This window comes from Pseudomonas sp. FH1 (genome assembly GCF_000510895.2).
GTDB classification, from domain to species: Bacteria; Pseudomonadota; Gammaproteobacteria; order Pseudomonadales; family Pseudomonadaceae; genus Aquipseudomonas; species Aquipseudomonas azotoformans_A.
In genome coordinates, this window is record NZ_AOHM01000028.1 from 1 (window position 1) to 57671 (window position 57671).

A 57671-nucleotide genomic window follows, 5' to 3' on the forward strand; every position below is an offset into this window, starting at 1 on the left:
GGCCTCATTTTAAGGCTTGGAGGTGTCTACGAAACTAGGGGCGATTCATTCTTGTATCAGCAGTGAATTCCTGTGCGACATGTTGCAGCGCTTGAGTAGGTTACGGGCTATAAGCAGTGTAGTGCGCTAAATCTACTCGCTGCCAGCCAGCAGGCCAGTGCATGCGGGGTTCAAAGGCTATATTTGCTATTAGCAGTGATGCGTACGTCCAAGGCTGCTGGCCAACTGCGATCTGTATTAGCAGTGAGAGGCTTCACTTTCATAAAATAAACATTGGTAGGTGCCGGTCTAGCTGGTACCTGTGTCGCGCAGCGGATGGCGGCGGTGATGCGCTACCCTTCACTGCATCGCTGCTGTTCGAATGCAATGCGGTTCATTACGCAGATGGGGATGGGGTAGCCCTGGATGTGGGTCGTGAGAGCCTCGCTGCCGGCGATCACCATGATGCAGGAGAGGCCTCTGCGGAAGCGCATTCCTCGTCCCGAGTAATTGCGCGGGATGATCTCCCATGATTCGTCGTCGTAGTAAAAACCAACGATTTCTGACCAGTGCGATTGGACGCCCGCGCCCATGATGCCTACTGGTGTCAGGCAGAAAATTTCTACCTGGGTTTCCTGCCCAAGAGGTACGGCGTAAACCCGACCGTTTGGTGCAATGGGTGGGAAGTACTGCCCGTTACCGAGGTGGCGAAATTCCATGGTGGTGCTCCGGATAGATGAGGTCGCTAGACACTCTCCGGTAGTTTTAGGAAAACCCAAGATCAGATGTTGTCTGCGAGTCGGCGCACGGGTTATGGCGTACCGGGCAAGCTAATTCGCCACATCGAGAAGCGAGCATGCCGTTGATCTAAGCGCTTCGGCGCTCCGGTCATTTTCGCATTGACGCGGCAACTGACTACCCAGCCAAGGTCATCGCTGATCTCATGGACTTGGGTGGCAAATATTGCGTATCGCAGTAGTGATGCCTTGCAGGTGGATTCGGGTAGGCGCCCGCTGCCGATGAAAAGGCAGCGGACAGTTTGTTACAGGTATCTGGTCATACCGCTGAAGACTCAATCGTCGCCACGCTTCTTGTCCAGATACGCTGCGACCATGTAGCCAACAGCACCTGTGATGGTGAGCGCACTGATGACCGCAAGTACCGCATATACCAACAATTCAAAACGATCCACGCCCTGACTCCTTTGACTCGAAGTAAGCCAAGTTTAAGGGCGTCTGATCTAATCCCAAATCTGCTGCGTAGTGCCTTAGCGGCTGGTACCGGCTGCTTCCTTCAGTAGGGTGGCTCGGGCACCGACGTATGCATCAGTTTCCCAGATACGTAAATTTCCGAGCTCGTAGGCGACGTGATCCCGCGCCTCTAGATCCTCGTCGTGGGGAGCGTTTCCCCCAAGAATCGGAGCTTTATGATCGGCCCATTGTTCGTAGAGCTCGCAGGCATACGCTGAGCGGCAATCATCAAAATTTAACCCATGAGCAAGCAAAAGCTCCTTAGCTGCAGGTAGGCTGTTTTGCCGCCATATCCGCCATGCTTCTTGTCTTGGATGGTGACAGTGCCGCACACCTTGAACTGCCGAGGCCGTTTCCAAAACGGCGATCTGCTTGCCCCCTGAGATATTAATTTTGCGGTGATCGTATGGATCTTCGCTGCCGTTACTTACCGAATGATATCCGTCTGCTTTGGCGTCATTCAGAGCTATTCGGGCATCGAAGAAAAACGCTTCACGCAGCGAAATGCCCAGATACCGTACTAACATAATCACCACCGCCAGGTGCTCAGAGAGGCGAGTTTGAACGTCTTCTACAGCTGCCTCGAACCTCGCTTGATCAAGGCTGCGCGGGACGGTAATCCGTGCATGGTTAGGAAAGCCAATACGGTCGCCAACGTCAGCTGTCGCGACTTTCCAGCCACCATCGGTTGCAAGGGCCATTACTGAATACACGGTCTCAAGCAAGTTCGCCGCGCCTTGCTGCGAGAGATTCCCGTGGTACACCTGGATACAGAGTTCTTCGCCGTATTGCCGCACCAGTTTTTTATTGACGAGCTCCAGGATGTCCACCTCATGAGACTCCTTGGCGTAAATACTAAACTGGGCCCACTGCTGGTCGTGGATCATTGCCTCGTGTTGGCTGAGGAGGCCGCGCCGGACTGCCTCCCTGAGGATCGCCGAACCGGCCTTGCTCAAGTCCCGATCAAAATGTAGGTGGAAACTCTGCTTCATGGTCATTCCTCCAATCAGCTCAGGTGCTGAGCTGCTGTAGGGAATGTTGAGGAAGAAAAAATATCCTGTGGTTCGTTTTCGGTCGCTTTCAGCACCTGAAATTGACGAGCGCATCCGTCCCGTAAACGGTCGTTTACGGAACGCCTATTCCAGATGAGCTTTTGGGCTTGGGATTTACCGGTTTCCTGTCACTTTTCCTGTACCGAAATCAGTGTGAGAAAAACGTATGGGAAAGCGGATTGGATATGCCCGAGTGTCGACTGATGATCAGAACCTCGACCTGCAGCGAGATGCACTTGCTCTGGCTGGGTGCTCAACAGTCTACGAGGAGACCATGAGCGGCAAGTCGGCGGACAGGCCGGAGCTGGGGCATTGCCTCAAAGCTCTGCGTAGTGGTGACACTCTGGTTGTCTGGCGACTGGACCGCCTCGGTCGTTCTTTGCCTGACTTGGTTGGGATTGTCAGTAGCTTGGAGCGGGAAGGGGTGGCCTTCGAATCCATAACCGAACGAATCGAAACCACCAGCGCTGCCGGCAAGCTGATCTTTCACGTGTTCGCTGCCCTGGCTGAGTTTGAGCGCAACCTCATTCGAGAACGAACTCGTGCAGGACTGGCTGCGGCTCGTGCCCGTGGGAGAAAAGGTGGACGCAAGCCTGCGCTGGATGATCGTCAGGTGCGTGAGATACGAGCTCTTCTCAGAGATCCTGAGATACAGGTGACCGATGTTGCCCGACGGTATGGCGTTTCTCGAACAACGCTTTACCACTACGTCGGTTCGCCGAAATCATCTGCTGTCGTTTAAGTGGTGGTGGTATTTTCCGCTGAAGTTGCTCAGATAATTTTGGGCGCTATGACCTGGCAGGCAAGTGAAGGATGTCTCCGGCGTACTACGTGTGCCGGACTACCACTGAATAAAAATAGGGAGTTTTCATGTCGGTGCTTTTTTCTGTGAAGGGGTGCGTTGGTACCTTGCTGTTGGTTGCGTTGGTGGGTTGCTCCAGTACCCCGAAGGTCACGTTGCCAGAACCTAAAGATGTTCCTCGCGAAAAATGGTCCGATGCCATGTTGGTTCTGGAAGCCATGCGCATCGATGGTCAGCGCGATATTCCAAGAGAAATGGTTGGGAATGAAGTAGATAACCTGAGCTCGCCGCGATCTTCGGGAGGCTCTGGAGGTCTAGCAACGGCAGGTTTGGGATACGTGTCACCTCCAACTGGTTTTAGCAGCGCAGGAGCAGCTTCTCTTGGCGTCGGGTTGTTCTTGTTGGGTGGTGGCAGTGCTGGCCCTGTCTATCACTACCAGGTTGCTGCGTGGGTGCCTGAGGAGCTGGCGTCTAACCCAAAGGAGGCATCTGCGTTGGTCAGGTCGGCTTGGCTTGAGGCGAGAGAGAAATACTTCGGTGGAACAATCTCAAAGTTGCGCCATGAGCCTGCTAGGTACGCTGACGGCTCAGGTAAGAAATACGACAGGCTTGCAGATTTGGCTGCTGGGAACCCCGCGCCGTTCGACGCTCCGGCGAGCGCTGCGCCAGCATTCATTTTGGCCGAGAAAGCCTACGGCCCGATTTTCCTGACCGATCCCTCAGGCGAACTATTTGCTGACGCTAGCCGAGCAGATAAGGACGGCATGGATGCACTGGCGGGTATTGCTCGTCACCTGCCCGAATGGATGTATGCGTACTATCCTGGACGGAATTGGCCTAGGGACTTCCGACCTGCCGCGATTTACAACAAGAACGGCAATCTCTATTTCATTGGGAAGTAGTCGTGGTCGGCCTGTGCGACTGGCGATCAGCCAATCATTTCGGAATTTTGTCTGCGTGATCAGTTATGCAGATTCTATCGCGAGGCGAAGGCGTTCAATAAAAAACGAAGGTGCTCAACACAAACATTGAGCACCTTCGGCGTGCGTTGAGCGCCTTCAGGGAGTGGTGGGAAGCTCCCATGCCCATCCGCCCTGCATTCCTGTTTTGTGTGAACGTATACCTAGCTGTTTCTGGGCTCTGCGAAGTGACGCCGAAGAAATGCAACGCTCTTCAGCTAGAGCTATCAAGTCATTGCTTGCAACAGGCCCAGCTTGCAACGTCTCTTTAAGGAAGCTGCAGGCCTCTTGAGTAGCTGATACGGGCCTGGCGTCACCCGTTTGCTCAATAGCAGCGAGAATGGCTTCAGCGCTTCCTTCGATAGCATCTCCCCATCGGATGCAGGTTGTTTCCAGCTGCTCGCCTATAACGACGGGCTCAACGAAATACTCAATCCCTCCGCTATCAATCGAAACGTTGGATTTGGCTCGGACAAGCACCCTGGCTTCTGAATTCTGATCTTTCTCTGCCACCAGTACAGTGCGAGCGAGCGCGGAGAATGCCTGGCTGCCGATCACACGATTAGCTGCGGAGGACTGGCCCGAACCTTTGCTTAGGTGAGATATGCCGAGGACAGCACAACAATGTCGTTCTGCAAAATCCACTACCATTTGCAGCCCCTGCCGAACTTCGTTTGCTCGGTGCATGTCCCCACGAATGAGATTGATCAGGGGGTCGAAAATCAGCAATGAGACGCCGTCAATCCGTGCGGCTGCTTCATTTAAAAGGGCAAAGTTGGCAGCAGGATCAAACTGTCGCCTATTCCCACTCTGATCCCTTAGCCCCTCAATTACGTGCACGCGGTTCAGGTCTGCGTCTGCAGCTATGAGGCGAGGAATGATGGTGTCAGCTATACCATCCTCGCCGCTCCAAATTACAACGTTGCCTGCTGCGTCACCTATGCTGCCGTCTGGCCAGTCCGCTCCTCTACTAAGCCTGGCGGCCAGCGATATTGCCAACGTGGTTTTACCGCACCCACCTGCGCCGGCAAGAATGGATAGCTTTGCCCTTGGCAGCCAGCCTGGCCAAATCCACTGGATCTTTTCCACTGGAATATTGACCGCTGCTGTGAGTTCTACCGTCCAGCCTGGCTGTTGAGGTGTTCGGCGCTGCATTACAGCGCCTCCCTTTGCCGAATCCAAGCTTGGATTTCGCTGTTTTTCCAGCCGACGCTGGAACCGCACAAAAGGCGTTGTCGCGGGAAAAGGCCCTCCGATATTTTGCGATAGATCGTTGAGCGTTTTAGGCCGACGATTGCTTCGACATCGCGTAAGCGAAGAATTTTGTCATCGTCGCCGACGTCGTCAAAGTTGCTAACGTGCATTGCCATAGGTTTTGAGTCCTAGGTCCTGAAGCGTGGGGCAGCGTCCTCCGGCACTACTGCTAAAAAGGGTAAAAGACGGAAATCGGCTGGCTATTTAGCGAGCACGGGCATTTGCCACACGCATAGGTATATGCGCGTTTCCGAGATAAATGTTCGGTAGCGTCGGAGGTCGTTGTGGGCTACAGAAGTTCTAGGGCCCTAAGGCTTCTAGTGGCAGAACGGGCTGAGGGTGTTCTGACCAGATACGCAAATCAACCAATGGCAGCTGATGCGGCCCGTTCAGCGGATGCGAACGAGGCGAAAGTTTTTAACGTCGTTACCAGGGCGACGTGGCGGACCGTTGCGGATCGATAGGGATCGCTTGGGACGGACAATTTTTAACATGAGAGTGCCGGGCTGGCAATCAGCAGATGCTCTGCCTTGGTTGGGTAAGGGGCCCCAACCAAGGCAGTAGTTGACTGAGTGCTCAGCGTTTTATCGGGCTTAACTAGTCATCTGTGGCGATATCGAGTTTGGGCAGCGCCTTGACGATTTTCTGGGTTTCCAGGCTCACGGTGACCACGCGCTGGAAGAGCTCCAATGGATACTTGGGGTTGCCCATGGTTTCGTTGGCCCAGTCGTTGGCGTCGTTGACGATGCCGCTGGCCTTGTCGATACGCACCGCTTGGCGCTCCATCACCCAATCGAGTGCGGCTTTGCCGTTGACGACGTAATCCCACGCCGCTTCAGGAATGCCCTTTATGGTGATGCGGTGGTTGTAGATGACGGTGGTCTTGTCGCCCTTCTTGGCGAACTTCATCTTCTCCACGCGGTAATCGGCATTAGTCAGCGTGTCCTTGGCCTCGATGGTCAGCGGGTAGGGCGCGACGGTTTCGTAGTTCAGGTGAAGTTCGGCCAATGCGCGGCCCGCCTTGCTGAAAGCCCAGAAGTCGACGGCTTTCTTCACTGCCGGAATGCGTGGCAGTTCCTTGCTCAGGTTGTCGGCATAGCGCTCCCGGTAGTCGGGCGAATGGAGGATGCTGTAGACGTAGTAGAACAGGTCTTCTTTGCCGATCTGCTCGCCGGGATAGGCTGTATTGAAGTGTGCAAGGCCGGCATCGGTGATGGCATCTCGGCGGCGCAGCCCACTTTCAACCGGCTCTGCAAAGAGGTCGTCATCTGAGGCTTGGGCGGCTTCGTCGTAGAGGTAGAGGGGAAAGCATTGCGTGCCTCCATCGGTCTGTAGTTCTGGCGGGCGGTTCACCATTAACGCAAGTTGACCAAACTCGGCGGGGCGTTGCTTAACCATGATGAGACAATTTTCCGCCTTAGCGTTCGGGAAGATGCGCGGCATCTGGCCAACACGGTGTACTACGTTCGAATCATAAGAGAAAGCCTGCTTGGTAAACGGCCGGTAGACCATGGTTCCAATACAATCTGGACGGAGCTTCAGCATGGTTGCGTCAGCGGCATTAGCAAACAAACTGCTCGTCCAGCTAATTTGCGTCGCATCGTTGGATAACAATGGCTTTATCTGGTCGATTCGCTCCTTTTTTGATCCTTGGAGGGATGCGGCACCAACGCGCTGAATCTCTTTGTTATAGAAGTCCAGCATTGATGCTACGTTGAGTTTCACCTTCGACTCACTGGAGTTGATGACCCATGCATCCCGCCCGGTCTCCAGCCCTCTGGTGTAGTTTTCAAAAAGTACTTCCGAAGTTCTGTCGTCCTTATCGCCCAAGACGATGAACTGGCCAAAGCTATTATCACGCTGCTTCAACCAATCACCATGCTCGTCGGGGACTACGTGCTGCCAGCCTGGAATGCCGGCCACACTGGCATAGCTGACTATCTTCTCCAGCTTTTCTTCGCGGCTGAGATAGTCGCCGATATCGTGGAAATAGATCTGGCCGTGGGTTACCGCTTCGGGGTTCTTGACCAGCAGCGAGATGGCAATTGGGGCACGGCTGCCACTACCAAAAATCTTCCCACCTTCCTTACGTGAGGTTTCGCCACTGGTACGCTGGTTGCCACGTAGGTGGAACACATAGAGGCTGGAGAACTCATCCACCAGGCACTTGCGTAGGCCATCTGCAGTATTGGCTTCTACGAAGCCTGCGTTGGTAACGAAACCGATGATGCCGGCATCACCAATACGGTCACTGGCCCAGCGAATGGAGCGGATATAGCTGTCATAGAGTGCGTTCTTGTTGTTCGCGTCTGAACGAGCGGCATAGGTTGTTCGAATGCGCTCATCCAAGCTTGGATAAGGGACGTTAGCGTTGTTGGCGTTGGCGTCACCTTGGCCGACTGAATAAGGCGGATTGCCCACAATCACGCGTATATCCAAATCCTTCTGCCGCTTACGCCGGGCGCTGTTGTCCTCCAACAGCGCGTCTACCAAATCGTCCTTCTCATACATCTGGAAGGTATCGGTCAGGCAGATGCCTTCAAATGGGGCGTACTCGTCGATTACTTCGCCGTGGTAGGCCGCTTCGATATTGATGGCGGCAATGTAGTAGGCCAGTAGTACCAGCTCGTTAGCGTGGATCTCGTGCCGGTATTTGTGCGGCAACTCTTCCGGCTTGATCAGGCCAGACTGGATCAGGCGGGTGATGAAGGTACCGGTGCCAGTGAACGGGTCGATGATGTGGACGCCCTTACTGCCCAGGGTTTGGCCGAACTCCTGTTGCAGCAGGTGGTTGACGCTGTGGAGGATGAAGTCCACCACTTCGACCGGGGTGTAAACGATGCCCAAGCGCTCGGTCATCTTGGGGAAGGCGTTGCGGAAGAACTTGTCGTACAGCTCGACGATGATCTTCTGCTTACCCTGGGCGTTGTCGATGCCGGCAGCACGCTGACGCACACTAGCGTAGAACTTCTCGAGGGTATCGGCTTCCTTGGCCAGGTGATGTTCGTGAAGCGCGTCCAGTACGCCTTGCATGGCCTTGGACATGGGGTTGTGACTGGCAAAGCTGTATTCATCGAACAACGCATCGAACACTGGCTTTGTTACCAGATGCTGGGCAAGCATTTCGACGATCTCGCCATCGCTGATGCTGTCGTTGAGATCATCGCGCAGCTCTGCGGCGAAGGCCTCGAAAGTCGCTCTCTCCTGGGTATATTCAGGGTTCTCCAAAATGCCCTGGATACGGTCGATATGGGTGCGGGCGATCTTGGCGATATCGTTGGCCCAGTCTTCCCAGTGGTGGCGGTTGCCGCACTTGTCGACGATCTTGGCGTAGATGGCCTTCTCGATTTCCCCTACCTCATAGGCCAGCTCGGCCTGCTGGGTCATCTGGCCTTCGACATCGTACTTAGCGCGTTTCTCACCAATGCCGTACTGACCTTTACCTGCCTGGCCGTTGCTGGTGCCGCTAGCTTTCCTGGCCTTTTTCTCGACCTTGTCGGTGATGGCGATGACTTCCATCTTGCGCGGGTCAGAGCCGATCAGATCGAGCTTGTTGACCATGGCGTCGAAGCTGTCGTCGTGCGAGCGCAGTGCCTGGAGCACCTGCCAGACGACCTTGTAGGTCTGATTGTCGTTGAGGGCTACATGGGGTTCCGTATTGGCTGGGATAACCACCGGCAACACCACATAGCCACGCTTCTTGCCTGGTGCGTTGCGCATCACTCGGCCTACGGATTGCACCACGTCCACTTGGGAGTTGCGCGGAGTGAGGAAAAGCACCGCGTCCAGTGCCGGTACGTCCACGCCCTCAGACAGGCAGCGCACGTTGCTAAGGATGCGGCATGTGTTGGTGGGTGGTTCTTCTTTCAGCCAGTTGAGCTTGGCTTCTTTCTGGCTGGCGTTCATGCCGCCATCGACGTGTGCGGCTTCACAGATGATGCGCGAGCCCTCGTCGATCTCTTCGGACTCCTGGTAAGCCTCAACCACCGACTGGAACATGCTGGCGATGTTGATCGAGCTGACCTTGTGCTTGGTTCCTTTGTAGTTAGGCGAGATGACCTGGCAGAAGGCCACAGCGCGCTTCATGGGCTGATCATCACCCACAAGATTTTCAGCTAGCCCTTGTTTGGCCAGCGCCTTCCAGCAGCCGACGATCTTGGCGGCGTCGTCCACCTTGAGTTGATTGTCTTCGTCCTTCAACAGTTCCTGAAGCCGACGATTGATAACGCTCTCTTCAACAGTGAGTACCAGAACCTTGTAGTCGGTGAGCAGACCGCGCTGAACAGCCTCGGAGAAGTTGATGACGAACAACTCTTTGCCGTAAAGCGCTTCGTCATCCATCGAGCACAGGGTGACTTCACCAGACTCGGCCTTGATCTTGGCGTTGTCGCCGTAGATGCGCGGCGTAGCGGTCATGTACAGGCGTTTGGTGGCACGGATGTAGTCGACATCATGAATGCGAACGAAGGTGCTTTCGTCATCATCGTCGAAGGTCGCGCCGGTTGTGCGGTGGGCTTCGTCGCAGATCACCAGATCGAAAGCGGCCAGGCCATGATCAGCCTGGGCGCGGCTGATTACGTCGATGGAGTGATAGGTGGAGAACACCACGCTCATGTGCTCGGAATCGTGACGCTTGAGCATTTCTGCCGCGAGGCGATCTGCCTTGGTAGTGGCCGGGTATCGCAGTTCATGGGTGAACACCTGAACCGCGTCATCCTCTGCTTTTCGCTTCTTGCCTACGTCACTGTCGGAGCAGACGGCAAAGCTGTGGAGCGGAGTGGCGCTTTCCTGCGTCCATTCGGTAAGGGTCTGCGATAGCAGCGACAGGCTGGGCACCAGGAACAGTACACGCTTACCCTTGCCGGCCTGCTGCTCGGCAATTTTCAGGCTAGTGAAGGTCTTGCCGGTGCCGCAGGCCATGATCAGCTTGCCGCGTTCGGCGTCCTTGAGGCCAGCGGCCACGGCATTCAACGCGGTTTGCTGGTGCGCGCGCAGCTGCTTCTTGGCCTTGAGAGCGACTGCCTGATTGGGCTGGTACTTGGCCCAGTCTATCTGGCTGTCTTCCAGGGCTTGCAGATCGATTTTACTGACTGGAGGCTGCTGGCCCTGCAACGCGTCCTCGGCGTGCTCGCTCCAGTTGTTGGTGGTGGCAACAATGACGCGGTGCGAGAACGGCGCTTTGCCCGAGGCGGTGAAGAAACTGTCTATGTCCTTCTTCTGGACTTTGTAGTCCTCGGCGTACAGCTTGCACTGGATGGCGTGGTACTCGCCGGTGCCCTGGGTGCGAGCCACTAAATCAATGCCCGCATCCTTGCCACTGAGGCTTTGTTCCTTCGCCCACTCCGCAAACGTCCATACTTTGTCATAAAGGTCGCGGTAGGTGGCTTCGTTGCGGAGGTAAGTGCAAATCAGCTCTTCGAAGTAAGTACCTTTTTCGCGTTCGGTGACAGAAGCGCTGCGGTAGGTATTCAGCAAAGCTGATAAGGCTGACATCGGTAGGAATTCCTTTTGGACTGCGTCTGGCGCATTACAGGCGCCAAATCGGCGCAGTTTAGCAATTCAGCCAGTACTGGAGCGATAAGATAGTGCTCGTATTAGCTTGAGGGCTCGCTGGCTGATGGGGGCGCTTGCATTCAGCGTTTTATCGAGTCCAAAAAGTCGGCCCAGATCTGCATCATTTCACGCCGCTCTGGCAAGAAGCTGGTTCGATCGTACGCACGTCCCAGCGGATTTTTTACCGTGTGAGCAAGCTGATGCTCCAAGAGATCTGGGCGAAATCCCAGCACCTCCGCACCTATGGTTCTCGCTGTCGCACGAAAGCCGTGCCCAGTCATTTCGTCGCCGCTGATGTCCATGCGGCGTAATGCGCTGAGTACGGCATTGTTGGACATCGGCCGGTCGCCTCCTCGTGCCGAGGGGAAGGCGTATCGATGTCTGCCGGTGAGTGGTTTCAGCTCGCGCAGAACAGCGATTGCTTGCTGGCTCAGGGGAACCAAATGGTCCGGACGATCCTGTTTGGTGGCAGTGAGCCCTTTCATCTTGTGGCCGGGAATCAACCACTCGCCCGCATCCAGATTGACCTCCGACCACTCCATGTGGCGCAGGTCGCCGGGCCGGCAGAACAGCAATGGGGCCAGTTTGAGTGCACAACAAACAGGCATTGTTCCCGTGTAGCTATCCAGTGCTTTGAGCAGTGCCCCGAGTTTTTCAGGATCGGTCACGGCAGCAAAGTGTTTCACCCGCTTGGCTGGGAGCGTCCGTGAGAGATTCCCTATCTGGTTGGGCGGGGTGATGCCGGCAGCTTCGGCGAACTCAAAAATCTGTTTGTAGATCTGGGCAACACGACGCGCCGTCTCGCGAGCGCCGCGCTTGATGATGCGCTGGAGGTTTTCGACCAGCATGGGCGTGCTGATGCTGCTAATCGGGAGTTTTCCCAGCCAGGGGAAGGCATTGAGCTCAAGGCGCTGCCGTACAGTCCGGGTGTACTCCGGGTCCCAGGAGGATTCGCGAATATTGAGCCACTGCGTGGCAACCGATTCAAAAGTGTGCTGGTGATCAAGTTGGCTGACCACCTTGGCCATGCGTCTTTGCAGCGAAGGATCTTGGCCGCTGGCAAGTTGGACACGAGCGTCATCACGTTTGCGCCGAGCTTCCTGCAAGCCGACCTCAGGGTAAACACCAAGAGCCAGGCGTTTTTCCTTTCCCAGAAAACGGTATTTCAAGCGCCAGTAACGGCCTCCGTTGGGCTGCACTTCAAGGTACAGACCCTGTTCGTCGTATAGCCGATAGGGCTTGTCCTGGGGCTTAGCGTTGCGGCAGTTGGTGTCTTTCAGGGGCATTGGGGGCACATCCTCTCCGAGCGAGCTGATGAGCGTTTTATGCCCCCATATATGCCCCCGTCAACTGTGGGATGCCCTGGGATCAGGTGGGAAAACGCGGGCAAGAAAAAAGCCGTAAAGCTTTGATTTCTCTAGGCTTTACGGCTTTTCTGGGTCTTCTTGGGAAGACAAATTGGTGGAGCCGGGGGGATTTGAACCCCCGTCCGCCAGTACTCCGCTGTCGGTACTACATGCGTAGCCGTTTCTATTAAGTTAACCCTCAGCGACCCGAAGGGCAGGGTGCTTTGGGCGAGTTGTGTAAGTTTTAGCCGCTTCGTCCACAACGTACTGCACGGCGATTCTGTTCTATATGACAATCACTTTGGGTTTACAGACATCCCCTGGTGATTGCTGGACCCGAAGGTACCAGAAGCTCAGGGCTAAGGCTGCTTACGCAGCGAGAGCGAATTCCTGGCCGTAGTTTTCGTCATTGGCAACTATAAGAAGTTGCAACAGTGGATTTACGAGTTCTGTTACCAACTCGGCATGCACCTAAAGTTTCGCGACCGGCGTCGAATCCTAAACGGCCCCGTGCTTGTAACTCGTTGTTTCATAGTGAGTGACAAGCCTTTGCAGTGTACGCCAAACCGTCACGGAAGGCCAACCCGAAGGTTGGCCTTCCGTGACTGATCGGGCTACTGGCCGCCTTTTTCGCTGTTCTGCAGGTCTTGCAGTGCCTTCGAGGTGATCTCGATGCACTTCTTGTCATCCCCAGCGGCGTGGGCGGCCTTGGCCGAGGAGACGGCAGTGTCTATCTCGCCGCTTTTGCCGCTGGTGTCAGTGGCAAGCAGCGCTTTACCGTTGTTGATTTTGTCCAGATTGATCTGGCACAGGTCTTTATCGCCCGCCGCAAAAGCAGGGGAAGCCAGCATCGCAGCGGTAATGAACAAGCCAGCAAGAGCGGAACGCTTCATAGGGTATCTCCTTGCGCAAAAGGGCTCGACGCTGCTGGCGTTCAACGGCTGCCAGCGACATCACTGATGAGCCTCGTTTGTCGAGGCCTATGCAGATGACTACGCCGGCGCGCAGGGGTTCTGTTTTTTTGCAGGATTAATGAGCGCGGGCTTGGGTGACTCGGTCAACCAAGTAGACCAACCCGTGATAATCAATACCGCCGTGCTGGCTCAAGCCGATCTCGCAAGTGCGGCTGGTGGAGATGCCTTCGCTGCAATATTGCACCGCTTCTTTTAGTGTGCGCAGTGAGTGGGCGTTGAGTTCCGGCGTGGTGAAGCCCTTGTCACCGGCAAACCCGCAACAATGAATGCCTTCCGGGATAACCACGGTGTTGGAGCAGCGGCGGACTAGGTCGATCAGGGCCTGGCTTTCGCCCAGGTGTTGGGTGCTGCAGGTGACGTGTACGGCGATGGGTGCTTCCTGGGGCGTGAAGTCGAGGCGGTCCATCAGGTGGGTGCGGATAAACCGTACGGGGTCGTAAAGGTCCAGGCGCGTTTCGCCCAAGTCTTGCACCAGGCGCAGGGTGCAGGGGCTGGTGTCGCAGTAGATCGGGTCAAGCCCGCCACGGCTGGCGTGGAGCAGGGCGCCGATCAGTTCCTGGCGCTTGTGTTCGGCCTGTTCGGCGTAACCTTTGGAGGCGAAAGGCTGACCGCAGCACAGGCTGTCCTGATTGTCGGGGAACACGACTTGGTAACCGGCTTTTTCCAGCAGGCCACGGGTTTTGTCGTACAGCGACATTTGTTCTTTATCCCCCGCTGCCGGGCCCATGGCACGTGAAACGCAGGCGGCCAGGTAGACCACCCGTGGCCGTTCGTCCGTCACTGCCGGGCTGAAACGGATGGCTTTTTCCGGCTGCGGCATGGCGTTGGTCCACTGCGGGATTTGCCCCTTGGACAGTTTGGTCACGCTGGCCGATAGCTTCGCCAGGCGCGGTGCGCCCAGCAGCATGCGGGCGCCATTGGCCACGTGCAGGGTAAAGCGCGCGCCTTGCAGCGCGGCGGAGAAATGGGTGGCGAGCCATTCGGCGGTTTTCGTACGGTCGGCGTCGCGGCTGCGCAGTTTTTTCACCAGGTCGCCGGTATTGATTCCCACAGGGCAGCGCTGGGCGCAAAGGCCGGTCGCGGCGCAGGTGTCGATGCCCTGATAGTGATACGCAGCTTCCAACTCAGTGGTGTCGACACCGGCGCGTTTCTTCGCCTGAATGTCTCGCCAGATCACAATGCGCTGGCGCGGGCTCAAGGTCAGGCCTTTCGACGGGCACACTGGTTCGCAGAAGCCGCATTCAATGCACTTATCCACAAGCTCATCAGCGGCGGGTAGCGGCTTGAGGTGCTTGAGGTGGATTTGCGGGTCTTCGCTGAGCACCACGTCCGGGTTGAGGATGCCGTTGGGGTCGAGCAGGCGCTTGAGTTGCCACATCAATTGATAGGCGTCGCTGCCCCATTCCAGTTCCACGAACGGCGCCATATTGCGCCCGGTGCCGTGTTCGGCTTTAAGCGAACCTCCAAACTCCACCGCCACCAGTTGCGCCACGTCGTCCATGAACGCTTGGTAGCGTGTGACTTCTTCCGCGCTGTTGAAGCCTTGGGTGAACACGAAGTGCAGATTGCCTTCCAGCGCGTGTCCGAAAAGGATTGCTTCGTCGTAGTGATGTTTGTCGAACAGTGCGATCAAGCGATTGACGCCGATTGCCAGTTGCTCAACCGGGAAGGTCACGTCTTCGATGATCACGGTGGTGTCGGTTTTGCGCACGGCGCCAACGGCAGGGAAGGTGTCTTTGCGGATTGCCCACAGTCGGGCGTTCTCGGTGGGGTCTTCGGTGAAGTCGACCTGTTGTTCTGCCGGGAATGGAGCCAGGGAGGCCATGATCAGCGCCAGTTGCTCATGCAACAAAGTCGACGATGCTGCGCGGGACTCGATTAACAGGGCGCAGGCATTTTCCGATAGTTGCTGTACGAAAGCCGGCATGCCTGGCTTGTTTTGTACCGAGCGCATGCTGCGTCGGTCCAGCAGCTCGACGGCCGAGACTGGCTGGGTTTTGAGCACGGTGACCGCGTTGCAGCAGGTCTCGACATCTGGAAACACAATCAACGCCGAGGCTTTACTCGGGTGGTCTATGACGGTGTCGTAGGTGACCGCGCTGATAAACCCAAGGGTGCCCTCGGAGCCCACCAGCAGATGGCTGAGGATATCCAACGGCTCATCGAAATCCACCAGGGCATTGAGCGACAGCCCGGTGGTGTTTTTCAGACGGTACTTGTGGCGAATCCTGGCTGCTAATTCGGCATTGGCCCGCGTCTCGCGACCCAATGTCGCCAGGCGCTCAAGCAGCGCGCCGTGTTGTTCACGAAATGCCTTAACGCTGGTGGCGTCTTCGGTATCCAAGCGGCTGCCGTCAGCCAGTACCAGGCGTATGCCGGCCAGGGTGTGGTAGGTGTTCTGCGCGGTGCCGCAGCACATGCCGCTGGCATTGTTGGCGACGATACCGCCGATCTTGCAGGCGTTGATCGACGCCGGGTCCGGCCCGATCTTACGCCCGAACGGCGCCAGCCACGCATTGGCCTGGGCACCGATCACTCCCGGTTGCAGACGGATTTGCGTGCCTTGCCCACGAATCTCGCGGCCATTCCAATTGTCGCCCAGCACGATCAGCACCGAGTCGCTGATGGCTTGCCCGGACAGGCTGGTGCCAGCGGCGCGGAAGGTTACCGGTACGTGGTCGCGCTGAGCTAATTGCAGCAAGGCAACGACTTCGTCTTCCGACTCCACGCGGATCACCAGTTGTGGGATCAGTCGGTAAAAGCTGGCGTCGGTGCCGAAAGCGAGGGTGGAAAGGGGGTCGTCGAAACGTCGATCTTTCGGGATCAGTTGTGCGACGTCGCTCAGGAAAGCAGCAGGCAGGCTCATCGGTCCTCCAGAAATAGCTGACGCCGGAATCGTATCCGGCGGCATTACGTGCAGGTCGTTAGTGCACCAGCATACCGGTGAACCAGTAGGCCTGGGCCAAGGTGATCAACCCGACGATAGTGGCAAAGAACAAGCTGTGCTTGAGGGTAAAGCGGAACAGGTCGGACTCCTTGCCCACCAGGCCGGTAGCGGCGCACGCCACGGCGATGGATTGAGGCGAGATCATCTTGCCGGTGACGCCGCCGCTGGTGTTGGCAGCGACCAGCAGAGTGTCATTGACGCCGATCTGGTGCGCGGTGGTGGCCTGCAACGAGCTGAACAGGGCGTTGGACGAAGTGTCGGAGCCCGTCAGGAAAACCCCCAGCCATCCCAGGAACGGCGAGAAGAACGGGAAGGCTGCGCCAGTGCCAGCCAATACCAATGCCATGGTCGAAGACATGCCGGAGTAGTTGGTGACGAAGGCGAAGGCCAGCACCATCCCGATCGACAGGATCGGCCAGCGCAGTTCGTAGAAGGTCTCTTTTAAAGTGGTAAGACCAGTCTTGATGTCGATTTTCAGTACCAGCATCGAGACCAGCGCAGAGAAGAAAATCGCAGTGCCGGTCGCCGAAATCGGGTCCAGTTTGAACACGGCCGGGATCGCGGTGGGGTTGGTCACGATTGGCGCGACCTTGATCACCAGTTGATCCAGGTGCGGGATTGCGAAGTTGAACACCCAGCTGTACATCGAGCCCCCGGCAGCGAACATCGCCTTGAACGGCTTGAGGGTCCAGATAGTGACCAGTACGGTGAGAATCAGGAACGGCGACCAAGCCTTGAAAATCTGCCCGAGGCTGTAGGGCGAGACGATGGTGTTGCGTGGCAGGCCGAAACCGCCGGCGCTGGCAGTGACTGCGGCGCTGGAAGTAGCGCCAGCGATTTGTGCGCCTGCAGTGCGTTTGGGCTGCCAGACTTTCAGGAACAGCGTCAGGGAAATCAGGCTGGCCAGGGCTGAGGTGATGTCCGGCAGTTCCGGGCCGATGAAGTTGGAGGTGAAGTACTGGGTGATGGCAAAGCTCAAGCCTGCGACCAGCGCAGCTGGCCAGGTTTCACGTACGCCGCGCACGCCGTCCATCATGAAGACCAGCCAGAACGGCACGAACAGCGACAGCAGCGGCAGTTGGCGACCGGTCATGGCGCCGATCTTGAATGCGTCGATGCCGGTCACCTGGCCCGCAACGATAATCGGGATGCCCAGCGCACCAAAGGCTACGGGAGCGGTGTTGGCAATCAAGCACAGGCCGGCGGCGTATAGCGGGTTGAAGCCCAGGCCGACCAGCAGTGCCGCGGTGATCGCTACGGGCGCACCGAAACCGGCCGCACCTTCGAGGAAGGCGCCGAAGCAGAAGCCGATCAACAGCACTTGCAGACGTTGGTCGTCAGTGATCGACAGGACCGAACTGCGGATGATCTCGAACTGGCCGCTTTTGACCGTGAGTTTGTAGAGGAACACCGCCGCGACGATGATCCACGCGATAGGCCACAGGCCGTAGGCAAACCCGTAACCGGCGGCGGCCAGTGCCATATCCACGGGCATCTGGAAGGCGAAGATCGCTACCAATATCGACAGCGCCAGGGTGATGCTGCCGGCCACATGGCCTTTGAGGCGAAATACGGCCAGGGCAAGGAAGAAGAATACGATCGGAATAACGGCCGCCAATGCGGACAGGCCAAGGCTGCCGAGCGGGCTGTAGAGCTGTTGCCAGGTTTGCATAGTGGGGTGGCCCCTGATTGTTGTTGTTTGGTCAGCTTGGATAATTGGTAATACCAATTTACAATCGCTGTGGGCTAGAGTAAAAGCCTTGGCAGGGGTGTGTCAATTTGCCGCCCGCGAAACTTTGGTCGTAAGTGGGTGGGCAGGGTGTGCTGATCGGGCGAAACGAGGGCGTTCTGATAGGTGCTGCAAGCGCTGCGATAGGCGAGAATAGAGGCCCGGCGCGTGGTCGGGATGGTGGAGAATAAGTGATGGGGTTTGATCAGGTGCGTCAGCGCCGTTTGTCCGATGACATCGTCGAGCAGCTTGAGGGCATGATCCTTGAGGGCACGCTGAAGTCGGGCGAGCGCTTGCCGGCCGAACGCGCGTTGGCTGAGCAATTCGGGGTGTCGCGCCCTTCTTTGCGGGAGGCGATCCAGAAGCTGTCAGCCAAAGGTTTGCTCGTCAGCCGCCAGGGCGGTGGTAACTACGTGGCTGAATCCTTGGGTTCCACGTTCAGTGATCCGCTGTTGCACCTGTTGGAGAACAACCCCGAGGCTCAGCGTGATCTGCTGGAGTTTCGACAAACCCTTGAGGCCTCTTGCGCCTACTACGCTGCGTTGCGCGCGACGGAGGTTGATCGCGAGCGACTTACGGCGGCCTTCGAAGCACTACAGGATTGCTACACCCGGTCCGATGAGGTGAGTCGGGCCGAGGAGGGCGCAGCGGATGCGCGGTTTCACTTGGCGATTGCCGAGGCCAGCCATAACGCCGTGTTGCTGCACACCATTCGCGGTTTGTTCGACCTGCTCAAGCGCAACGTGGTGACCAACATCGGTGGCATGTACCAGCAGCGTACGGAAACCCGCGACATGCTGATCAGCCAGCACCGGGATCTGTACCTGGCGATTATCGAGGGGCGGGCCGAGCAGGCACGGGAAATCTCAACACGTCATCTGCTGTATGTGCAGGAAGTGTTGGAAGAAGTGCGTCAGGAAGTTCAGCGCGTGGCGCGTGCGGAGCGGCGCAAGGGGATGTAGCCAAGGGCGGCTCCCAAGGCTACATCACAGCAAGGATCAGTCTTCCTTGCCCTTATTGCGCACGGCGCGATGCAGTTCTCGATTGGAGTCGCGCTCACGCTCGGTATCGCGTTTGTCGTATTCCTTCTTGCCCTTGCCCAAGGCGATCTCGCACTTGACCAGGTGCTTGCTCCAGTACCAGGACAGGCAGACGCAGGCATAGCCCTTCTGCTGTACGGCGGCAGCGAGCTTTTCCAGTTCGCGGGCATTGAGCAGCAGCTTGCGCGTGCGCACCGGATCGGCAATCACGTGGGTGCTCGCAGTGGTCAGCGGGGTAATATGACTGCCGAGCAGCCATGCCTCGCCATCCTTGAGCAGCACATAACTGTCGACCAGTTGCAGCTTGCTCGCACGCAGACTCTTTACTTCCCAGCCGGCCAGGACCAGACCAGCCTCGAACCGATGTTCGATGAAGTAATCGTGTCGCGCCTTTTTATTTTGCGCGATGGTCCCTGTAGGGTGTTTCTTTTGTTTAGCCATAGGGGCGGCATTATAGGGAGTTGCGAGGCTGTCGGCTACGGTCAACCTGCGTGCTTGAGCGTGTTGGACGAATCCCGGACAATGCGTGCAGTTCTCTGGTTTTTTTCTTTCGCGGATCGGGCTCTTCTTCCGCGATGTTTTGCCTCAGCAGTGGAAATAACGCACACATGACGACGCATATTCAACGTTCGGCGCTGCTGCCCTATCCGGCACAGGCGCTCTATGACCTGGTCAACGACGTGGCGCGTTACCCGGAATTCCTGCCGTGGTGCTCAGCGGCCGAGGTGCTGGAAAGCAGTGATGAGCACATGGTCGCCAGTGTCGGGGTCGCGAAGGGTGGCCTGAGCCAGCATTTTGTGACGCGCAATGTGCTGGTGCCTGGGAAATCCATTGAAATGAATTTGCAGGAGGGGCCGTTTACCCAGCTGCATGGTGTATGGGTATTCAAGGCGCTGACGGACAAAGCCTGCAAGATCAGCCTGGATCTTTCCTTTGATTACGCCGGGCCTATCGTGCGCGCGACCTTGGGCCCTTTGTTCAATCAGGCGGCTAATACGCTGGTGGATGCATTCTGCCAGCGAGCCAAGCAACTGCATGGTTGAGATTGAGGTTGTGTACGCCGCAGTAGATCGCCAGATGCTGCTGGCGGTAACGGTGCCGGCTGGCACCAATCTGCGTTCTGCGGTGCAAGCGTCAGGCATTGCAGCGCAATTCCCCGAGTTGAATCTGGCTGACTGCGTTTTGGGTATATTCGGCAAAGTGGTCGCGGACGCTGAAGTGCGTTGTGTGCAGGCGGGTGATCGCATTGAGATTTACCGTCCCTTGCTGGCAGACCCTAAAGAAATACGCAGGTTGCGCGCAGCCAAGGCGGCGCTGGCCAAGCAACAGAATTCATAGGTAGGCCACCAATTGGCAGGCAACAAAAAGCCCGGCTTGCCGGGCTTTTTGTTGAGCGCCGCACACTTACTGCGGGCTGGTGTCCAGAGGCTGTGGCGTCGGGACGGGAACCGTTTCCACACCGTCGACGTCTTTCTGGATCTTGTCGAGCAGAGAGCCTGGCTTGGCCGGTACTTCGGATTTCGGCTTCTCGCCTTCCTGCGCAGGCGCAGTGACGTTGGTGCCGTTGTCCTTACCGAGCAAGGCTTCATCACGGCTCACGCCGGGCATGAAGTCACCGGACAGGCTGACAAGCTGGTCATTGCCATTGAAAATGACGCTGACGCGCTCCTGTTGGCGTTCACCGCCACCAGGCTGGAGGCTGTAGAGATAATCCCAGCGATCGGCATGGAAAGTGTCGGTCAGCAGGGGGTTACCCATGATAAACCGTACTTGCCGTCGGGTCATTCCGGGGCGTAACTGGTCTATCATGTCCTGCGTGACGACATTGCCCTGCTGGATGTCGATTTTGTAAACCCCGGGGAATGAACAACCGGCGAGTGCGAGCAGTCCCACAAAGGTGAAACTGGTTAGCAAGAGCTTGGTGTTTTGCATCGGTGGGCGACTTCCACTATCTTGGCTGGGACAACGTAAACGCCGATCATACCCGTATTAAGAGAAGCTGCGAAGCAGCATCCGCGAGAAAGCTAACCATGGTTGAAAATAGCGAACTACGCAAAGCCGGTCTCAAAGTGACTCTGCCACGAGTCAAGATTCTACAAATGCTCGATTCTGCTGAGCAGCGTCACATGAGTGCCGAGGATGTCTACAAGGCGCTGATGGAGTCTAACGAGGACGTCGGCCTGGCCACGGTTTACCGTGTACTGACCCAGTTTGAAGCCGCAGGGCTGGTGGTTCGTCATAATTTCGACGGCGGTCATGCAGTATTTGAACTGGCTGACGGTGGTCATCACGATCACATGGTGGACCTGGATACCAATGAGGTTATCGAGTTCACCAGCCCGGAAATCGAAGCGCTGCAGCACAAGATTGCTGAGGAACATGGCTTCGATCTGGTTGACCATAATCTGGTCCTGTACATCCGTAAGAAAAAGTAACAAGCGCTGCAGATGCTCTCTGCAAAACGATCGAAGGCGACCCTAGGGTCGCCTTCGTGCTTTCTATAAAGAGGGAAAATTGTCCGATCAGGCTTTTGCCGCCACGACCATTTTCTTCGCGTGCGCCAACGACTCCTTGGTCAAATCGATCCCGCCGAGCATGCGCGCCACTTCTTCAACGCGTTCCGACTTATTCAGCTTGGACACGGCCGTGTGTGTTGCATCGCTGCCGCGGACCTTGTGCACAAACAGATGCTGATGCCCCTGGGCCGCCACTTGCGGCAAGTGGGTGACTGTCAGCACCTGGCCTCTATCCCCCAGGCGTCGCAACAATTGGCCAACAATTTCTGCCGTCGGCCCACCAATCCCCACATCGACTTCGTCGAATACCAGCGTTGGCACCCGAGAGGTTTGCGCAGTGATTACCTGGATGGCCAGGCTGATGCGCGACAGCTCACCGCCGGAGGCCACTTTTGCCAGCGCTTTGAGCGGCTGCCCAGGGTTGGCGCTGACCAGTAGCTCGACCTGCTCCAGCCCGTGGGGCTGCAGTTCGTTACTCGCGTTGGTGCGCAATTCAATGGTAAAGCGCCCGCCAGGCATGCCCAGGCGTTGGATTTCCAACTCCACTGCGCTGGCCAGGCCCGTCGCTGCTTGCTGGCGCAAGTCGCTGAGTTCGCGCGCCTTCTCCTGATAGTGGCGAGCAAAAGAGGCAAGCTCGTCGCCCAGGCGCTCGATGGATTCATCATTGGCGTTCAGGGTCTCGATTTCATCCAGCAGTTTTTGCTGCATCGTCGCCACTTCGGTGGGCTGGATGCGATGTTTGCGCGCCAGGGTATAGATGGTGTCGAGGCGTTCTTCTATCTCCTGCAGGCGCGCCGGGTCGGCATCGAAGTGGTCCAGAAAGCGATTCAACTCACCGACGGCTTCCTCTACTTGAATCTGTGCGCTGGTCAGCAAGGTGGTGGCCTCGCTCAGTGAGCCGGAGGCGCTGTTCACACTGGACAGGCGATTGAGGCTGGCGGTCAGTGCGTTGAGCACATTGCCGGAGTCACTCTCACTGCATTGCTCTACCACCTGGCGGCAAATGCCCAGCAGGGTTTCCGCGTTGGTGAGGTTCTTGTGTTCCTGCTCAAGCTGCTCCAGTTCGGTTTCGCCCAGGCCCAGGCTTTCCAGCTCTTCGAGTTGATAGCTGAGCAATTGATGGCGGGCGCGTTGTTCATCGCCGGAGTTGGAGAGTCGCTCCAGCTCCTGGCGAGTCTGGCGCCAGCGCTGGGCGGCGAGTTGCACCTGGCGGGCCAGGTCTGTGGCGCCAGCGTACTCATCAAGCAGGCGGCGATGGGTGTCGGTTTTCAGCAGGGATTGATGTTCATGCTGGCTGTGGATATCGATCAACAGTTCGCCCAGGGCCTTTAAGTCGCCAAGCGGGCAGGGCGTACCGTTGATATACCCGCGTGAGCGGCCTTCCGCCGTGATGACCCGGCGCAGGATGCACGGCCCTTCATTATTGAGGTCGCGCTCGGCCAGCCAGGCCTCCGCCTCGGGAATATCCGCCAGGTCGAAGGTGGCCAGGATATCGGCCTTGTCCGCACCCGGGCGCACCACACCACTGTCGGCGCGGTCACCCAGGGTCAAGCCCAGGGCGTCGAGCATGATCGACTTGCCGGCGCCGGTTTCGCCTGTGATTACGCTCATCCCGCGATCCAGTTCGAGATCCAGGTGTTCAACGATGGCGTAGTTATGTACGGACAGGTGCACGAGCATGACGGCCGCTCCCAGGCTTTAGGTCTGGTTATTTATACAGTGTTTTGTTCGGCGCTGACAATCCTGGCGCTTAGCTCGATTTGCTTGAATCTGGATATTTTTAAGCGCAACCAGGAATGACCATGCAGGAATTGATGAAGGTCAGTCGAAAGACTTTTGGTAACGCCTGCGCCCTTGAACCTGGAAATTGTGGCCCCATATACCGGAACAGAAGCGCGAGTTGAGTTCGCGCATGATTTTGAAAGGAGAAAACTATGGCTGACGAACAGACGCAGGATACGCAAACTCCAGACGCCAATTCGGCTGTCGGCGATGAGCTGGCGACTCGTGTGCAAGTGCTCGAAGAGCAATTGGCCGCTGCGCAGGACCAGTCTTTGCGTGTTGCCGCTGATCTGCAGAACGTCCGCCGCCGTGCCGAGCAGGATGTAGAAAAGGCTCACAAATTCGCGTTGGAAAAATTCGCCAATGACTTGCTGCCGATCATCGACAGCCTGGAGCGTGGCCTTGAATTGTCCAACCCGGACGACGAAAACATCCGCCCGATGCGCGAAGGGATCGAACTGACCCTGAAAATGTTCCAGGACACCCTGAAGCGTTATCAGCTGGAAGCGATCGATCCACAAGGCGGCGAGCCGTTCAACGCTGAGCATCACCAAGCCATGGCCATGCAGGAAAGCCATGACCTGGAGCCGAACAGCGTGCTCAAAACGTTCCAGAAGGGTTATCTGCTCAATGGTCGCCTGCTGCGCCCGGCGATGGTCGTCGTGAGCAAGGCGCCTGCACCGGTTTCGCCTTCTATTGATGAGCAGGCTTGAAATACGCTGCAAAGCCCCCATCTATAAGTCAAGCGTTTAAGTGCTACCGCAGTTAGCCACCACTGCTGCGGCAACCAAATTCAAGTTTCGGGAGAGTAAATCATGGGCAAAATTATCGGTATCGACCTGGGGACCACCAACTCCTGTGTCTCCGTCATGGAAAACGGCAAAGCCAAAGTAATCGAAAACGCCGAAGGCGCGCGTACCACGCCGTCGATCATTGCTTACGCAAATGATGGCGAGATCCTCGTTGGTCAGTCGGCCAAGCGCCAGGCTGTGACCAACCCGCACAACACCCTGTATGCGGTAAAGCGTCTGATCGGTCGTAAGTTCGACGAAGAAGTCGTACAGAAAGACATCAAGATGGTGCCTTACAAAATCGCCAAGGCTGACAACGGTGACGCCTGGGTTGAAGTAAATGGCAACAAGATGTCGGCACCGCAGATTTCGGCTGAAGTCTTGAAAAAGATGAAGAAGACTGCCGAAGACTACCTCGGCGAAGCTGTGACCGAAGCGGTCATTACCGTTCCGGCCTACTTCAACGACAGCCAGCGCCAGGCGACCAAAGACGCCGGCCGCATCGCGGGCCTGGACGTAAAACGTATCATCAACGAACCTACCGCAGCGGCCCTGGCTTACGGTATGGACAAGGCCAAAGGCGACCACACTGTGATCGTTTATGACCTGGGTGGTGGTACGTTCGACGTGTCGGTCATCGAGATCGCTGAAGTTGACGGCGAGCACCAGTTCGAAGTGTTGGCCACCAACGGTGACACTTTCCTGGGTGGTGAAGACTTTGACATTCGTCTGATCGATTACCTCGTTGACGAATTCAAGAAAGAAAGCGGCATGAACCTCAAGGGTGACCCGCTGGCGATGCAGCGCCTGAAAGAAGCTGCTGAGAAAGCCAAGATCGAGCTGTCCTCGAGCATGTCGACCGACGTGAACCTGCCGTACATCACTGCAGATGCGACCGGTCCTAAGCACTTGAACGTGAAGATTTCTCGCGCCAAGTTGGAAGCTCTGGTTGAAGACCTGGTTCAGCGCACCATCGAACCTTGCCGCATCGCGCTGAAAGACGCCGGTATCGACGTTGGTTCCATCAACGACGTGATCCTGGTGGGCGGTCAGACCCGTATGCCACTGGTTCAGCAGAAAGTGACCGAGTTCTTCGGTAAAGAAGCACGTAAAGACGTGAACCCGGACGAAGCGGTTGCCATGGGTGCTGCTATCCAGGGTGCGGTATTGGCCGGCGACGTGAAAGACGTGCTGCTGCTGGACGTCAGCCCGCTGACCTTGGGTATCGAAACCATGGGCGGCGTGATGACCGCGCTGATCGAGAAAAACACCACGATTCCTACCAAGAAATCGCAAGTGTTCTCGACTGCCGATGACAACCAAGGCGCTGTGACCATTCACGTGCTGCAAGGTGAGCGTAAGCAGGCTGCTCAGAACAAGTCCCTGGGCAAGTTCGACCTGGCCGAGATTCCACCAGCACCACGTGGCGTGCCACAAATTGAAGTGACCTTCGACATCGACGCCAACGGCATCCTGCACGTCGGCGCGAAAGACAAGGCAACTGGCAAAGAGCAGAAGATCACCATCAAGGCCAACTCCGGCCTGTCTGATGAAGAAATTCAACAGATGATCCGTGATGCTGAAGCCAACGCTGATGCGGATGCCAAGTTTGCTGAACTGGCTGGCGCCCGTAACCAGGGTGATGCACTGGTTCACTCGACACGCAAAATGGTCGCTGATGCCGGCGATAAAGTGACTGCTGAAGAGAAGACTGCAATCGAAGCTGCTGTGGTTGCCCTGGAAGCCGCTGTCAAAGGCGACGACAAGGCCGCTATCGAAGCCAAGATCGAAGAACTGTCGAAAGTCTCCGCTCCAGTGGCGCAGAAAATGTACGCCGAACAAGGTCAGCCAGCTGACGGTGCTGCGCAACAGGCAGAGCCTGAAGCCAAGCACGACGACGTTGTCGATGCCGAGTTCGAAGAAGTCAAAGACCAGAAGTAAGTTGGTCGCCCGGTTGACCGCTATCAAGCGGTGACTGGTAGGATGTCGCCGCGCGGGAGCTTGCTCCCGCGTTGGCGTGTCTGGGGTATGCGAATTTTTACAGCATGCGACAGCGTTCGGATGCTGGCGGTGTGATCGGGAATGCTCCTGCTTTCCGAGCAGTAAATACCGCATTTTTGGCCGGGTACCTGGCTAAAAGTAGTAATGACCAGGATCGTTGAATTGACGTGAGTTGGGTCCGGGCCTGTATTGGGGCTCAACGAGTTTGGCAAGGCTCAGGAGGGTCTGGCTGAACGTCCTATAAGAGTGCAAAGACTTATGGCAAAGCGTGACTATTACGAAGTGTTGGGTGTGGAGCGCGGCTCCAGCGAGGCGGACCTGAAGAAGGCCTACCGTCGCCTGGCGATGAAGCACCACCCGGACCGTAATCCGGATAGCAAAGAATCCGAAGAAATGTTCAAAGAGGCCAACGAGGCCTACGAATGTCTGTCTGATCCCAACAAGCGCGCGGCCTACGACCAGTATGGCCATGCCGGTGTCGATCCGAGCATGGGTGGCGGCGGTGCCGGGTTTGGCGGTCAGAACTTCTCCGATATCTTCGGTGACGTGTTCAGCGACTTCTTCGGTGGTGGCCGCGGTGGTCAGCGTGGCGGCGCCCAGCGTGGCAGCGATTTGCGCTACACCCTGGAATTGAACCTGGAAGAAGCCGTGCGCGGCACCAGCGTCAATATCCGTGTGCCGACGCTGGTCAACTGCAAACCGTGCGATGGTTCGGGGGCCAAAAAAGGCTCTTCGCCGATTACCTGCCCTACCTGTGGCGGTATTGGCCAGGTGCGCATGCAGCAAGGTTTCTTCTCGGTGCAGCAGACCTGCCCGCGCTGCCATGGCCAGGGCAAGATCATTTCCGATCCGTGCGACTCGTGCCACGGCGAAGGTCGTGTCGAAGAGTACAAAACCCTTTCGGTGAAAGTGCCGGCGGGCGTGGATACCGGTGATCGCATTCGTCTGTCGGGTGAAGGCGAGGCCGGTACTCAAGGCGGTCCGACGGGTGACCTGTACGTGGTGATCAATGTGCGTGAGCACTCGATCTTCCAGCGTGACGGCAAGCACCTGTTCTGCGAAGTGCCGATCAGTTTTGTCGATGCAGCCTTGGGCGGCGAGCTGGAAATTCCGACCCTCGACGGTCGGGTCAAGCTCAAGATCCCTGAAGGCACCCAGACCGGCAAGCAGTTCCGTATCCGTGGCAAAGGCGTTGCGCCGGTGCGCGGTGGCGGTGCTGGCGACCTGATGTGCCGTGTGGCGGTAGAGACTCCGGTCAACTTGAACCGCCGTCAGCGCGAATTGCTTGAAGAGTTCCGCAGCTCGATGGAGGGTGATGACTCTCACTCGCCGAAGACTGCGGGCTTTTTCGATGGCGTGAAGCGCTTCTTCGGCGACCTGTAAGGAATTGAGTATGCGACGTATAGCCGTAATGGGCGCTGCCGGGCGCATGGGTAAGACGCTGGTCGAGGCGGTGCAGCAGCGCTCGCCGGCCTCCGGGCTGACCGCGGCGATCGTTCGCCCGGGCAGTACGTTGATTGGTGCGGATGCCGGTGAGTTGGCCTCGCTGGGGCGCATCGGCGTTTCGTTGTCCGGCAACCTGGAGCAGGTGGCGGACGAGTTCGATGTGTTGATCGATTTCACCCTGCCGGACGTGATGCTGAAAAACCTGGCGTTCTGCCGCAAGGCGGGCAAGGCCATGGTGATCGGCACCACGGGTTTGACGGCTGAGCAGAAGCAGTTATTGGTGGAAGCGGGCAAAGATATTCCTGTTGTCTTCGCTGCTAACTTCAGCGTCGGTGTGAACCTGTCGCTCAAGCTGCTGGATCTGGCTGCTCGCGTGCTGGGGGATGAGGCGGATATCGAGATCATCGAGACTCACCATCGCCACAAGATCGATGCGCCGTCGGGCACTGCGCTGCGCATGGGTGAGGCGATTGCCGATGCGCTGGGCCGAGACCTGTCGAAAGTGGCGGTGTACGGTCGCGAAGGGCATACCGGTGCGCGAGCGCGTGACACCATTGGTTTTGCGACGGTGCGTGGCGGCGATGTAGTGGGTGATCACACCGTGTTGTTCGCCACTGAAGGTGAGCGCCTGGAAATCACGCACAAAGCCTCCAGCCGCATGACGTTTGCCAAGGGCGCGGTACGTGCGGCGCTCTGGTTAGAAGGTCGTACGCCTGGTCTGTACGACATGCGCGATGTGCTGGATCTGCACTGATCAGTAGCTAAAACGGGGCCTCAAGCTTATGCTTAGGCCTCGTTTTTACCCGCTAAGCGACGTCCTGTCGCATTCCCCTGCCTTTAAGGCTCATTAGCGGTGGACCAAAAAAGCCTTTTTCTGTAAGCTACAGCTTTAGTGTGTTCACTAAAAGCGCGCAGAATAATTCAGTGAATAAGCGGAGTGACGTGTCCATACGTCACTCCGCTTTTTTACACCTGCGATCGCCCTTTCAGGCTTTATTTACGGGAGGTCTTCTTGACTAAGCCAGCCATACTCGCCCTTGCTGATGGCAGCATTTTTCGCGGCGAAGCCATTGGAGCCGACGGTCAGACCGTTGGAGAGGTAGTGTTTAACACTGCCATGACCGGCTATCAGGAAATCCTTACCGATCCTTCCTACGCCCAACAGATCGTTACCTTGACCTATCCGCACATCGGCAATACCGGTACTACACCGGAAGACGTCGAGTCTGATTGCGTCTGGTCTGCCGGTCTGGTGATTCGTGACCTGCCACTGGTCGCGAGCAACTGGCGTAACACGATGTCGCTGTCCGATTACTTGAAAGCCAACAATGTTGTGGCGATCGCCGGTATCGATACGCGCCGCCTCACACGCATCCTGCGTGAAAAAGGCTCGCAGAACGGCTGCATCATGGTCGGTGACAATATCTCCGAAGAGGCGGCGATTGCCGCAGCGCAAGGTTTCCCAGGCCTGAAAGGCATGGACCTGGCGAAAGTCGTCAGCGTCAAAGAGAAGTACGAATGGCGCTCGACTGTCTGGGACTTGAAGACCGACAGCCATGCGACCATCGAAGCTGCTGACCTGCCTTATCACGTTGTGGCCTACGACTACGGCGTCAAGTACAACATCCTGCGCATGCTGGTCGAGCGCGGCTGCCGCGTGACTGTGGTGCCGGCGCAAACGCCTGCCAGCGACGTACTCGCCTTGCAGCCGGACGGCGTGTTCCTGTCCAACGGCCCAGGTGACCCTGAGCCATGCGACTATGCCATCCAGGCGATCAAGGACGTGCTGGAAACCGAGATTCCGGTATTCGGTATCTGCCTCGGTCACCAACTGCTGGCCCTGGCCTCCGGCGCCAAGACCCTGAAAATGGGCCACGGCCACCACGGTGCCAACCACCCGGTACAAGACCTGGACACTGGCGTCGTGATGATCACCAGCCAGAACCACGGTTTTGCGGTGGATGAAGCCACCCTGCCGAGCAACGTGCGCGCCATTCACAAGTCGCTGTTCGATGGCTCCCTGCAGGGCATCGAGCGCACCGACAAGAGCGCGTTCAGCTTCCAGGGCCACCCTGAAGCGAGCCCGGGCCCGAACGACGTAGCGCCGCTGTTCGACCGTTTCATCAATGAGATGGCCAAGCGACGCTGACTGAGCGGCCTGCGGGCGGCCCCGAATGTCGGCGGCCCCCGCAGGCTCTTCAAAGATTGTTCAAGACGGCTTGCCGACTGACCTGCGGATTTGAGTGACAAACCCATGCCAAAACGTACAGACATAAAAAGCATCCTGATTCTTGGCGCTGGCCCGATCGTGATCGGCCAGGCCTGCGAATTCGACTACTCCGGCGCCCAGGCCTGTAAAGCCCTGCGCGAAGAGGGTTACCGCGTCATCCTGGTGAACTCCAACCCGGCCACCATCATGACCGACCCGGACATGGCTGACGCCACCTACATCGAACCGATCAAGTGGCAGACCGTTGCCAAGATCATCGAGAAAGAGCGTCCGGACGCGCTGCTGCCAACCATGGGTGGTCAAACCGCTCTGAACTGCGCCCTGGACCTGGAGCGCGAAGGCGTCTTGGAGAAGTTCGGCGTAGAAATGATCGGCGCCAATGCCGACACCATCGACAAGGCCGAAGACCGTTCGCGCTTTGACAAGGCGATGAAGTTCATCGGCCTGGACTGCCCGCGCTCGGGCATCGCCCACAGCATGGAAGAAGCCAACGCAGTGCTCGAGAAGCTGGGCTTCCCGTGCATCATCCGTCCGTCCTTCACTATGGGCGGGACCGGTGGCGGTATCGCTTACAACCGTGAAGAGTTCGAAGAAATCTGCTCTCGTGGCCTGGACCTGTCGCCAACCAAAGAGCTGCTGATTGACGAGTCCCTGATCGGCTGGAAAGAGTATGAAATGGAGGTTGTCCGCGATAAAAAGGACAACTGCATTATCGTCTGTTCCATCGAAAACTTCGATCCGATGGGTGTGCACACCGGTGACTCGATCACCGTTGCTCCGGCGCAGACCCTGACGGACAAGGAATACCAGATCATGCGTAACGCCTCCTTGGCGGTACTGCGTGAGATCGGCGTTGAAACCGGCGGTTCCAACGTTCAGTTCGGTATCTGCCCGGACACTGGCCGTATGGTCGTGATCGAGATGAACCCGCGTGTATCGCGTTCTTCGGCCCTGGCCTCGAAAGCCACTGGCTTCCCGATTGCGCGGATCGCTGCCAAGTTGGCGATCGGCTATACCCTAGACGAACTGCAGAACGAAATCACCGGCGGCGCTACTCCGGCGTCCTTCGAACCGTCGATCGACTACGTCGTCACTAAGCTGCCACGTTTCGCTTTCGAGAAATTCCCGAAAGCCGATGCACGCCTGACCACTCAAATGAAGTCGGTCGGTGAAGTCATGGCCATCGGCCGGACCTTCCAGGAATCCCTGCAGAAAGCCCTGCGCGGTCTGGAAGTGGGCGTTTGTGGCCTGGACGAGAAGCTCGACCTGAGCAACCCGGAAAGCATGAGCATCCTCAAGCGCGAACTGACCGTGCCGGGCGCCGAGCGCATCTGGTACGTGGCTGACGCGTTCCGCGCCGGCCTGTCGGTCGAAGACATCTTCGGCATGAACATGATCGACCCGTGGTTCCTGGTGCAGATCGAAGACCTGATCAAGGAAGAAGAGAAGGTCAAGACCCTGGGTCTTGCCAGTATCGACCGCGACTTGATGTTCAAGCTCAAGCGCAAAGGTTTCTCCGACATGCGTCTGGCCAAGTTGCTGGGTGTGACCGAGAAAGCGTTGCGTCGCCACCGCCACAAGCTGGAGATCTTCCCGGTCTACAAGCGCGTTGACACCTGCGCGGCCGAGTTCGCCACCGACACCGCCTACATGTACTCAACCTACGAGGAAGAGTGCGAAGCCGCGCCGTCGGGCCGCGACAAGATCATGATCCTTGGTGGCGGTCCAAACCGTATCGGCCAGGGTATCGAGTTCGACTACTGCTGCGTACACGCGGCATTGGCCCTGCGCGAAGACGGTTACGAGACCATCATGGTCAACTGCAACCCGGAAACCGTTTCCACCGACTACGACACCTCCGATCGCCTGTATTTCGAGCCAGTGACCCTGGAAGACGTGCTGGAAATCTGCCGGGTCGAGAAGCCGAAGGGCGTGATCGTCCAGTACGGCGGCCAGACTCCGCTGAAACTGGCGCGTGCCTTGGAAGAAGCCGGCGTGCCGATTATCGGCACCAGCCCAGACGCTATCGACCGTGCAGAAGACCGTGAACGCTTCCAGCAAATGGTTGAACGCCTGAACCTGCGCCAGCCGCCAAACGCCACCGTGCGCAGCGAAGACGAAGCTATCCGTGCAGCCAGCAAGATTGGCTACCCGCTGGTGGTGCGTCCGTCCTACGTACTGGGCGGCCGTGCGATGGAAATCGTCTACGAAGAAGAAGAACTCAAGCGCTACCTGCGTGATGCGGTGAAAGTGTCCAACGACAGCCCAGTGCTGCTCGACCACTTCCTCAACTGCGCCATCGAAATGGACGTGGACGCCGTGTGCGACGGCACCGACGTGGTGATCGGCGCGATCATGCAACACATCGAACAGGCGGGCGTTCACTCCGGTGACTCCGCTTGCTCGCTGCCGCCGTACTCGCTGCCGGCGCACATCCAGGACGAGATGCGTGAACAGGTCAAGAAAATGGCCTTGGAGTTGGGCGTGGTCGGCCTGATGAACGTACAGTTGGCGCTGCAAGGCGAAGACATCTACGTCATCGAAGTCAACCCGCGTGCTTCGCGTACCGTGCCGTTTGTTTCCAAGTGCATCGGTGTGTCCCTGGCCATGATCGCTGCTCGCGTGATGGCCGGTAAGACCCTGAAGGAAATTGGTTTCACCAAGGAAATCATTCCTAACTTCTACAGCGTGAAAGAGGCCGTGTTCCCATTCGCCAAATTCCCTGGTGTGGACCCGATCCTGGGCCCAGAGATGAAGTCCACCGGTGAAGTCATGGGCGTGGGTGATACCTTCGGTGAAGCTTTCGCCAAGGCCCAGATGGGTGCCAGCGAAGTGCTGCCGACCGGCGGTACTGCGTTCATTAGCGTGCGTGATGATGACAAGCCACTGGTTGCAGGCGTGGCCCGTGATCTGATCAACTTGGGCTTCGAAGTCGTGGCTACCGCCGGGACCGCCAAGCTGATCGAAGCTGCCGGCCTGAAAGTGCGTCGCGTGAACAAGGTGACGGAAGGCCGTCCGCACGTGGTCGACATGATCAAGAATGACGAAGTCACCCTGATCATCAACACCACCGAAGGTCGCCAGTCGATCGCGGACTCCTACTCCATTCGCCGTAACGCCTTGCAGCACAAGATCTACTGCACCACTACCATTGCTGCTGGCGAAGCCATCTGCGAAGCGCTCAAGTTCGGTCCGGAAAAGACCGTGCGTCGCTTGCAGGATCTACACGCAGGATTGAAGGCATGACCAAATACCCAATGACCGTCCAGGGCTTCAAGGCCCTGGAAGAGGAGCACGCCCACCTGACCAAGGTCGTACGTCCAAAGCTGAGCCAGGACATCGGTACGGCCCGCGAGCTGGGTGACTTGAAGGAAAACGCCGAATACCACGCTGCTCGCGAGCAGCAAGGTATGGTCGAGGCGCGGATCCGTGATATCGAAGGCCGCCTGCAGAACTCGGTGGTCATCGACGTGACGACCATTCCGAAGACCGGCAAGGTGATTTTCGGCACGACCGTGGAAATCGCCAACGTCGAGACGGACGAAAGCGTGGTCTACCACATCGTTGGTGAGGACGAAGCTGACTTCAAACTCGGCAAGATCTCTGTCGGTTCTCCGCTGGCCCGCGCCTTGATTGCCAAGGAAGAGGGTGATGTGGTGTCTGTCAAAACGCCTGGCGGCGTGACCGAGTACGAGATTGTTGAAGTTCGTCACATCTGAAAGAAGGCGCCCGCTTCGTGCGGGCGCCATGCTTTGGCAGCTCTCCCAGATGCTTTGGGTGGGGGGGCTGTGGTTGCTGCACATTGGTGTTTTGCCGGCGCTGGGCCTGATTGGCCTGGCACCGTTGCTGATCGATGAGATCGATGGATTACTCAGTGCGTTGCTGGTTGCCTTTGCGGCGGCGTGCGTGACGCTCCAGGCGTTGGTGCTGGTCAAGGCTGAAGGCTTGGGAAGTTTGTGGCGGGATATTCGCGGGCAACTGCTGTTGATGGCACTGTATGCGTGTGCAATGTATTGCATTGTGCATGTCTGGCTGCCGGAAGCGTTGCGCTGGCAGCTATTCAGCTATCTTGTGCTAGGGTTTTCCGGCCTGGTGCTGGTGTTACAGCCTGCACCGGGATGGAGTGGCGGGGCGCGCGAAGCACGCCCGTGACCCTTGCTGTTATTTGAAAGTCATCATTTGAAGCGATGTACGTTCGACAGTTGCTTGTTGACGCTGAAGTTCTTGCGATACAGCAGCGCCATCTTGCCGATGACCTGGACCAGGTCCGCTTTGCCTACCTTGCACAGTTCTGCAATGGCAGCCAGGCGCGCTTCGCGGTCAAGGATGTTGACCTTGATCTTGATCAGTTCATGATCGTTCAGCGCACGTTCGAATTCGGCTAACACACCTTCAGTCAAACCGTTATCTGCCACAATCAGAACTGGTTTCAGATGGTGGCCAATGGATTTGTACTGTTTCTTCTGCTCTTGAGTGAGCGGCATAATCTGACCCCTGCGTCTGATCTTGTAAAAAGCGGCGGCCAGTTTACCCGAGCGAGTCCGGGACCGCCCAGTTAATCACGACCCGTTTTATTTTTCGAGGTGGCCCGTGGCCCGTTCCAAAACCAGCCTTAAGTGGCTACAAGAACATTTCAACGATCCTTACGTCAAAAAGGCGCAGAAGGACGGCTACCGTTCCCGGGCCAGCTACAAGCTGCTGGAGATTCAGGACAAGGATAAGTTGATCCGCCCAGGCATGAGCGTTATCGATCTCGGTGCAGCCCCAGGTGGTTGGTCCCAGGTGACCAGTCGTCTGATTGGTGGGCAGGGCCGCTTGATCGCTTCCGACATCCTGGAAATGGACAGTATCCCGTATGTGACCTTTGTTCATGGTGACTTCACCCAGGATGCCGTGCTCGCTCAAATCCTCGAGGCTGTGGGAAATTCGCAGGTAGACCTTGTGATTTCCGACATGGCCCCCAATATGAGTGGATTACCGGCCGTCGATATGCCGCGCGCAATGTTCCTCTGTGAGCTGGCGTTGGATTTGGCGGGTCGGGTTCTGCGCCCAGGTGGTGATTTTCTGGTGAAGGTCTTCCAGGGTGAAGGCTTTGACGAGTACCACAAGAACATCCGCAAGCTGTTCGACAAGGTGCAAACGCGTAAGCCTGACTCTTCCCGGGACAGGTCTCGGGAGCAGTACCTGCTGTGCCGCGGCTTCCGCGGGGTGGAAGGCGCTGCGAGTGAAGAGCGTTTTTGAGGAATTCGAGGAGGGCGATAGGTTTTTTTATATCGCTTTCGTCACGAAGCTTTACGAATATTGTGTAGTCAAAGTTTCACAAAGGGTTACAGACGGCGCCTGCCAGAGTTGTAGGTAATGTAGTAAGTTAGGCCGGTGAATATCATGCGAAGCGCGCGCCAGTAGCGGAGCTTGCTTCAGAGGGTAGTTAATTGAACGATATGGCAAAGAATCTGATCCTGTGGTTGATCATCGCGGCTGTCCTGGTGACGGTGATGAACAACTTCTCCAGCCCTAACGAGCCGCAGACCCTCAACTATTCCGACTTCATCCAGCAAGTTAAGGATGGCAAGGTCGAGCGCGTAGCGGTTGATGGCTACGTGATCACCGGCAAACGCAACGATGGCGACAGCTTCAAGACCATTCGTCCGGCGATCCAGGACAACGGTCTGATCGGCGACCTGGTGGATAACCACGTGGTGGTCGAAGGCAAGCAGCCTGAGCAGCAAAGCATCTGGACCCAATTGTTGGTTGCCAGCTTCCCGATCCTGGTGATCATCGCCGTGTTCATGTTCTTCATGCGCCAGATGCAAGGCGGTGCAGGGGGCAAGGGCGGGCCTATGAGCTTCGGCAAGAGCAAGGCACGCCTGCTCTCCGAAGATCAGGTGAAAACCACCCTGGCTGACGTTGCCGGTTGCGACGAAGCCAAGGAAGAAGTGGGCGAGCTGGTCGAGTTCCTGCGTGATCCAGGCAAGTTCCAGCGCCTGGGTGGCCGCATTCCTCGCGGTGTACTGATGGTCGGTCCTCCGGGTACCGGTAAAACTTTGCTGGCCAAGGCAATTGCCGGCGAAGCCAAGGTGCCTTTCTTCACCATTTCCGGTTCTGACTTCGTCGAGATGTTTGTCGGTGTCGGCGCCAGCCGTGTTCGCGATATGTTCGAACAGGCTAAAAAGCATGCACCATGCATCATCTTCATCGACGAAATCGACGCCGTTGGTCGCCATCGTGGCGCCGGCATGGGCGGTGGTCATGATGAGCGTGAGCAGACTCTTAACCAGTTGCTGGTTGAGATGGACGGCTTCGAAATGAATGACGGCATCATCGTGATTGCTGCAACCAACCGTCCGGATGTACTGGACCCTGCGTTGCTGCGTCCGGGCCGTTTCGACCGTCAGGTTGTGGTTGGCTTGCCGGATATCCGTGGTCGCGAACAGATCCTGAAAGTACACATGCGCAAAGTGCCAATGGGCGACGACGTGGCTCCGGCCGTGATTGCCCGTGGTACGCCTGGCTTCTCCGGTGCGGACCTGGCCAACCTGGTCAACGAGGCTTCGCTGTTTGCGGCTCGTACCGGCAAGCGCATCGTTGAAATGAAAGAGTTCGAACTGGCAAAAGACAAGATCATGATGGGCGCCGAGCGCAAGTCCATGGTCATGTCCGAGAAAGAGAAACAGAACACCGCTTATCACGAAGCCGGTCACGCTATCGTTGGTCGCGTCGTGCCTGAGCATGACCCGGTCTACAAAGTGTCGATCATCCCTCGTGGTCGGGCACTGGGTGTGACCATGTTCCTGCCGGAAGAGGACCGTTACAGCCTCTCCAAGCGCGCACTGATCAGCCAGATCTGCTCGCTGTACGGCGGTCGTATTGCTGAAGAAATGACCCTTGGCTTCGACGGTGTCACCACCGGCGCTTCCAACGACATCATGCGTGCCAGCCAGATTGCACGGAACATGGTGACCAAGTGGGGCTTGTCGGAAAAGCTCGGCCCGCTGATGTATGCCGAGGAAGAAGGTGAAGTGTTCCTGGGTCGTGGCGGTGGCGGTCAAAGCGCCAGCTTCTCCGGCGAAACCGCCAAGCTGATCGACTCCGAAGTGCGCAGCATCATCGACCAGTGCTACGGCACGGCCAAGCAGATCCTCACGGACAACCGCGACAAGCTGGATGCCATGGCGGATGCGCTGATGAAGTACGAGACCATTGATGCCGACCAGATCGACGACATCATGGCCGGTCGCGCTCCACGTGAGCCTCGTGATTGGGAAGGTGGTTCGGGCACCTCTGGCACTCCGCCAGTGGTTCAGAACGAACGCCCTGAGACCCCGATCGGCGGCCCGGCAGCTGACGTCTAAGGTTTGAAATGACTTCTGTGTTGTCCTCCACCCGGTTGCCTTGCGGCAACCGGGTTCTTGATTTGGCCCATACGCATGTAATGGGTATCCTCAATGTCACTCCCGATTCCTTTTCCGATGGCGGCCGCTTCAGTCAGATCGATGCAGCATTGCGTCATGCTGAAGCCATGGTTGCGGCGGGAGCGACCCTGATTGACGTCGGTGGCGAATCGACTCGGCCTGGCGCTCGCGTTGTCTCTCCCTTGGAAGAGTTGGAGCGGGTGGCGCCGATCGTCGAGCGTATCGCGCGTGAGCTGGATGTGATCATCTCGGTTGATACGTCGACACCGGCCGTGATGCGCGAAACTGCGCGTCTTGGGGCGGGGCTGATCAACGATGTGCGCTCGCTTCAGCGTGACGGAGCCCTTGATGCGGCTGCGGCGACAGGTCTGCCGGTGTGCTTGATGCATATGCTGGGTGAGCCCGGCAACATGCAGGACAGCCCTCACTATGATGATCTCGTCGGCGAAGTCAGCGGTTTTCTCGCTGAGCGGGTTGCTCAGTGTGTTGTCGCGGGGATTGCTGAGGAAAAAATCATCCTCGATCCCGGCTTTGGTTTCGCCAAGACCCTGCAGCACAACCTAAGCCTGTTCAAGCATATGGACTCCCTGCATGCCCTTGGTCGGCCGCTATTGGTGGGTGTTTCGCGCAAGAGCATGATAGGGCTGGCCTTGAATCGCCCAGTAGGTGAGCGGCTGTATGGCGGCCTTGCACTGGCTGCGCTGGCGGTGACCAAAGGTGCGCGTATCTTGCGGGTGCATGATGTCGCCGAGACCGTGGATGTAGTGCGTATGATTGCCGCTGTAGAATCAGCCGAATAAGAATGATGGAGCACTTATGACTAAAAAATACTTTGGCACCGACGGTATCCGTGGTCGGGTCGGCGAATTTCCGATTACTCCTGATTTCATGCTCAAGCTGGGGTGGGCGGCGGGTATGGCGTTCCGCAGCATGGGCGCTTGCCGCATCCTGGTGGGCAAGGACACCCGTATTTCCGGGTACATGTTTGAGTCGGCGCTGGAGGCGGGCCTGTCTGCCGCAGGCGCGGATGTCATGTTGCTGGGGCCGATGCCGACGCCGGCGATCGCTTACCTGACGCGTACCTTTCACGCTGAAGCCGGTATTGTGATCAGCGCCTCGCACAATCCCCACGATGACAACGGCATTAAATTCTTCTCAGGGCAGGGCACCAAGCTGCCTGACGAGATTGAGTTGATGATCGAAGAGTTGCTGGATGCACCGATGACGGTGGTTGAATCCAGTAAGTTAGGCAAGGTGTCGCGTATCAACGACGCATCCGGTCGCTATATCGAGTTCTGCAAGAGCAGTGTGCCGAGCAGCACCAATTTTGCCGGTCTGAAGATTGTGGTCGATTGCGCCCACGGTGCGACCTACAAAGTCGCGCCGAGCGTGTTCAAGGAGTTGGGCGCAGACGTGACGGTGCTGTCGGCCCAGCCGAACGGGCTTAACATCAACGAAAACTGCGGTTCCACCCATATGGAGCAACTGCAGGCCGCCGTCCTGGCCGAGCATGCCGACTTGGGTATTGCCTTCGATGGTGATGGTGATCGTGTGCTGATGGTGGATCACACGGGCGTGATTGTTGATGGTGATGACCTGTTGTTCATCATTGCGCGTGATATGCACGAGCGTAACAAGCTGCAGGGTGGTGTTGTTGGTACGTTGATGAGCAACCTTGGCCTGGAGCTGGCCTTGGCGGACTTGGGGATTCCCTTCGTGCGCGCCAATGTCGGTGATCGCTATGTGATCGCCGAGCTGCTTGAGCGTAACTGGCAGGTGGGGGGTGAGAACTCCGGGCACGTAGTCTGCTTCCAGCACACCACCACAGGTGACGCGATCATCGCTGCGTTGCAGGTTCTGCTGTCCTTGCGTCGTCGCGAAGAGAGTCTGGCCCAAGCGCGCCAGGCGCTGCGCAAATGTCCGCAAGTGCTGCTCAATGTGCGTTTTGGCGGCGGCGAAAACCCGATCGAGCACCCGGCTGTCAAAGAGGCGTGCGAGCGCGTAACCCTTGCTATGGCGGGGCGTGGTCGCGTGTTGTTGCGCAAGTCCGGCACAGAGCCTCTGGTGCGCGTCATGGTCGAAGGCGATGACGAAACACAGGTTCGCGGCCATGCCGAAGACCTGGCAAAACTGGTAACTGAAGTTTGCGCCTGAATTCGGCTTGCCAGTGATGATGTGGTTGGGTAACATCTGCGCCCACTTTGACCGACGAGGTACAGCATGCGTCGCACTATGGTAGCTGGTAACTGGAAGATGCACGGTACCCGCGCCAGTGTCGCTGAGCTGATCAATGGCCTTCGTCACTTGGCCTTGCCGAGCGGTGTTGATGTTGCGGTGTTCCCGCCTTGCTTGCATATCAACCAAGTGGTTGATGGCCTGAAAGGCAAGTCGATCCAGGTCGGCGCGCAGAACTCTGCGGTGGAGCCGATGCAAGGTGCATTGACCGGTGAGATTTCGCCGAGTCAGTTGGTCGATGCGGGTTGTTCCTATGTGCTTGTCGGGCACTCCGAGCGCCGTCAGATGATGGGCGAGCGTGATGGGACACTCAATCGCAAGTTCGCAGCGGCACAGGCTTGTGGCTTGATTCCGGTGTTGTGCATAGGGGAGACCCTGGAGCAGCGCGAATCAGGCAAGACTCTTGAAGTTGTCTCGCGTCAGCTGGGCAGCATCATCGAGGAGCTGGGTGTTGGTGCGTTTGCAAAGGCAGTAATTGCTTACGAGCCGGTCTGGGCCATTGGCACCGGGCTGACTGCTACACCGCAACAGGCGCAGGATGTGCACGCAGCCATCCGCGCGCAGTTGGCGGCAGAGAATTCTGAAGTCGCACAAGGTGTGCGTCTTCTATACGGCGGCAGCGTGAAGGCGGCCAATGCGGTCGAACTGTTCGGCATGCCGGATATCGATGGGGGGCTCATTGGTGGAGCTTCCCTGAATGCAGATGAGTTCGGTGCGATCTGTCGCGCCGCGGGAAACTGAAAAAATGCTGGAAACAGTCGTAGTCGTTTTTCATCTGTTGGCTGCCCTGGGCGTAGTTGCCCTGGTTTTGTTGCAACAGGGTAAAGGTGCGGATGCTGGTGCGTCTTTCGGTGCAGGTGCTTCAAATACTGTGTTCGGAAGCCAAGGTTCCTCTACCTTTCTTAGTAAGTTTACTGCTATACTTGCCGCCGGTTTCTTCATAACCAGCTTGGGGTTAGGTTACTTTGCTAAAGAGAAAGCTCATGTGCTGACTCAAGTAGGTCTCCCAAACCCAGCAGTGTTGGAAGTACCAAAAGCAAAACCGGCTTCTGATGATGTCCCGGTGCTTCAAGAGCAAAAGTCGGCTACTCCAGCGACTGACGTACCTCCAGCTCAAGAGCAGAAGTAAGAAGGGTTGTAAGCGCTGTATTGCCGAGGTGGTGGAATTGGTAGACACGCAACCTTGAGGTGGTTGTGCCCATAGGGTGTAGGGGTTCGAGTCCCCTTCTCGGTACCAATTATCAGGAGAGCCCGCTGTTGCGGGCTTTCTTGTAGGTGGAAGGTTACATTGACCCTGTAAGGGATCGGTCGTATACTTCCGCCCCAGCTTTGTCGCGGGGTGGAGCAGTCTGGTAGCTCGTCGGGCTCATAACCCGAAGGTCGTCGGTTCAAATCCGGCCCCCGCAACCAGTTTTAGCGGAGCCCCTTTTAAGGGGCTTTTTGTTAGCTGGACACTTTCAACGCCGCTGTTCGACGGCGTTTCAAGGATGGGCGTTTCGCCCATTTTTTTATTTTGCACAGCATGCACATACATGCACGAGGGGGTTCAGGTGTCGAGCAAGCTAGAAGAGTTGCAGGCCTTGCTGGCCCCGGTGGTCGTGGCCCTAGGCTATGAATGCTGGGGTATTGAGTTTTCGGCTCAAGGTCGCCACTCAATGTTGCGCGTTTATATCGATAAAGAGGGCGGCGTGCTGGTGGACGATTGTGCCATTGTCAGCCGTCAGATCAGCGGTGTGCTGGATGTTGAAGATCCGATCTCCGTTGAATACACCCTCGAAGTTTCCTCGCCTGGCATGGAACGCCCACTGTTCACTATTGATCAGTTTGCAAAATTTGCCGGTGAACAAGTGAAGATCAAGCTGCGATCTCCCTTTGAAGGGCGACGCAACTTTCAGGGCCTTCTGCGCGGTGTAGAAGAACAGGATGTCGTGGTGCAGGTAGAAGACCATGAGTTCCTGTTGCCGATCGATATGATCGACAAGGCCAACATTATTCCCAGTTTTGACTGAGACGCGGATCCCGCGGATCCAATGGCTTGCGAAAGGCGAGGCGTACGATGAGCAAAGAAGTACTGCTGGTTGTTGAGTCGGTATCCAATGAAAAGGGCGTACCGGCAAACGTGATTTTTGAAGCGCTGGAGCTGGCCCTGGCCACTGCTACCAAAAAGCGTTTTGAAGACGAAGTTGATCTGCGTGTGGAAATCAACCGCCACACCGGTGCCTATGAGACTTTCCGTCGCTGGACGGTCGTCGAAGAAGCCGATCTTGATGATCCGGCCATCGAAACCTGGCCAAGCAAGGTTGCGCAAACGCATCCTGGTGCCAAGGTCGGTGATGTCGTCGAAGAAAAGATCGAATCGATCGAATTCGGCCGTATTGCTGCACAGACCGCCAAACAGGTCATCGTGCAGAAGGTTCGCGAAGCCGAGCGCGCTCAAGTCGTTGACGCTTATCGCGAGCGCCTGGGTGAAATCATCTCCGGCACCGTGAAAAAAGTCACCCGCGACAACGTGATCGTCGACCTGGGCAACAACGCCGAAGCGTTACTGGCCCGCGAAGACATCATTTCTCGCGAAACCTTCCGTGTCGGCGTGCGCCTGCGTGCGCTGCTCAAGGAAATCCGCACCGAGAACCGCGGCCCTCAGTTGATCCTGTCGCGTACCGCGCCGGAAATGCTGATCGAGCTGTTCCGTATCGAAGTGCCGGAAATCGCCGAAGGCCTTATCGAAGTCATGGCTGCGTCCCGCGACCCGGGTTCGCGCGCCAAGATCGCGGTTCGCTCCAAGGACAAACGCATCGACCCGCAAGGCGCTTGCATCGGTATGCGCGGTTCGCGCGTCCAGGCAGTGTCGGGCGAATTGGGCGGTGAGCGTGTGGACATCGTCCTGTGGGACGATAACCCGGCGCAGTTCGTGATCAACGCCATGTCGCCGGCTGAAGTGGCGGCAATTATCGTTGACGAAGATGCCCATGCAATGGACATCGCCGTTGGCGCAGACAATCTGGCTCAGGCCATTGGTCGTGGTGGTCAGAACGTGCGTCTGGCCAGCCAACTGACCGGTTGGACCCTGAACGTGATGACCGAATCGGACATCCAGGCTAAGCAGCAAGCTGAAACCGGTGACATCCTGCGCAACTTCATCGAAGAGCTTGAAGTCGATGAAGACCTGGCACAGGTGCTGGTAGATGAAGGCTTCACCAGCCTGGAAGAGATTGCCTACGTACCGTTGGAAGAAATGCTCAACATCGACGGCTTTGACGAAGACACCGTCAACGAGCTTCGCGCTCGGGCCAAGGATCGTTTGTTGACTAAAGCCATCGCTACTGAGGAAAAGCTGGCAGACGCCCATCCGGCCGAAGACCTGCTCTCGCTTGAGGGTATGGACAAGGATTTGGCGATGGAACTGGCGGTGCGCGGCGTAATTACCCGCGAAGACCTGGCCGAGCAGTCTATTGACGATCTGCTCGACATCGACGGCATTGACGATGATCGTGCCGGCAAGTTGATCATGGCCGCCCGAGCCCATTGGTTCGAGTAACTAGGCGCGGCCTGAGGAGAGAAGTGCATGACGCAAGTCACGGTGAAACAACTGGCCGATGAGGTCAAAACACCGGTAGAGCGCCTGTTGCAGCAGATGCGTGAGGCAGGTCTGCCGCACACCGCCGCCGATGAAGGTGTGAGCGACAGTGAGAAGCAGTCTTTGCTGACTCACTTGAAGAGCAGCCACAAGGCGAAAGTGGAAGAACCGCGCAAGATTACATTGCAGCGCAAAACCACCAGCACCCTGCGTGTTGCGGGTAGCAAGAGCATCAGCGTTGAAGTACGCAAGAAGAAAGTCTTCGTACAGCGCAGCCCGGAAGAAATCGAAGCCGAGCGCAAACGCGAACTGGAAGAACGTCGCGCAGTAGAAAATGCTGCACGTCAGAAGGCTGAAGAAGAAGCCAAGCGTCGCGCCGAAGAAGAAGCGCGTCGCCAGCCTGCTGCTGCGCAACCTGCTGCCACTGAAGCGGTCGCCGCGCCTAGCGCTCCTGTAGAAGCTGTGCGTGAGGCCGCTCCGGTTGCCGCTGCACCAGCACCTGCTGCTGACGCTCGCAAGCGCGACGAACCTCGTCGTCCGGACAAGCCGCGTGCTGACGATAACAATCGTCGCGGTGGTGGTGGCGATGGCGAACGCAAAAACGCTCCGCATCGTGCTTCGGTCAAAGAGAAAGCGCCAGCTCCACGAGTTGCCCCACGTACTACCGACGAAGAAAGCGATGGCTTCCGTCGTGGTGGTCGCGGCAAGGCCAAGCTGAAGAAACGCAACGCCCACGGTTTCCAGAGCCCAACCGGTCCTGTCGTGCGTGAAGTGAAGATCGGCGAGACCATCACTGTGGGCGATCTGGCCCAGCAGATGTCGGTAAAGGCAGCTGAAATCATCAAGTTCATGTTCAAGCTGGGTACTCCGGCCACCATCAACCAGGTACTGGACCAGGAAACTGCCCAGTTGGTTGCTGAAGAGCTGGGCCACAAAGTGACCCTGGTCAGCGACACCGCCCTGGAAGATTCCCTGGCCGAGTCCCTGAAGTTTGAAGGTGAGGCGGTTTCCCGTGCACCGGTTGTGACCGTAATGGGCCACGTTGACCACGGTAAAACTTCCCTGCTCGACTACATCCGTCGTGCCAAGGTGGCTGCGGGCGAAGCCGGCGGTATCACCCAGCACATCGGTGCGTACCACGTTGAAACCGACCGTGGCATGGTGACATTCCTCGACACCCCTGGTCACGCCGCGTTTACCGCGATGCGTGCCCGTGGTGCCAAGGCGACTGACATCGTGATCCTGGTGGTTGCAGCGGACGACGGCGTGATGCCACAAACCATCGAAGCCGTTCAGCATGCCAAGGCAGCTGGCGTTCCGTTGGTAGTAGCAGTGAACAAAATCGACAAGCCGGGCGCCGATCTCGATCGCATCCGTAGCGAACTGTCGGTTCACGGCGTGACCTCCGAAGAGTGGGGTGGCGACACTCCATTCGTACCGGTCTCCGCGAAGATGGGTACCGGCGTTGACGAACTGCTCGAAGCCGTTCTGTTGCAAGCCGAGGTTCTGGAACTGACCGCTACTCCATCGGCTCCTGGCCGTGGCGTTGTGGTTGAGTCCCGTCTCGACAAGGGCCGTGGCCCGGTTGCGACCGTCCTGGTTCAAGACGGTACCCTGCGCCAAGGCGACATGGTGCTGGTTGGTTCGAACTACGGCCGTGTACGTGCCATGCTCGACGAGAACGGCAAGCCAATCAAGGAAGCAGGTCCTGCTATCCCGGTCGAGATCCTCGGCCTGGACGGTACCCCGGACGCTGGCGACGAGATGAGCGTGGTTGCCGACGAGAAGAAGGCCCGTGAAGTGGCTCTGTTCCGTCAAGGCAAGTTCCGTGAAGTCAAGCTGGCCCGTGCTCACGCCGGCAAGCTGGAAAACATCTTCGAGAACATGGGCCAGGAAGAGAAGAAGACGCTTAACATCGTCCTCAAGTCTGACGTACGTGGTTCCCTCGAAGCGTTGAACGGCGCCTTGAATGGCCTGGGTAACGACGAAGTGCAAGTGCGCGTTGTCGGTGGCGGTGTCGGTGGTATCACCGAATCCGACGCCAACCTGGCACTGGCTTCCAACGCTGTACTGTTCGGCTTCAACGTGCGTGCCGATGCTGGCGCTCGCAAGATCGTCGAGCAGGAAGGCCTGGACATGCGTTACTACAACGTCATCTACGACATCATCGAAGACGTCAAGAAAGCCCTCACCGGCATGCTTGGCAGCGACGTCCGGGAGAACATCCTGGGTGTGGCCGAGGTGCGTGACGTGTTCCGCTCGCCGAAATTCGGCGCGATCGCCGGTTGCATGGTTATCGAAGGTGTTGTGCACCGTAACCGTCCAATCCGTGTACTGCGTGAAGACATCGTTATCTTCGAAGGCGAGCTGGAATCCCTGCGCCGCTTCAAGGATGACGCTTCCGAAGTACGTGCCGGCATGGAATGCGGTATCGGCGTCAAGAGCTACAACGACGTCAAGGTTGGCGACAAGATCGAAGTCTTCGAGAAGGTTCAGGTTGCTCGCAGCCTCTAACTCGCGCACTTCCGGAGCCACGCCGCGTGTGGGCATGCAAATGCCCCGCGCAGCGTACGGACTCTAAACGCAACGCCCGGTCTGGCTTTTGTCAGGCCGGGCGTTTGCCGCTTTCAGACCCCACGGGTTTCACCGTGTGGCAGTAACAGGTAACAAGACATGGCAAAAGAATACAGCCGTACCCAGCGTATCGGCGATCAGATGCAGCGCGAGCTGGCCCAACTGATCCGTCGCGAAGTCAAAGACCCCCGCGTTGGTCTGGTCACCATCACCGCCGTAGAAGTGAGCCGTGACGTGGGTCACGCCAAGATCTTCATCACCGTGATGGGGCAGGACAGCAGCGAAGAAATCGCGCAAAGCATCAAGGTGCTCAACTCGGCCGCAGGTTTCCTGCGCATGCAGTTGGCCCGTGAAATGAAGCTGCGCAGTGTTCCTCAGTTGCACTTCCACTACGACGAAAGCGTCGTGCGTGGCGCGCACCTGTCGGCACTGATCGAGCGCGCCGTGGCTGAAGACAGCCAGCACCCGTCCACACCTGAAGACGCCAAGGAGTAAGCGGTGGCTCAGGTCAAACGTATCCGTCGCAACGTCAGCGGCATCATTCTGCTCGACAAGCCCATTGGCTTTACCTCCAATGCCGCCTTGCAGAAGGTCCGTTGGCTGCTCAACGCCGAAAAGGCCGGGCACACCGGCAGCCTCGATCCTTTGGCCACCGGTGTACTGCCGTTGTGCTTTGGCGAGGCCACCAAATTCTCGCAATACCTGCTCGATTCCGACAAGGGTTACGAAACCCTGATGCAATTGGGCAAGACCACCACCACGGCCGACGCCGAAGGTGATGTTCTGCAGGTTCGCGATGTGACCGTTGGTCGTGCTGATATTGAAGCGGCTTTGCCCGGTTTTCGTGGGCAAATCAGTCAGATACCGCCGATGTACTCGGCGCTCAAGCGTGATGGCCAGCCTCTTTACAAGCTGGCACGTGCGGGCGAAGTAGTGGAGCGCGAACCGCGTTCTGTTACTATTGCGCGCTTGGAGTTACTCGCCTGTGAAGGCGACACTGCCCGCCTGGCCGTGGACTGCAGCAAAGGCACCTATATCCGTACCCTCGTGGAAGATATCGGTGAACAGCTCGGTTGCGGTGCGTACGTTGCAGAACTGCGACGCACCCAGGCCGGCCCTTTCAGCCTGGCCCAGACGGTCACGCTGGAAGAGCTGGAAGCCGTACACGCCGAAGGCGGCAACGAAGCGGTTGATCGCTTCCTGATGCCATCGGACAGCGGTTTGCTGGATTGGCCATTGCTGCACTTTTCGGAGCACAGCGCGTTCTACTGGCTCAACGGCCAGCCGGTACGTGCCCCGGATGCCCCGAAGTTCGGCATGGTGCGGGTACAGGATCATAACGGTCGCTTCATCGGTATCGGTGAAGTGAGCGAAGACGGGCGCATCGCGCCGCGTCGACTGATTCGGTCAGAATGACCGGACGAGGGTGGCTGTTAACAGGCACGGTCACTACTCATTTTTAGATACAGGGATTTGTCCCTGGCCTGTTGAAACTGCCCTTTGGGTGGTTTCCTGAAAAAAGGATTGCCTCATGGCTCTCGACGTTCAAGAAAAAGCACAAATCGTTGCTGACTATCAGCAAGCTGTTGGTGACACTGGTTCGCCAGAAGTGCAAGTTGCACTGCTGACCCACAACATCAACAAGCTGCAAGGTCACTTCAAGGCCAACGGTAAAGATCACCACTCCCGTCGTGGTCTGATCCGCATGGTAAACCAGCGCCGTAAGCTGCTGGACTACCTGAAAGGCAAGGATCTGGGTCGTTATCAGACTCTGATCGGTCGCCTGGGTCTGCGTCGCTAATAAGCGATTGCGCTAGAGGTTGGTTGTCTGCCGTGTGTCAGTGGGATTCCCGCTGGCGCATGGTAGGCTCCCAGCCTCAAGTTTTATCTGGATACACGTTTTACCCCTGGACCAGGCTCGGGCCGATTCCCGACATTGCCCAAGAATTTCGCAAGAAGACAAGTTCCCCCAAGAGCCACAAAGAAGGTAGGACACCGTGAACCCGGTTATCAAAAAATTCCAGTTCGGTCAGTCGACCGTTACCCTCGAGACAGGCCGTATCGCCCGTCAAGCCTCCGGCGCAGTGCTGGTTACCGTTGACGACGACGTGACCGTTCTGGTGACCGTTGTTGGCGCCAAGACCGCTGACCCGAGCAAAGGCTTCTTCCCTCTGTCCGTTCACTACCAGGAAAAGACTTACGCTGCCGGTAAGATCCCTGGCGGTTTCTTCAAGCGTGAAGGCCGTCCTTCCGAGAAAGAAACCCTGACTTCCCGACTGATCGACCGTCCGATCCGTCCGCTGTTCCCAGAAGGCTTCATGAACGAAGTGCAGGTTGTCTGCACCGTCGTTTCCACCAGCAAAAAGACCGATCCGGACATCGCTGCGATGATCGGTACCTCGGCTGCCCTGGCCATCTCCGGCATTCCTTTCGATGGCCCGATCGGCGCAGCCCGCGTTGCTTTCCACGAAAGCACCGGCTACCTGCTGAACCCGACCTACGAGCAACAGAAAGCGTCGAGCCTGGACATGGTCGTTGCCGGTACTTCGGAAGCCGTGTTGATGGTTGAATCGGAAGCCAAAGAGCTGACCGAAGACCAGATGCTGGGCGCCGTGCTGTTCGCCCACGACGAGTTCCAGGCTGTCATCAAGGCTGTCACCGAGCTGGCTGCCGAAGCCGCCAAGCCAACCTGGACCTGGGCTCCACAAGCCGAAGCCACCGAGCTGCTGGGCGCTATCCGCTCCGAGTTCGGCGCTGCCATCTCCGACGCCTACACCATCACCGTCAAGGCCGACCGTTACGCTCGCCTGGGCGAGTTGAAGGATCAGGTTGTGGCCAAGCTGTCCGGTGAAGAAGGCCAGCCTTCCTCCAGCGACGTCAAAGCGGCTTTCGGTGAAATCGAATACCGCACCGTTCGCGAAAACATCGTTAACGGCAAGCCACGTATCGACGGTCGCGACACCCGCACCGTACGTCCGCTGAACATCGAAGTCGGCGTTCTGCCGAAGACTCACGGTTCCGCGCTGTTCACCCGTGGTGAAACCCAGGCTTTGGTAGTCGCGACCCTGGGCACCGCCCGTGACGCACAACTGCTGGACACCCTGGAAGGCGAGAAAAAAGACCCGTTCATGCTGCACTACAACTTCCCTCCGTTCTCGGTGGGCGAGTGTGGTCGCATGGGTGGCGCTGGTCGTCGCGAAATCGGTCACGGCCGTCTGGCCCGTCGTTCGATCGCCGCCATGCTGCCTGCTGCCGACGTATTCCCGTACACCATCCGTGTTGTGTCGGAAATCACCGAATCCAACGGTTCCAGCTCCATGGCTTCCGTTTGCGGTGCTTCCCTGGCGCTGATGGACGCGGGTGTGCCGATGAAGGCGCCGGTTGCCGGTATCGCCATGGGCCTGGTTAAAGAAGGCGAGAAGTTCGCCATCCTGACCGACATCCTGGGCGACGAAGATCACCTGGGCGACATGGACTTCAAAGTAGCCGGTACCGCCAAAGGTGTGACCGCGCTGCAGATGGACATCAAGATCAAGGGCATCACCGAAGAAATCATGGAAATCGCCCTGGGCCAAGCCCTGGAAGCGCGCCTGAACATCCTCGGTCAGATGAACCAGATCATTGGCCAGTCCCGTACCGAACTGTCGGAAAATGCTCCGACCATGATCGCGATGAAAATCGACACCGACAAAATCCGTGATGTCATCGGTAAAGGCGGCGCGACTATCCGTGCGATCTGTGAAGAGACCAAGGCTTCGATCGACATCGAAGACGACGGCTCGATCAAGATCTTCGGCGAAACCAAGGAAGCGGCTGAAGCAGCCCGTCAGCGCGTCCTGGGCATCACCGCAGAAGCCGAGATCGGCAAGATCTACGTCGGTAAGGTTGAGCGCATCGTCGACTTCGGCGCATTCGTCAACATCCTGCCGGGCAAGGACGGTCTGGTTCACATCTCCATGCTGAGCGACGCTCGCGTTGAGAAAGTGACTGACATCCTGAAAGAAGGCCAGGAAGTGGAAGTGCTGGTACTGGACGTGGACAACCGCGGCCGTATCAAGCTGTCCATCAAGGACGTAGCAGCAGCCAAGGCTTCGGGCGTTTAACTACCCCCAAGCGTTGCGCTGAAAAAAAGGACTCTTCGGAGTCCTTTTTTTATGGGCGCTGGAAAGTGACGAGAAATCAGCCGCTTAGCTGAAGCCAAAAGCCGCAACTTGCATGCAGGCACGATGACGTTCATGCAACTTGCACGATTCCGAAAAATGCTTATTTTTATAAGTTGTTGTTTTATATGGGCTTTGTTGTCTTATAAGACTTGGCACACTGCCTGCAATATCCCTGTTAACGCTGCAGCATCAAGGTTTACGTACTGCAGACTTTTAATAAAACAGGAGTTACTCGTATGAAGAAGTTCGCTCTCGCTACTGCTACCGCTCTGACCCTGGCCATGGGTGCTAACGTAGCCTTTGCTCAGACTTCCCAAGCCCCTATGACTTTGGCGGCTGGTGAAGCGACCAAGGCTAAAGAAAGCGTTTCGGATACTTGGATCACCACCAAAGTTAAATCCGACCTGCTGACCGAAAAAGGCATTCCTGGTTCGGACATCAAGGTTGAAACCAACAAAGGCGTGGTTTCCCTGTCCTCGACAGTCGCTATCTCTGACGCACAGAAAGCCACTGCTGTAGCTATCACCAAGAAAATCAAAGGCGTAACCGCCGTTTCGGCTGACGGCCTGATGGCTGGCGGTGCTACCAAGGCTGACAACGTCGACAAAACCAAAAGCGCAGCGGCCGGTGCCAAAGAGTCCACCTCGGACACTTGGATCACCACAAAAGTAAAAGCTGACCTGGTTACCGAGAAAGGCATTCCGGGTACCGACATCAAAGTCGAAACCAACAAAGGCGTAGTGTCCCTGTCTTCGACCGCAGCGGTCACTGAAGCTCAGAAAACTACCGCGGTGAACATCACCAAGAAAATCAAAGGCGTTAAAGCTGTATCGGCCGACGGCCTGAAAGCAGAGTAACGCTTGGAGTTTCGTCTGAACGAGACGGCGGCGGCTTAGGGTGAGCTAGATATCCACCCGATGCACCTCTGGAGTTCATGCGACCGACCACACGGATGTGGTCATTACAGGCCCCGGCACTTGTGTCGGGGCCTGTTCTATTCTGGGCGGGTTATTCCGCGTCCAGATGCATCGGCGTCACGACCCGACCATCCTTCTCGGCCTGCCCCAAGTTGGCATCAATGAAGTACACCCGATCATCTTCCAGCTGGCCTTTGTCCACCAGGTAGTCCTTGATGGTGCTTGCACGGTCCTGGCCCAGTTGGCGCAGCAGCACATCACTGCCACTCCAGAACTTGATCACGCCGTCACGAAGCTTGGCGCTACGATCATCGCTGCTCAGGTCTTTCCATTCGGCTGGTGGTTGCTGTTTCAGGCGGGTGCGGTAGATGCCTTCAAGCAACGGCGCCTTTTCCTTTTCCGGTACGACAAGCAGGGACGCCTGGGCTGGAACCTTGTCACCACGACGTTGAAGAATCTTGTAGTAGTTGTACTGGTATTCACGTTCCAGTCGCTGAGCGGCAAGGAACGGTCCATCGCTGCTGGCAGCCGCTGTGCCTTCGATCTCCAGGCGCAATGTAGGGCGCTCTTTCAGTGCTTTAGCCAAGGTGTTCAAGGCGCCTTCGGCATCCTTGTTCAATTCGCTGGACCCAGCGGCGAACGATACATTGCCAAGGTCTTCCGAGCCACCGCCCGTCACCAGCCCACCGATAAACTTGAAGGGCGCCGTCGCTGCACGCACTACCAGGTTACGCAGGGTCTGCCAGACAATCGGCATCACACTGAACTGCGGGTTATTCAGATCGCCTGTCACCGGCAGTTCGATGGAAATCTTGCCGTCGGAATCCTTGAGCAAGGCGATTGCCAGGCGAATCGGCAAGTCCACGGCATCGGCGCTGTCGACTTTCTCGCCAAGTTGCAGCTGCTCGACCACCACTTTGTTCTCGGCCTTCAGTTGGCCCTTGGTGATCACGTAATGCAGGTCGAGGTTCAGGCGACCCTTGCGGATACGGAAACCGGCGAACTTGCCGGAGTAGGGCGTCAGGGTGGTCAGCTCTACGCGTTTGAAGCTGGTTGCGATATCCAGCGTCGCCATCGGGTCGAACGGGTTCACGCTGCCCTTGATGGTCACCGGCGCATAACGATCAACCTTACCCTTGATATCGACGCTGGCCGGTTTGGCCTGGCGGCTGTCGATGGTGCCGATTTGCCCGTTGAGCTGTTGAATCGCCGTGGCGAAGTTGGGTGTGAGGCTGAAGTCGGCAAAGTTGGCCGAACCGTCATTGATTGCAATCTGCCCGATGCGGATGCCCAAGGGTTTTTCCTTGCTGGCGGGCTTGGGTGTTTTGTCGGCGGGTTGCGGGATCAACAGGTCATCCACGTTGGTGGTGCGGTCATCGTTGATCATGAAACGTGCATACGGCTGCAGCAGGTTGACCTTGTCGATCGACAGACTGTCGCCGTGCTGATAGTTCACGCCTTCTAGCACCAGGCGCTGCCATTTGAGGAAGTCGCGGGTCTTGAGGGTGTCCAGGGTGTGCAACTGGTCGACCTGCGCTCTGCCTGTGACCTGGAGCTTCAAAGGATCAGTGCTTTTCAGGTTCACATCGAGATTGCTGCCGAGCATGCCGCTGCGCAGTTCCAGGCGGATGAACGGGCTGATATAGGACTGGGCGACCCGCAGGTCGATGTCCTGGGTATTCACTTTCAGCTTGGCGCTGACCGGGTTGAGGTTGACCTCGCCAGTCGCCTGAACCTTGCCCTGCTTGCCCAGGCCGGTGTCGACTTTCAACGTGAAGGGGCTCTGGTTGAGGCTGTCGAAATTCTGCACATCGACGTTCAGCGGGCCCACTTCCAGCGCGACCGCCGGCTTGGCCTGACGGTCAGCCAGGTGCACCTGATAGTTGCGCAGTTGCACGTCCTTGAGCAGTACTTGCCAAGGCTTGCTTGGCGCCGCAGGCTCGGCTTTTGGCGAGTCGGCGGTGGCGGGTGCATTTTGGGGCTCGGGTGCCTTGGCCGGCTTACTCGGCTGGCTGGCGAACAGTTTCTGCCAGTCCAGTTGCCCATCCGCTTCCAGCGACGCCCAGGTTTCCAGCTTGTTGCTGCGGATCTTGCCGACGACGACCTGCTGCTTGGCCAAGTCCACCGTGGTTTCGCTGACGTCCAGGCGTTCCAGGCGAACCAGTGGGCGGCCATCCGGTGCCTTGATGGCAAATGGCGCGATGCTGGCGGAGGTGTTGGTCAGGTTCAGTTCTGTCTCTTTGGCCAGGCTGAACTTGTACTCGGTGCTGAAGTTGAGTACACCGTCTTCCAGCACCAATGGAAGCGCGTCACGTACATACGGCCACCAGGCTTTCATCTTGCCATCGGTGACTTTCAACGTGCCTTCGGAAGTGATCGGCACCAGGCTGAAATTACCTTTCCAGTCGATCTGTCCGCCTGCAGGCCCGGCTGCCACCAACGTCATGTCGGCGTTGTCTTCAGGCAGGGTACTGAGGTTTTTCAGCTCGAAGTCGAGCTTGTCGTAAAGGAATTCGATGGGTTCGCTGGGGCGCAAGTCTTCAAAATGCACATAGCCGCCGGCCAGCTTGATGCTGTCGATGCGCAGCGGAAACGGCTTGGCATTTGGGTCGGTCGGGATGGGCTCGCTGGGCGGCAGCTTGAACAACTGCGCGAGGTTCAACTGGCCGGACTTGTCGAACAACAGCTCAGTCTTGGGTTTGTCCAGTTGCACATCGGCCAGGTGCAGGGCGCGAGTCCAGAGGCTGTCGATCTGCAGGTTGGCGTAGAGACGCTCGAAACCCACCTGTTCCTTGCCCGGCTCACCGATTTTCAGCCCCCATGCCGTTACCTCCAGGCTGAACGGGTTGAGCTCGATCCGCTCGATCCGCGCCGGCACCGTGGCGTAATTGGCCAGTTGCTGGTTGGCAATGCGAAGGGCAACGCCAGGGAGAATCAAAAAGCCCAGCAAGCTGTACAGGGCAAGGGCGGTCAACAAGGCGCCAGCGGCGCGAATCAATCCTTTGGGCATGGGGCGGCGCCATCTATGTCAAACAGGAGTGCCTTGGAGTATGGCACGGGTTTTCGGTTCCGAAGAACGGGTCCTTTGGGAAACGTCTTACAGCTGCAGTATCAGGGTTTTCAGCGGAGGTTGTTGGTCCTGCGAGGGAAAGTCCGCGCCTGGCGTCATGACTTTGCAGTCACGCACGGGGCGCCCGGCCTTCTCTGCGCAACGTAGCACCTGTTCGCGCCAGTCCTCCATGCTGACTTTCGCCAGGTTGTTGCAGCAAATCAGCACGCCATTGTCGGCGGTGGCCAACAGTGCGGGCTTGAGCAGGCTCTGGTAATCGCGCAGCAGGTCGACGGTGCCGAAAGCACTCTTGGCCCAGGCTGGCGGGTCGAGCAGTACCAAGTCGTATTGACGTTGTTCCAGGCGCGGGTAACTCGGCAGCTTTTGCCCGCGGCGCTGGGTGATCGGCAGGCCGGCCAATTGGCGGATCGCCGGGAAGTAATCCGATTGCACGAACTGCATGGTCGGCAATTGCGGGTTGAGCAGCCCATTTTCGCGCCCGACCGCCAGGTTGCCCTCGGCGAAGTCCAGGTTGCACACCTCACGCGCACCACCGGCTGCCGCGCTCAGGCCGACGCCGCAGGTGTAGGCGAATAGGTTCAGCACGCTTTTGCCGGCGCTGTGGGCCTTGACCCAGCCGCGGGTGTTACGCAAATCCAGGAACAACAGCGGGTCCTGCCCGGCATGGCGGCCGCGCACGCGGTAATTGAGGCCCCACTCATGGCCGATCAGGTCTTCCAGTGCAGCGGGCTCGGCACGATAAACCGTGTCTTCGCGGTCGATGCGCGAGTTGCCACGGGAACGGTCGTTGTACACCAGCAACAATTCCAGGCCCATGTACTGGTTGACCTGTTGATGCAGGTCCAGCAGCTCTGCAGTTTCCAGGGAGTGGTGAAAACTCTGCACCAGCAATTGCGGGCCGTAGCGGTCGATCGTCAGGCCGCCGGCGCCTTCCTGGCTGCCATGGAACAGGCGGTAGCAGTCGGTGCCTTGGGCGTGCAGCTCATGGATCAGGTCTTGGCGATGATCGAGGGCGGCGCGCAGCGCCTGATTCAGAGGAGACATGGAGCGCGCCTTGCTGGGGAAATGAGGGCGCGAAGTTTAACAGCTATGCGCCGTCGCCTACATCAACCCCATCCGCCGATGGGCGCGTTGCACCGAACCGTTGCGCATCGCCCATCGCAGCATCGGCGCACTGCGCTTGACCCCGGCACGGATCATCTGGCGTTGCAGCGGGCTCTGGTGCTGGTCGAGCATGGCGCTGGTCCAATCCGGCAGCAGGTCAATGCCGGCCTGCATCATCAGACTGCCGAAGGGTTTGGCCAGCAGGCTGGGGGAGGGCGTATTCAAGAGCAAGCGCAGTACTTCGCGGCTGCGATCGTCGCACAGTAATTGCGGGCGGATGCGGGCCAGATAATCCGAAATTTCCTGCCGAGAACGCGGAACATGCCGCGCGCCCAGCTGTTCGGCGACCAAGGCAATTTCACTGTAGTAACGGTCCTGGTCTCGACCGGACAGATTCGGGTTGCGATAGCGCAAGTGGGCGGCGAGGAAGTTACTGACCTCTGCCACATGCACCCAGGTCAGCAATTCCGGGTCGCTGGCCGCGTAAGGTCGCCCGTCCGGGGCATGACCGACCACCTGCAAGTGAATGGTGCGGACTTTTTCGATCAGCCATTCGGCGTCTTTGCGCGAGCCAAATGTTGTGCCCGAGATGAACTGCGAGGTGCGCCGCAAGCGCCCGAGCATGTCCTGACGAAAGTTGGAATGGTCCCACACGCCCGCCAGGGCCAATGGGTGTAAGGCTTGCAGCATCAAGGCGCTGATGCCGCCGATGAGCATGCTGCTGAAGTCGCCATGGACCTGCCAACTCACCGAATCGGGCCCGAACAGACCAGGGTCACCCTTGGGGTTTTCCAGGTCCAGTTGGCCCAGTGACAAACCGGTCAGGCTCATCAACTGGTTTTCGATACGGCTGCGGATAAATTCCATGGCGACTCAGGGGTTCCTATCGGTTCAGGCGTTTGTCGATCAAGCCCTCTACGACACTCGGGTCGGCCAGGGTCGAGGTATCACCGAGGCTGTCGAGTTCGTTGCAGGCGATCTTGCGCAAAATCCTGCGCATGATCTTGCCGGAGCGGGTTTTCGGCAAGGCCGGGGCCCATTGGATCAGTTCCGGCTTGGCAAAGCTGCCGATTTCCTTGCTGACCAGCGCCAGCAGGTGTTTTTTCAACGCATCGTCGGGTTCCACTCCATTCATGGGCGTGACAAACGCATAGATGCCCTGGCCTTTGACGTCATGGGGGTAGCCCACCACGGCGGCCTCGGCCACCTGGTCGTGCAGCACCAGGGCGCTTTCCACCTCGGCGGTGCCGATGCGATGGCCGGAGACGTTGATCACATCGTCGATGCGCCCGGTGATCCAGTAGTCGCCGTCGTCATCACGGCGTGCGCCGTCGCCGGTGAAATAGTAACCGGGGTAGGGTTTGAAATAGGTGTCGATCATGCGCTGCGGATCGCCGTACACGCTGCGGATCTGCCCTGGCCAGCTCGCTTTGATCGCCAGTACGCCACTGCCGGCGCCGCTGAATTCCTTGCCGTGTTCGTCAAGCAATACGGGTTGTACGCCAAACATCGGCTGGGTCGCGCAGCCGGGCTTGATGCGCTGCGCGCTGACCAAGGGGCTGAGCATGATGCCGCCGGTTTCTGTCTGCCACCAGGTGTCCACGATCGGGCAGCGTTGTTCGCCGACGGCATTGAAGTACCAGTCCCAGGCTTCCGGGTTGATCGGTTCACCGACACTCCCCAGCAGGCGCAGGCTGGCGCGAGAGGTGTTCTCCAGCGGGCCGTGACCCTCGCGCATCAAAGCACGCAAGGCGGTGGGCGCGGTGTAGAAGATGTTGACTTTATGCTTGTCGATCACTTGCCAGAAGCGCGAGCTGTCCGGGTAGCTCGGTACGCCTTCGAACATCAGCGAAGTCGCGCCGTTGGCCAGTGGGCCGTACACGATGTAACTGTGGCCGGTGACCCAGCCCACATCGGCGGTGCACCAGAACACCTCGCCCTCGCGGTAGTCGAGCACGTATTTGAAGGTCATCGTCGCTTGCAGTAAGTAGCCGCCGGTGGTGTGCAGCACACCTTTGGGTTTGCCGGTGCTGCCGGAGGTGTAGAGGATGAACAGCGGGTCTTCGGCGTCCATTGGCTCGGGCGGGCAGTCGTCGCTGGCCGCATCCAGGGCCTGTTGATACTTGAGGTCGCGGCCTTCGCTCCAGTTGACGGTCGCACCGGTGCGCTCTACCACCAGAACCGTGCTCACATTCGGGCAGTTGGTCAGGGCTTTGTCGACATTCTGTTTCAGCGCCACCGGCTTGCCACCGCGCACGCCTTCGTCGGCGGTGATCACCGTGCGGCAGTCGGCGTCGAGAATACGGTCACGCAAGGCATCCGGCGAGAAGCCACCAAACACCACGGAATGCACCGCGCCAATCCGCGTACAGGCGAGCATGGCGTAGGCCGCTTCCGGGATCATCGGCATGTAGATGCACACCCGGTCGCCTTTCTTCACGCCACGGCTTTTCAGCACATTGGCCAGGCGACTGACGTTCTGGTGCAGTTGGCGGTAGGTGATGTTGGAGGATTTGGCAGGATCATCGCCCTCCCAAATGAAGGCCGGCTGATCGGCGCGTTGCGCCAGGTGACGGTCGATGCAGTTGTAGCTGACGTTCAGTTGGCCGCCGGCAAACCACTGGGCGGCGCCAGTGTTGATGTCTGAGCTTTGAACGGTGTGCCACGGGGTGATCCAGTCGAGAAAGCCTTTGGCCTGTTCAGCCCAGAAGGTGTCCGGCTGCTCGATGGATTGGCGGTAGAGGCGCTGATAGTCCTCTTGACTGAGTTGCGCAGCCCGGCGGACGGCATCGGCGGTGGGGAACGTGCTGATATCGAACATGAGCGATCCTTATTCTTGTTTTTGCGACAAGTCATAAAGATGCACCCTGCAAGGGGAGGGTTCAAGGCCAACGTCCAAACGGACGTTGGCCCTGCCATACCTGGATCAGCCGCGGTGACGACCGCGGAAGTAGTTGATCAGGCCCTG

The 57671-nt window shown here is 57.8% G+C and carries 46 protein-coding genes, 2 tRNA genes and 1 other RNA gene (1 of these 49 running past the window's edge); 30 read left to right on the plus strand and 19 right to left on the minus strand.

The annotated features are described in order from the left end of the window. Window positions 1–332: 332 nt before the first annotated feature. On the minus strand, window positions 333–698 hold the full coding sequence (locus H096_RS11245; RefSeq protein WP_017735521.1) for a hypothetical protein: 366 nt from the start codon (window positions 696–698) through the stop codon (window positions 333–335). 548 nt (window positions 699–1246) lie between these two features. Continuing rightward, complete coding sequence (locus H096_RS11250) at window positions 1247–2221, minus strand: hypothetical protein (RefSeq protein WP_017735522.1); 975 nt, start codon at window positions 2219–2221, stop codon at window positions 1247–1249. A gap of 226 nt (window positions 2222–2447) precedes the next feature. Here H096_RS11250 and H096_RS11255 point away from each other — a divergent pair, with 226 nt between their 5' ends. After that, window positions 2448–3023, plus strand: a complete 576-nt coding sequence (locus H096_RS11255) for a recombinase family protein (RefSeq protein ID WP_033898244.1) — start codon at window positions 2448–2450, stop codon at window positions 3021–3023. Window positions 3024–3151: 128 nt separating this feature from the next. After that, the gene (locus H096_RS11260; RefSeq protein ID WP_033898245.1) at window positions 3152–3985 is read left to right on the plus strand and encodes a hypothetical protein; all 834 of its coding nucleotides are present in this window, start codon (window positions 3152–3154) and stop codon (window positions 3983–3985) included. A gap of 156 nt (window positions 3986–4141) precedes the next feature. Here the strand turns inward: H096_RS11260 and H096_RS11265 are convergent, their stop codons facing one another. From H096_RS11265 to H096_RS11295, 8 genes are all read right to left on the minus strand, one after another. Next, window positions 4142–5197, minus strand: a complete 1056-nt coding sequence (locus tag H096_RS11265; protein WP_033898246.1) for an AAA family ATPase — start codon at window positions 5195–5197, stop codon at window positions 4142–4144. Further along, a complete protein-coding gene (locus H096_RS11270; RefSeq protein WP_019817960.1) occupies window positions 5197–5412 on the minus strand; it encodes an AlpA family transcriptional regulator in 216 nt (71 codons plus the stop codon). Before H096_RS11270 ends, H096_RS11265 begins: the two co-directional genes overlap by 1 nt. A 481-nt stretch (window positions 5413–5893) precedes the next feature. After that, complete coding sequence (locus H096_RS11275) at window positions 5894–10789, minus strand: type ISP restriction/modification enzyme (protein WP_033898247.1); 4896 nt, start codon at window positions 10787–10789, stop codon at window positions 5894–5896. 140 nt (window positions 10790–10929) lie between these two features. Further along, the gene (locus tag H096_RS11280) at window positions 10930–12135 is read right to left on the minus strand and encodes an integrase arm-type DNA-binding domain-containing protein (RefSeq protein WP_033898248.1); all 1206 of its coding nucleotides are present in this window, start codon (window positions 12133–12135) and stop codon (window positions 10930–10932) included. A 173-nt stretch (window positions 12136–12308) separates the two neighbouring features. Continuing rightward, window positions 12309–12705: a transfer-messenger RNA gene (ssrA, locus tag H096_RS33085) on the minus strand. Window positions 12706–12809: 104 nt separating this feature from the next. Further along, window positions 12810–13088 carry a hypothetical protein gene (locus tag H096_RS11285; protein WP_033898249.1) on the minus strand — a complete coding sequence of 93 codons (279 nt, stop codon included), beginning with the start codon at window positions 13086–13088 and terminating at the stop codon, window positions 12810–12812. Window positions 13089–13224: 136 nt separating this feature from the next. Continuing rightward, window positions 13225–16035: an FAD-binding and (Fe-S)-binding domain-containing protein gene (locus tag H096_RS11290; RefSeq protein WP_033898250.1), complete on the minus strand. Its 2811-nt coding sequence runs from the start codon at window positions 16033–16035 to the stop codon at window positions 13225–13227. Between the two features lie 58 nt (window positions 16036–16093). Further along, complete coding sequence (locus H096_RS11295; RefSeq protein WP_016976807.1) at window positions 16094–17788, minus strand: lactate permease LctP family transporter; 1695 nt, start codon at window positions 17786–17788, stop codon at window positions 16094–16096. Between the two features lie 251 nt (window positions 17789–18039). Between H096_RS11295 and H096_RS11300 the strand changes: the two genes are divergently transcribed. Continuing rightward, entirely contained in the window at window positions 18040–18807 is a 768-nt protein-coding gene (locus tag H096_RS11300; protein WP_033898251.1) for an FCD domain-containing protein, read from the plus strand. A 36-nt stretch (window positions 18808–18843) separates the two neighbouring features. Here the strand turns inward: H096_RS11300 and smpB are convergent, their stop codons facing one another. After that, window positions 18844–19326, minus strand: coding sequence for an SsrA-binding protein SmpB (smpB, locus tag H096_RS11305; RefSeq protein WP_005791513.1), 483 nt, complete (start codon window positions 19324–19326; stop codon window positions 18844–18846). A 167-nt stretch (window positions 19327–19493) separates the two neighbouring features. Here smpB and H096_RS11310 point away from each other — a divergent pair, with 167 nt between their 5' ends. Together H096_RS11310 and H096_RS11315 are read left to right on the plus strand one after the other, a co-directional pair. Next, window positions 19494–19928 carry a type II toxin-antitoxin system RatA family toxin gene (locus H096_RS11310; protein ID WP_016973780.1) on the plus strand — a complete coding sequence of 145 codons (435 nt, stop codon included), beginning with the start codon at window positions 19494–19496 and terminating at the stop codon, window positions 19926–19928. Beyond that, complete coding sequence (locus tag H096_RS11315) at window positions 19921–20223, plus strand: RnfH family protein (RefSeq protein ID WP_033898254.1); 303 nt, start codon at window positions 19921–19923, stop codon at window positions 20221–20223. The genes H096_RS11310 and H096_RS11315 overlap by 8 nt, the downstream gene beginning before the upstream one ends. Window positions 20224–20289: 66 nt before the next feature. On the opposite strand, the gene H096_RS11320 is transcribed toward H096_RS11315, so the two are convergent. Beyond that, complete coding sequence (locus tag H096_RS11320) at window positions 20290–20817, minus strand: outer membrane protein assembly factor BamE (RefSeq protein WP_016976810.1); 528 nt, start codon at window positions 20815–20817, stop codon at window positions 20290–20292. A gap of 98 nt (window positions 20818–20915) precedes the next feature. Here H096_RS11320 and fur point away from each other — a divergent pair, with 98 nt between their 5' ends. Continuing rightward, window positions 20916–21320, plus strand: coding sequence for a ferric iron uptake transcriptional regulator (fur, locus tag H096_RS11325; protein ID WP_003194220.1), 405 nt, complete (start codon window positions 20916–20918; stop codon window positions 21318–21320). 87 nt (window positions 21321–21407) lie between these two features. Here the strand turns inward: fur and recN are convergent, their stop codons facing one another. Beyond that, window positions 21408–23081 carry a DNA repair protein RecN gene (gene recN, locus H096_RS11330; RefSeq protein WP_033898255.1) on the minus strand — a complete coding sequence of 558 codons (1674 nt, stop codon included), beginning with the start codon at window positions 23079–23081 and terminating at the stop codon, window positions 21408–21410. A 254-nt stretch (window positions 23082–23335) separates the two neighbouring features. On the opposite strand from recN, the gene grpE reads away from it, so the two are divergent. The 8 genes from grpE to H096_RS11370 all read left to right on the plus strand — a co-directional run bounded on the left by grpE (window position 23336) and on the right by H096_RS11370 (window position 33803). Next, window positions 23336–23896: a nucleotide exchange factor GrpE gene (gene grpE / locus H096_RS11335; RefSeq protein WP_016976812.1), complete on the plus strand. Its 561-nt coding sequence runs from the start codon at window positions 23336–23338 to the stop codon at window positions 23894–23896. A gap of 102 nt (window positions 23897–23998) precedes the next feature. Beyond that, on the plus strand, window positions 23999–25915 hold the full coding sequence (gene dnaK / locus H096_RS11340) for a molecular chaperone DnaK (protein WP_028617977.1): 1917 nt from the start codon (window positions 23999–24001) through the stop codon (window positions 25913–25915). Between the two features lie 318 nt (window positions 25916–26233). Beyond that, window positions 26234–27358: a molecular chaperone DnaJ gene (gene dnaJ / locus H096_RS11345; RefSeq protein ID WP_016976814.1), complete on the plus strand. Its 1125-nt coding sequence runs from the start codon at window positions 26234–26236 to the stop codon at window positions 27356–27358. A gap of 10 nt (window positions 27359–27368) precedes the next feature. Next, window positions 27369–28175, plus strand: coding sequence for a 4-hydroxy-tetrahydrodipicolinate reductase (gene dapB, locus H096_RS11350; protein ID WP_033898256.1), 807 nt, complete (start codon window positions 27369–27371; stop codon window positions 28173–28175). A gap of 258 nt (window positions 28176–28433) precedes the next feature. After that, complete coding sequence (gene carA, locus H096_RS11355; RefSeq protein WP_033898257.1) at window positions 28434–29570, plus strand: glutamine-hydrolyzing carbamoyl-phosphate synthase small subunit; 1137 nt, start codon at window positions 28434–28436, stop codon at window positions 29568–29570. Window positions 29571–29675: 105 nt separating this feature from the next. Further along, entirely contained in the window at window positions 29676–32897 is a 3222-nt protein-coding gene (gene carB / locus H096_RS11360; RefSeq protein ID WP_033898258.1) for a carbamoyl-phosphate synthase large subunit, read from the plus strand. Beyond that, the gene (gene greA, locus H096_RS11365; protein WP_033898259.1) at window positions 32894–33370 is read left to right on the plus strand and encodes a transcription elongation factor GreA; all 477 of its coding nucleotides are present in this window, start codon (window positions 32894–32896) and stop codon (window positions 33368–33370) included. Before carB ends, greA begins: the two co-directional genes overlap by 4 nt. A 28-nt stretch (window positions 33371–33398) precedes the next feature. Next, window positions 33399–33803 (plus strand): hypothetical protein, encoded by a 405-nt coding sequence (locus H096_RS11370; RefSeq protein WP_033898260.1) that lies wholly within the window; start codon window positions 33399–33401, stop codon window positions 33801–33803. A 23-nt stretch (window positions 33804–33826) separates the two neighbouring features. Here H096_RS11370 and H096_RS11375 read toward each other — a convergent pair whose 3' ends face one another. After that, window positions 33827–34135 (minus strand): YhbY family RNA-binding protein, encoded by a 309-nt coding sequence (locus H096_RS11375; protein WP_010206607.1) that lies wholly within the window; start codon window positions 34133–34135, stop codon window positions 33827–33829. A 106-nt stretch (window positions 34136–34241) separates the two neighbouring features. Here H096_RS11375 and rlmE point away from each other — a divergent pair, with 106 nt between their 5' ends. The 16 genes from rlmE (at window position 34242) to H096_RS11455 (ending at window position 50469) form a co-directional block, all read left to right on the plus strand. Beyond that, on the plus strand, window positions 34242–34892 hold the full coding sequence (gene rlmE, locus H096_RS11380) for a 23S rRNA (uridine(2552)-2'-O)-methyltransferase RlmE (RefSeq protein WP_033898261.1): 651 nt from the start codon (window positions 34242–34244) through the stop codon (window positions 34890–34892). Between the two features lie 200 nt (window positions 34893–35092). Further along, complete coding sequence (gene ftsH / locus H096_RS11385; protein ID WP_033898262.1) at window positions 35093–37003, plus strand: ATP-dependent zinc metalloprotease FtsH; 1911 nt, start codon at window positions 35093–35095, stop codon at window positions 37001–37003. 8 nt (window positions 37004–37011) lie between these two features. Next, window positions 37012–37863 (plus strand): dihydropteroate synthase, encoded by an 852-nt coding sequence (gene folP, locus H096_RS11390; RefSeq protein WP_033898263.1) that lies wholly within the window; start codon window positions 37012–37014, stop codon window positions 37861–37863. A gap of 16 nt (window positions 37864–37879) precedes the next feature. Next, a complete protein-coding gene (gene glmM / locus H096_RS11395; protein WP_033898264.1) occupies window positions 37880–39217 on the plus strand; it encodes a phosphoglucosamine mutase in 1338 nt (445 codons plus the stop codon). A 66-nt stretch (window positions 39218–39283) separates the two neighbouring features. Next, complete coding sequence (gene tpiA / locus H096_RS11400) at window positions 39284–40039, plus strand: triose-phosphate isomerase (RefSeq protein WP_003194193.1); 756 nt, start codon at window positions 39284–39286, stop codon at window positions 40037–40039. A 4-nt stretch (window positions 40040–40043) separates the two neighbouring features. After that, a complete protein-coding gene (gene secG, locus H096_RS11405) occupies window positions 40044–40427 on the plus strand; it encodes a preprotein translocase subunit SecG (protein ID WP_010206600.1) in 384 nt (127 codons plus the stop codon). A 22-nt stretch (window positions 40428–40449) separates the two neighbouring features. After that, a tRNA-Leu gene (locus tag H096_RS11410) sits at window positions 40450–40535 on the plus strand. Between the two features lie 96 nt (window positions 40536–40631). Continuing rightward, window positions 40632–40708: transfer RNA gene (locus H096_RS11415), tRNA-Met, on the plus strand. Window positions 40709–40848: 140 nt separating this feature from the next. Continuing rightward, window positions 40849–41307, plus strand: coding sequence for a ribosome maturation factor RimP (rimP, locus tag H096_RS11420; protein WP_003235029.1), 459 nt, complete (start codon window positions 40849–40851; stop codon window positions 41305–41307). A 47-nt stretch (window positions 41308–41354) separates the two neighbouring features. After that, window positions 41355–42836 (plus strand): transcription termination factor NusA, encoded by a 1482-nt coding sequence (gene nusA / locus H096_RS11425; protein ID WP_010206599.1) that lies wholly within the window; start codon window positions 41355–41357, stop codon window positions 42834–42836. Between the two features lie 27 nt (window positions 42837–42863). Beyond that, entirely contained in the window at window positions 42864–45389 is a 2526-nt protein-coding gene (infB, locus tag H096_RS11430; RefSeq protein WP_016976824.1) for a translation initiation factor IF-2, read from the plus strand. 159 nt (window positions 45390–45548) lie between these two features. Beyond that, window positions 45549–45944, plus strand: coding sequence for a 30S ribosome-binding factor RbfA (rbfA, locus tag H096_RS11435; protein ID WP_016973761.1), 396 nt, complete (start codon window positions 45549–45551; stop codon window positions 45942–45944). A 3-nt stretch (window positions 45945–45947) separates the two neighbouring features. Next, on the plus strand, window positions 45948–46865 hold the full coding sequence (gene truB / locus H096_RS11440; RefSeq protein ID WP_003235022.1) for a tRNA pseudouridine(55) synthase TruB: 918 nt from the start codon (window positions 45948–45950) through the stop codon (window positions 46863–46865). A gap of 115 nt (window positions 46866–46980) precedes the next feature. After that, a complete protein-coding gene (gene rpsO, locus H096_RS11445; protein WP_003177875.1) occupies window positions 46981–47250 on the plus strand; it encodes a 30S ribosomal protein S15 in 270 nt (89 codons plus the stop codon). A gap of 196 nt (window positions 47251–47446) precedes the next feature. After that, a complete protein-coding gene (gene pnp, locus H096_RS11450; RefSeq protein WP_016976826.1) occupies window positions 47447–49552 on the plus strand; it encodes a polyribonucleotide nucleotidyltransferase in 2106 nt (701 codons plus the stop codon). A gap of 296 nt (window positions 49553–49848) precedes the next feature. Further along, the gene (locus tag H096_RS11455; RefSeq protein WP_033898265.1) at window positions 49849–50469 is read left to right on the plus strand and encodes a BON domain-containing protein; all 621 of its coding nucleotides are present in this window, start codon (window positions 49849–49851) and stop codon (window positions 50467–50469) included. Window positions 50470–50620: 151 nt separating this feature from the next. On the opposite strand, the gene H096_RS11460 is transcribed toward H096_RS11455, so the two are convergent. The 5 genes from H096_RS11460 to pgi all read right to left on the minus strand — a co-directional run. Then, window positions 50621–53539 carry a DUF748 domain-containing protein gene (locus tag H096_RS11460; RefSeq protein WP_033898267.1) on the minus strand — a complete coding sequence of 973 codons (2919 nt, stop codon included), beginning with the start codon at window positions 53537–53539 and terminating at the stop codon, window positions 50621–50623. An 87-nt stretch (window positions 53540–53626) separates the two neighbouring features. Then, the gene (locus H096_RS11465; RefSeq protein ID WP_033898272.1) at window positions 53627–54643 is read right to left on the minus strand and encodes a class I SAM-dependent methyltransferase; all 1017 of its coding nucleotides are present in this window, start codon (window positions 54641–54643) and stop codon (window positions 53627–53629) included. Between the two features lie 57 nt (window positions 54644–54700). After that, window positions 54701–55570, minus strand: coding sequence for an oxygenase MpaB family protein (locus H096_RS11470; RefSeq protein ID WP_033898273.1), 870 nt, complete (start codon window positions 55568–55570; stop codon window positions 54701–54703). A 16-nt stretch (window positions 55571–55586) separates the two neighbouring features. Next, window positions 55587–57524, minus strand: a complete 1938-nt coding sequence (acs, locus tag H096_RS11475; RefSeq protein ID WP_033898275.1) for an acetate--CoA ligase — start codon at window positions 57522–57524, stop codon at window positions 55587–55589. Window positions 57525–57629: 105 nt separating this feature from the next. Beyond that, on the minus strand, window positions 57630–57671 hold the end of the coding sequence (gene pgi, locus H096_RS11480) for a glucose-6-phosphate isomerase (RefSeq protein WP_033898277.1). Its footprint extends 1623 nt past the window's final position; the window shows 42 of its 1665 coding nt (coding positions 1624–1665); its start codon lies beyond the right edge, outside the window; the stop codon is at window positions 57630–57632.

What these genes read in the sequence shown, in the direction of transcription:
- H096_RS11245 (WP_017735521.1), bottom strand. Translation starts at nt 698, where the DNA reads ATGGAATTTCGCCACCTCGGTAACGGGCAGTACTTCCCACCCATTGCA.
- H096_RS11250 (WP_017735522.1), bottom strand. Translation starts at nt 2,221, where the DNA reads ATGAAGCAGAGTTTCCACCTACATTTTGATCGGGACTTGAGCAAGGCC.
- H096_RS11255 (WP_033898244.1), top strand. Translation starts at nt 2,448, where the DNA reads ATGGGAAAGCGGATTGGATATGCCCGAGTGTCGACTGATGATCAGAAC.
- H096_RS11260 (WP_033898245.1), top strand. Translation starts at nt 3,152, where the DNA reads ATGTCGGTGCTTTTTTCTGTGAAGGGGTGCGTTGGTACCTTGCTGTTG.
- H096_RS11265 (WP_033898246.1), bottom strand. Translation starts at nt 5,197, where the DNA reads ATGCAGCGCCGAACACCTCAACAGCCAGGCTGGACGGTAGAACTCACA.
- H096_RS11270 (WP_019817960.1), bottom strand. Translation starts at nt 5,412, where the DNA reads ATGGCAATGCACGTTAGCAACTTTGACGACGTCGGCGACGATGACAAA.
- H096_RS11275 (WP_033898247.1), bottom strand. Translation starts at nt 10,789, where the DNA reads ATGTCAGCCTTATCAGCTTTGCTGAATACCTACCGCAGCGCTTCTGTC.
- H096_RS11280 (WP_033898248.1), bottom strand. Translation starts at nt 12,135, where the DNA reads ATGCCCCTGAAAGACACCAACTGCCGCAACGCTAAGCCCCAGGACAAG.
- H096_RS11285 (WP_033898249.1), bottom strand. Translation starts at nt 13,088, where the DNA reads ATGAAGCGTTCCGCTCTTGCTGGCTTGTTCATTACCGCTGCGATGCTG.
- H096_RS11290 (WP_033898250.1), bottom strand. Translation starts at nt 16,035, where the DNA reads ATGAGCCTGCCTGCTGCTTTCCTGAGCGACGTCGCACAACTGATCCCG.
- H096_RS11295 (WP_016976807.1), bottom strand. Translation starts at nt 17,788, where the DNA reads ATGCAAACCTGGCAACAGCTCTACAGCCCGCTCGGCAGCCTTGGCCTG.
- H096_RS11300 (WP_033898251.1), top strand. Translation starts at nt 18,040, where the DNA reads ATGGGGTTTGATCAGGTGCGTCAGCGCCGTTTGTCCGATGACATCGTC.
- smpB (WP_005791513.1), bottom strand. Translation starts at nt 19,326, where the DNA reads ATGGCTAAACAAAAGAAACACCCTACAGGGACCATCGCGCAAAATAAA.
- H096_RS11310 (WP_016973780.1), top strand. Translation starts at nt 19,494, where the DNA reads ATGACGACGCATATTCAACGTTCGGCGCTGCTGCCCTATCCGGCACAG.
- H096_RS11315 (WP_033898254.1), top strand. Translation starts at nt 19,921, where the DNA reads ATGGTTGAGATTGAGGTTGTGTACGCCGCAGTAGATCGCCAGATGCTG.
- H096_RS11320 (WP_016976810.1), bottom strand. Translation starts at nt 20,817, where the DNA reads ATGCAAAACACCAAGCTCTTGCTAACCAGTTTCACCTTTGTGGGACTG.
- fur (WP_003194220.1), top strand. Translation starts at nt 20,916, where the DNA reads ATGGTTGAAAATAGCGAACTACGCAAAGCCGGTCTCAAAGTGACTCTG.
- recN (WP_033898255.1), bottom strand. Translation starts at nt 23,081, where the DNA reads ATGCTCGTGCACCTGTCCGTACATAACTACGCCATCGTTGAACACCTG.
- grpE (WP_016976812.1), top strand. Translation starts at nt 23,336, where the DNA reads ATGGCTGACGAACAGACGCAGGATACGCAAACTCCAGACGCCAATTCG.
- dnaK (WP_028617977.1), top strand. Translation starts at nt 23,999, where the DNA reads ATGGGCAAAATTATCGGTATCGACCTGGGGACCACCAACTCCTGTGTC.
- dnaJ (WP_016976814.1), top strand. Translation starts at nt 26,234, where the DNA reads ATGGCAAAGCGTGACTATTACGAAGTGTTGGGTGTGGAGCGCGGCTCC.
- dapB (WP_033898256.1), top strand. Translation starts at nt 27,369, where the DNA reads ATGCGACGTATAGCCGTAATGGGCGCTGCCGGGCGCATGGGTAAGACG.
- carB (WP_033898258.1), top strand. Translation starts at nt 29,676, where the DNA reads ATGCCAAAACGTACAGACATAAAAAGCATCCTGATTCTTGGCGCTGGC.
- greA (WP_033898259.1), top strand. Translation starts at nt 32,894, where the DNA reads ATGACCAAATACCCAATGACCGTCCAGGGCTTCAAGGCCCTGGAAGAG.
- H096_RS11370 (WP_033898260.1), top strand. Translation starts at nt 33,399, where the DNA reads ATGCTTTGGCAGCTCTCCCAGATGCTTTGGGTGGGGGGGCTGTGGTTG.
- H096_RS11375 (WP_010206607.1), bottom strand. Translation starts at nt 34,135, where the DNA reads ATGCCGCTCACTCAAGAGCAGAAGAAACAGTACAAATCCATTGGCCAC.
- ftsH (WP_033898262.1), top strand. Translation starts at nt 35,093, where the DNA reads ATGGCAAAGAATCTGATCCTGTGGTTGATCATCGCGGCTGTCCTGGTG.
- folP (WP_033898263.1), top strand. Translation starts at nt 37,012, where the DNA reads ATGACTTCTGTGTTGTCCTCCACCCGGTTGCCTTGCGGCAACCGGGTT.
- glmM (WP_033898264.1), top strand. Translation starts at nt 37,880, where the DNA reads ATGACTAAAAAATACTTTGGCACCGACGGTATCCGTGGTCGGGTCGGC.
- tpiA (WP_003194193.1), top strand. Translation starts at nt 39,284, where the DNA reads ATGCGTCGCACTATGGTAGCTGGTAACTGGAAGATGCACGGTACCCGC.
- secG (WP_010206600.1), top strand. Translation starts at nt 40,044, where the DNA reads ATGCTGGAAACAGTCGTAGTCGTTTTTCATCTGTTGGCTGCCCTGGGC.
- nusA (WP_010206599.1), top strand. Translation starts at nt 41,355, where the DNA reads ATGAGCAAAGAAGTACTGCTGGTTGTTGAGTCGGTATCCAATGAAAAG.
- infB (WP_016976824.1), top strand. Translation starts at nt 42,864, where the DNA reads ATGACGCAAGTCACGGTGAAACAACTGGCCGATGAGGTCAAAACACCG.
- rbfA (WP_016973761.1), top strand. Translation starts at nt 45,549, where the DNA reads ATGGCAAAAGAATACAGCCGTACCCAGCGTATCGGCGATCAGATGCAG.
- rpsO (WP_003177875.1), top strand. Translation starts at nt 46,981, where the DNA reads ATGGCTCTCGACGTTCAAGAAAAAGCACAAATCGTTGCTGACTATCAG.
- H096_RS11455 (WP_033898265.1), top strand. Translation starts at nt 49,849, where the DNA reads ATGAAGAAGTTCGCTCTCGCTACTGCTACCGCTCTGACCCTGGCCATG.
- H096_RS11460 (WP_033898267.1), bottom strand. Translation starts at nt 53,539, where the DNA reads ATGCCCAAAGGATTGATTCGCGCCGCTGGCGCCTTGTTGACCGCCCTT.
- H096_RS11465 (WP_033898272.1), bottom strand. Translation starts at nt 54,643, where the DNA reads ATGTCTCCTCTGAATCAGGCGCTGCGCGCCGCCCTCGATCATCGCCAA.
- H096_RS11470 (WP_033898273.1), bottom strand. Translation starts at nt 55,570, where the DNA reads ATGGAATTTATCCGCAGCCGTATCGAAAACCAGTTGATGAGCCTGACC.
- acs (WP_033898275.1), bottom strand. Translation starts at nt 57,524, where the DNA reads ATGTTCGATATCAGCACGTTCCCCACCGCCGATGCCGTCCGCCGGGCT.